Origin of the sequence: Acidovorax sp. Root568 (genome assembly GCF_001427445.1) — a bacterium.
Lineage (GTDB): Bacteria > Pseudomonadota > Gammaproteobacteria > Burkholderiales > Burkholderiaceae_C > Acidovorax > Acidovorax delafieldii.
This window is the reverse complement of record NZ_LMGP01000018.1, coordinates 340114-397531: the sequence shown is the minus strand read 5'-3', so window position 1 is coordinate 397531 and position 57418 is coordinate 340114. Positions and strand designations below refer to the sequence as shown.

49 protein-coding genes (1 of these 49 cut by a window edge) are annotated in these 57418 nt (G+C 65.1%); 22 read left to right on the top strand and 27 right to left on the bottom strand.

Features of this window, described 5'->3' with window-relative positions; genetic code table 11:
• The 3 genes from lolA to ASD75_RS19660 all read right to left on the bottom strand — a co-directional run.
• On the bottom strand, window positions 1-222 hold the 5' portion of the coding sequence (lolA, locus tag ASD75_RS19670) for an outer membrane lipoprotein chaperone LolA (protein WP_056747481.1). It extends 411 nt beyond the left edge of the window; 222 of the gene's 633 nt are visible here — the first part of the coding sequence; the start codon lies at window positions 220-222; its stop codon lies beyond the left edge, outside the window.
• Window positions 223-266: 44 nt separating this feature from the next.
• The gene (locus ASD75_RS19665; RefSeq protein WP_056747480.1) at window positions 267-2603 is read right to left on the bottom strand and encodes a DNA translocase FtsK; all 2337 of its coding nucleotides are present in this window, start codon (window positions 2601-2603) and stop codon (window positions 267-269) included.
• 73 nt (window positions 2604-2676) lie between these two features.
• The gene (locus ASD75_RS19660; RefSeq protein WP_056061043.1) at window positions 2677-3354 is read right to left on the bottom strand and encodes a Crp/Fnr family transcriptional regulator; all 678 of its coding nucleotides are present in this window, start codon (window positions 3352-3354) and stop codon (window positions 2677-2679) included.
• 186 nt (window positions 3355-3540) lie between these two features.
• Between ASD75_RS19660 and trxB the strand changes: the two genes are divergently transcribed.
• The 3 genes from trxB to rpmG all read left to right on the top strand — a co-directional run bounded on the left by trxB (window position 3541) and on the right by rpmG (window position 5091).
• Window positions 3541-4494, top strand: coding sequence for a thioredoxin-disulfide reductase (trxB, locus tag ASD75_RS19655; protein WP_056061042.1), 954 nt, complete (start codon window positions 3541-3543; stop codon window positions 4492-4494).
• Between the two features lie 181 nt (window positions 4495-4675).
• On the top strand, window positions 4676-4909 hold the full coding sequence (gene rpmB, locus ASD75_RS19650) for a 50S ribosomal protein L28 (RefSeq protein WP_010463481.1): 234 nt from the start codon (window positions 4676-4678) through the stop codon (window positions 4907-4909).
• Window positions 4910-4920: 11 nt separating this feature from the next.
• Window positions 4921-5091: a 50S ribosomal protein L33 gene (rpmG, locus tag ASD75_RS19645; protein ID WP_008904999.1), complete on the top strand. Its 171-nt coding sequence runs from the start codon at window positions 4921-4923 to the stop codon at window positions 5089-5091.
• A 255-nt stretch (window positions 5092-5346) separates the two neighbouring features.
• Here rpmG and ASD75_RS19640 read toward each other — a convergent pair whose 3' ends face one another.
• The 3 genes from ASD75_RS19640 to ASD75_RS19630 form a co-directional block, all read right to left on the bottom strand.
• Window positions 5347-6561 carry a fatty acid desaturase gene (locus ASD75_RS19640; protein ID WP_056061039.1) on the bottom strand — a complete coding sequence of 405 codons (1215 nt, stop codon included), beginning with the start codon at window positions 6559-6561 and terminating at the stop codon, window positions 5347-5349.
• A gap of 140 nt (window positions 6562-6701) precedes the next feature.
• Window positions 6702-7976 carry an RsmB/NOP family class I SAM-dependent RNA methyltransferase gene (locus ASD75_RS19635; protein WP_056747479.1) on the bottom strand — a complete coding sequence of 425 codons (1275 nt, stop codon included), beginning with the start codon at window positions 7974-7976 and terminating at the stop codon, window positions 6702-6704.
• 104 nt (window positions 7977-8080) lie between these two features.
• Window positions 8081-9934 (bottom strand): M48 family metalloprotease, encoded by a 1854-nt coding sequence (locus tag ASD75_RS19630; protein ID WP_056747478.1) that lies wholly within the window; start codon window positions 9932-9934, stop codon window positions 8081-8083.
• A 66-nt stretch (window positions 9935-10000) separates the two neighbouring features.
• Between ASD75_RS19630 and ASD75_RS19625 the strand changes: the two genes are divergently transcribed.
• Window positions 10001-10255, top strand: a complete 255-nt coding sequence (locus tag ASD75_RS19625) for a DUF1653 domain-containing protein (protein ID WP_056747477.1) — start codon at window positions 10001-10003, stop codon at window positions 10253-10255.
• A 3-nt stretch (window positions 10256-10258) separates the two neighbouring features.
• Here the strand turns inward: ASD75_RS19625 and ASD75_RS19620 are convergent, their stop codons facing one another.
• Window positions 10259-11329, bottom strand: a complete 1071-nt coding sequence (locus tag ASD75_RS19620; protein ID WP_056747743.1) for an ATP-binding protein — start codon at window positions 11327-11329, stop codon at window positions 10259-10261.
• A 41-nt stretch (window positions 11330-11370) separates the two neighbouring features.
• The gene (locus ASD75_RS19615; RefSeq protein ID WP_056061026.1) at window positions 11371-12099 is read right to left on the bottom strand and encodes a response regulator; all 729 of its coding nucleotides are present in this window, start codon (window positions 12097-12099) and stop codon (window positions 11371-11373) included.
• Window positions 12100-12339: 240 nt separating this feature from the next.
• Here ASD75_RS19615 and xopAW point away from each other — a divergent pair, with 240 nt between their 5' ends.
• Window positions 12340-13338, top strand: a complete 999-nt coding sequence (gene xopAW, locus ASD75_RS19610; RefSeq protein ID WP_056747476.1) for a XopAW family type III secretion system calcium-binding effector — start codon at window positions 12340-12342, stop codon at window positions 13336-13338.
• A 267-nt stretch (window positions 13339-13605) separates the two neighbouring features.
• Here xopAW and purN read toward each other — a convergent pair whose 3' ends face one another.
• A complete protein-coding gene (purN, locus tag ASD75_RS19605) occupies window positions 13606-14187 on the bottom strand; it encodes a phosphoribosylglycinamide formyltransferase (RefSeq protein ID WP_056747475.1) in 582 nt (193 codons plus the stop codon).
• Between the two features lie 283 nt (window positions 14188-14470).
• On the opposite strand from purN, the gene ASD75_RS19600 reads away from it, so the two are divergent.
• The 4 genes from ASD75_RS19600 (at window position 14471) to ASD75_RS19585 (ending at window position 19019) form a co-directional block, all read left to right on the top strand.
• Window positions 14471-15181 carry a YceH family protein gene (locus ASD75_RS19600; protein ID WP_056747474.1) on the top strand — a complete coding sequence of 237 codons (711 nt, stop codon included), beginning with the start codon at window positions 14471-14473 and terminating at the stop codon, window positions 15179-15181.
• 45 nt (window positions 15182-15226) lie between these two features.
• Window positions 15227-16408 (top strand): acyl-CoA dehydrogenase family protein, encoded by a 1182-nt coding sequence (locus tag ASD75_RS19595; RefSeq protein ID WP_008905006.1) that lies wholly within the window; start codon window positions 15227-15229, stop codon window positions 16406-16408.
• Between the two features lie 12 nt (window positions 16409-16420).
• On the top strand, window positions 16421-17536 hold the full coding sequence (locus tag ASD75_RS19590) for an acyl-CoA dehydrogenase family protein (RefSeq protein ID WP_056747473.1): 1116 nt from the start codon (window positions 16421-16423) through the stop codon (window positions 17534-17536).
• An 88-nt stretch (window positions 17537-17624) separates the two neighbouring features.
• Entirely contained in the window at window positions 17625-19019 is a 1395-nt protein-coding gene (locus tag ASD75_RS19585) for an alpha/beta fold hydrolase (RefSeq protein ID WP_056747472.1), read from the top strand.
• A gap of 130 nt (window positions 19020-19149) precedes the next feature.
• Here ASD75_RS19585 and ASD75_RS19580 read toward each other — a convergent pair whose 3' ends face one another.
• The 3 genes from ASD75_RS19580 to ASD75_RS19570 form a co-directional block, all read right to left on the bottom strand.
• Window positions 19150-19689, bottom strand: a complete 540-nt coding sequence (locus ASD75_RS19580; protein WP_056747471.1) for a DUF3617 family protein — start codon at window positions 19687-19689, stop codon at window positions 19150-19152.
• Window positions 19690-19787: 98 nt separating this feature from the next.
• The gene (locus ASD75_RS19575; RefSeq protein WP_056747470.1) at window positions 19788-22205 is read right to left on the bottom strand and encodes an IPTL-CTERM sorting domain-containing protein; all 2418 of its coding nucleotides are present in this window, start codon (window positions 22203-22205) and stop codon (window positions 19788-19790) included.
• 792 nt (window positions 22206-22997) lie between these two features.
• Window positions 22998-23555: an HNH endonuclease gene (locus ASD75_RS19570; RefSeq protein WP_055401504.1), complete on the bottom strand. Its 558-nt coding sequence runs from the start codon at window positions 23553-23555 to the stop codon at window positions 22998-23000.
• A gap of 167 nt (window positions 23556-23722) precedes the next feature.
• Between ASD75_RS19570 and ASD75_RS19565 the strand changes: the two genes are divergently transcribed.
• The 4 genes from ASD75_RS19565 (at window position 23723) to ASD75_RS19550 (ending at window position 30165) form a co-directional block, all read left to right on the top strand.
• Window positions 23723-24775 carry a bifunctional riboflavin kinase/FAD synthetase gene (locus ASD75_RS19565; RefSeq protein ID WP_056747469.1) on the top strand — a complete coding sequence of 351 codons (1053 nt, stop codon included), beginning with the start codon at window positions 23723-23725 and terminating at the stop codon, window positions 24773-24775.
• Window positions 24776-24888: 113 nt separating this feature from the next.
• A complete protein-coding gene (gene ileS, locus ASD75_RS19560) occupies window positions 24889-27774 on the top strand; it encodes an isoleucine--tRNA ligase (protein ID WP_056747468.1) in 2886 nt (961 codons plus the stop codon).
• On the top strand, window positions 27774-28277 hold the full coding sequence (gene lspA / locus ASD75_RS19555; protein WP_056060982.1) for a signal peptidase II: 504 nt from the start codon (window positions 27774-27776) through the stop codon (window positions 28275-28277). Before ileS ends, lspA begins: the two co-directional genes overlap by 1 nt.
• Before the next feature lie 232 nt (window positions 28278-28509).
• Window positions 28510-30165, top strand: a complete 1656-nt coding sequence (locus ASD75_RS19550; protein WP_056747467.1) for a Na/Pi cotransporter family protein — start codon at window positions 28510-28512, stop codon at window positions 30163-30165.
• Between the two features lie 68 nt (window positions 30166-30233).
• On the opposite strand, the gene ASD75_RS19545 is transcribed toward ASD75_RS19550, so the two are convergent.
• Window positions 30234-31214, bottom strand: coding sequence for a bile acid:sodium symporter family protein (locus tag ASD75_RS19545; protein WP_056747466.1), 981 nt, complete (start codon window positions 31212-31214; stop codon window positions 30234-30236).
• A gap of 132 nt (window positions 31215-31346) precedes the next feature.
• Between ASD75_RS19545 and ASD75_RS19540 the strand changes: the two genes are divergently transcribed.
• Entirely contained in the window at window positions 31347-32270 is a 924-nt protein-coding gene (locus tag ASD75_RS19540; protein WP_056747465.1) for a LysR family transcriptional regulator, read from the top strand.
• Window positions 32271-32353: 83 nt separating this feature from the next.
• Here ASD75_RS19540 and ASD75_RS19535 read toward each other — a convergent pair whose 3' ends face one another.
• Window positions 32354-33286, bottom strand: coding sequence for a LysR family transcriptional regulator (locus tag ASD75_RS19535; RefSeq protein ID WP_056747464.1), 933 nt, complete (start codon window positions 33284-33286; stop codon window positions 32354-32356).
• 98 nt (window positions 33287-33384) lie between these two features.
• Here ASD75_RS19535 and ASD75_RS19530 point away from each other — a divergent pair, with 98 nt between their 5' ends.
• A complete protein-coding gene (locus tag ASD75_RS19530; RefSeq protein ID WP_056747463.1) occupies window positions 33385-34485 on the top strand; it encodes an SDR family oxidoreductase in 1101 nt (366 codons plus the stop codon).
• On the opposite strand, the gene ASD75_RS19525 is transcribed toward ASD75_RS19530, so the two are convergent.
• Window positions 34439-35272, bottom strand: coding sequence for a DUF4743 domain-containing protein (locus tag ASD75_RS19525; protein WP_056747462.1), 834 nt, complete (start codon window positions 35270-35272; stop codon window positions 34439-34441). The genes ASD75_RS19530 and ASD75_RS19525 overlap by 47 nt on opposite strands.
• On the bottom strand, window positions 35269-36252 hold the full coding sequence (locus tag ASD75_RS19520; RefSeq protein ID WP_056747461.1) for a quinone oxidoreductase: 984 nt from the start codon (window positions 36250-36252) through the stop codon (window positions 35269-35271). The genes ASD75_RS19525 and ASD75_RS19520 overlap by 4 nt, the downstream gene beginning before the upstream one ends.
• Before the next feature lie 161 nt (window positions 36253-36413).
• Here ASD75_RS19520 and ASD75_RS19515 point away from each other — a divergent pair, with 161 nt between their 5' ends.
• The gene (locus ASD75_RS19515) at window positions 36414-37313 is read left to right on the top strand and encodes a DMT family transporter (protein WP_056747460.1); all 900 of its coding nucleotides are present in this window, start codon (window positions 36414-36416) and stop codon (window positions 37311-37313) included.
• Between the two features lie 97 nt (window positions 37314-37410).
• On the opposite strand, the gene ASD75_RS19510 is transcribed toward ASD75_RS19515, so the two are convergent.
• From ASD75_RS19510 to ASD75_RS19500, 3 genes are all read right to left on the bottom strand, one after another.
• A complete protein-coding gene (locus ASD75_RS19510) occupies window positions 37411-40080 on the bottom strand; it encodes an EAL domain-containing protein (protein WP_056747459.1) in 2670 nt (889 codons plus the stop codon).
• On the bottom strand, window positions 40077-41192 hold the full coding sequence (locus ASD75_RS19505) for a TRAP transporter substrate-binding protein (protein WP_235511661.1): 1116 nt from the start codon (window positions 41190-41192) through the stop codon (window positions 40077-40079). The genes ASD75_RS19510 and ASD75_RS19505 overlap by 4 nt, the downstream gene beginning before the upstream one ends.
• Before the next feature lie 153 nt (window positions 41193-41345).
• Window positions 41346-42176 (bottom strand): SDR family oxidoreductase, encoded by an 831-nt coding sequence (locus ASD75_RS19500; protein ID WP_056747458.1) that lies wholly within the window; start codon window positions 42174-42176, stop codon window positions 41346-41348.
• A 63-nt stretch (window positions 42177-42239) separates the two neighbouring features.
• Here ASD75_RS19500 and ASD75_RS19495 point away from each other — a divergent pair, with 63 nt between their 5' ends.
• Window positions 42240-42866 carry an SH3 domain-containing protein gene (locus ASD75_RS19495; protein ID WP_056747457.1) on the top strand — a complete coding sequence of 209 codons (627 nt, stop codon included), beginning with the start codon at window positions 42240-42242 and terminating at the stop codon, window positions 42864-42866.
• Between the two features lie 12 nt (window positions 42867-42878).
• Window positions 42879-43919, top strand: a complete 1041-nt coding sequence (locus ASD75_RS19490) for a M48 family metalloprotease (RefSeq protein ID WP_056747456.1) — start codon at window positions 42879-42881, stop codon at window positions 43917-43919.
• Window positions 43920-43975: 56 nt separating this feature from the next.
• Here the strand turns inward: ASD75_RS19490 and ASD75_RS19485 are convergent, their stop codons facing one another.
• The 8 genes from ASD75_RS19485 to ASD75_RS19450 all read right to left on the bottom strand — a co-directional run bounded on the left by ASD75_RS19485 (window position 43976) and on the right by ASD75_RS19450 (window position 52870).
• On the bottom strand, window positions 43976-44875 hold the full coding sequence (locus tag ASD75_RS19485) for a DMT family transporter (RefSeq protein ID WP_056747455.1): 900 nt from the start codon (window positions 44873-44875) through the stop codon (window positions 43976-43978).
• A gap of 190 nt (window positions 44876-45065) precedes the next feature.
• Window positions 45066-46364 (bottom strand): DUF3422 family protein, encoded by a 1299-nt coding sequence (locus tag ASD75_RS19480; protein ID WP_056060948.1) that lies wholly within the window; start codon window positions 46362-46364, stop codon window positions 45066-45068.
• A 118-nt stretch (window positions 46365-46482) separates the two neighbouring features.
• Entirely contained in the window at window positions 46483-47994 is a 1512-nt protein-coding gene (locus ASD75_RS19475; protein WP_056747454.1) for a tripartite tricarboxylate transporter permease, read from the bottom strand.
• A 15-nt stretch (window positions 47995-48009) separates the two neighbouring features.
• Complete coding sequence (locus ASD75_RS19470; RefSeq protein WP_056747453.1) at window positions 48010-48498, bottom strand: tripartite tricarboxylate transporter TctB family protein; 489 nt, start codon at window positions 48496-48498, stop codon at window positions 48010-48012.
• Window positions 48499-48694: 196 nt separating this feature from the next.
• Window positions 48695-50488, bottom strand: coding sequence for a GspE/PulE family protein (locus tag ASD75_RS19465; RefSeq protein ID WP_056747452.1), 1794 nt, complete (start codon window positions 50486-50488; stop codon window positions 48695-48697).
• A gap of 13 nt (window positions 50489-50501) precedes the next feature.
• Window positions 50502-51266 (bottom strand): hypothetical protein, encoded by a 765-nt coding sequence (locus tag ASD75_RS19460; RefSeq protein ID WP_056747451.1) that lies wholly within the window; start codon window positions 51264-51266, stop codon window positions 50502-50504.
• Window positions 51267-51896, bottom strand: coding sequence for a DNA-deoxyinosine glycosylase (locus tag ASD75_RS19455; protein ID WP_056747450.1), 630 nt, complete (start codon window positions 51894-51896; stop codon window positions 51267-51269).
• Between the two features lie 134 nt (window positions 51897-52030).
• Window positions 52031-52870: a TatD family hydrolase gene (locus ASD75_RS19450; protein ID WP_056747738.1), complete on the bottom strand. Its 840-nt coding sequence runs from the start codon at window positions 52868-52870 to the stop codon at window positions 52031-52033.
• 147 nt (window positions 52871-53017) lie between these two features.
• On the opposite strand from ASD75_RS19450, the gene ASD75_RS19445 reads away from it, so the two are divergent.
• The 4 genes from ASD75_RS19445 to ASD75_RS19430 all read left to right on the top strand — a co-directional run bounded on the left by ASD75_RS19445 (window position 53018) and on the right by ASD75_RS19430 (window position 57198).
• On the top strand, window positions 53018-53965 hold the full coding sequence (locus ASD75_RS19445; protein WP_056747449.1) for a S1C family serine protease: 948 nt from the start codon (window positions 53018-53020) through the stop codon (window positions 53963-53965).
• 44 nt (window positions 53966-54009) lie between these two features.
• The gene (locus ASD75_RS19440; protein ID WP_056747448.1) at window positions 54010-55026 is read left to right on the top strand and encodes a MoxR family ATPase; all 1017 of its coding nucleotides are present in this window, start codon (window positions 54010-54012) and stop codon (window positions 55024-55026) included.
• A gap of 11 nt (window positions 55027-55037) precedes the next feature.
• A complete protein-coding gene (locus ASD75_RS19435) occupies window positions 55038-56084 on the top strand; it encodes a DUF58 domain-containing protein (protein WP_056747447.1) in 1047 nt (348 codons plus the stop codon).
• Window positions 56085-56151: 67 nt separating this feature from the next.
• Entirely contained in the window at window positions 56152-57198 is a 1047-nt protein-coding gene (locus tag ASD75_RS19430) for a VWA domain-containing protein (protein WP_056060921.1), read from the top strand.
• The last annotated feature ends 220 nt before the right edge of the window (window positions 57199-57418 follow it).

The following is a 57418-nucleotide window of genomic DNA, read 5'->3' as shown; positions in this document are numbered from 1 at the left end:
GTAGACGAACTTGAAGCGCCCGGGGCGCTGGAACTCAAAGCTGCCGCTCGATGTCTTGGTGCGCGCGGTCTGGCCGTCCTTGGGGGGCGAGGTCACAGTCTGGGTGAAGTCGGCCTTGCCCGTCTGCGTGCCCTTCATGAAGGATTCCAGGCTTTTCAGCCCGTCAGCGCTAGCCATGCTTGCCGCAGCAGCTATCAAAATTGCAGTAGCGATCTTTTTCAACAGAAACTCCTGTGGGGTAGGGTCCGGCCTTGTGGTCCGGCCGATCATTCGCTGCGGTTGGGTACCAGCACTTCACGCTGGCCGCTGGTGGTCAGGCCACTGACGAGTCCAGCCTTCTCCATGTCTTCCAGCAGCCGCGCCGAGCGGTTGTAGCCAATGCGCAGCTTGCGCTGCACGTAAGAGATGCTGGCCTTGCGGTCTTTGAGCACCACTTCGACGGCCTGGTCGTACATGGGGTCCTTCTCGCCCCCTTCGCCGCCACCGCCCTCCCCTGACAGATCACCCTCGCCATCCACAGTTCCACCTTCGAGCACGCCTTCTATGTAGTCCGGCTCCCCTTGTTCCTTGAGGTAACTGACGACACGGTGTACTTCTTCGTCCGACACGAAGGCGCCATGCACCCGGATCGGCAGGCCAGTGCCGCTGGCCATGTAGAGCATGTCGCCCATGCCCAGCAACGCCTCGGCACCCATCTGGTCGAGGATGGTGCGGCTGTCGATCTTGGAGCCCACCGAGAACGCGATGCGGGTGGGGATGTTGGCCTTGATCAGGCCGGTGATCACATCCACGCTGGGGCGCTGGGTGGCCAGGATCAAGTGGATGCCGGCCGCGCGCGCCTTTTGCGCCAGGCGGGCGATCAGTTCTTCGATCTTCTTGCCCACGACCATCATCAGGTCGGCCAGCTCGTCGATGATGACCACGATGTGCGGCAGGCGCTGCAGTGGCTCTGGCTCCTCGGGTGTGAGGCTGAAGGGGTTGTAGATGAACTCTTCCTTGGCCTTGGCCTCGTCGATCTTGGTGTTGTAGCCCGCCAGGTTGCGAACGCCCAGCTTGGACATGAGCTTGTAGCGGCGTTCCATCTCGGCCACGCACCAGTTCAGGCCATGGGCCGCCTGCTTCATGTCGGTGACCACGGGCGCCAGCAGGTGCGGAATGCCTTCGTAGACCGACATTTCCAGCATCTTGGGGTCGATCATCAACAGACGCACATCGCGCGCCTCGGCCTTGTACAGCAGCGAGAGGATCATCGCGTTGATCCCCACCGACTTGCCCGAGCCCGTGGTACCCGCCACCAGCACGTGCGGCATCTTGGCCAGGTCGGCCACCACCGGGTTGCCCACGATGTCCTTGCCCAGGCCCATGGTGAGCATGCTCTTGGCCTCGTGGTAAACCTGCGATCCCAGGATTTCGGACAGGCGGATAGACTGCCGCTTGGCGTTGGGCAGTTCCAGCGCCATGTAGTTCTTGCCGGGAATGGTCTCCACCACGCGGATCGACACGAGGCTGAGCGAGCGCGCCAGGTCCTTGGCCAGCCCCACGATCTGCGAACCCTTCACGCCCGTGGCGGGTTCGATCTCGTAGCGTGTGATCACCGGGCCGGGCATGGCCGCGACCACGCGCACTTCCACGCCAAAGTCCTTGAGTTTTTTCTCGATGAGCCGGCTGGTCATCTCCAGCGTCTCGGGGGCCACGGTTTCCTGGCGCTGCAGAGGGCCGTCCAGCAGGTCCACCAGCGGCAGCTTGCTGTCCGGCATCTCGGTGAACAGGGGCTTCTGGCGCTCTTTCACCACACGGGTGCTCTGTGGCACATCCACCAGAATCGGCTCGATGATTTGCACGGGCTCGGGGTGGTGCACCTCGCTTTCGGTGCGCTCCTCCAACACCACCACTTCGCGCTCGCGGGCCGCCTTGCGGCCCACGGCGACGTCCTTGGCCACCTCGCGTTTTGCCAGGCGCGCCTGTACCAGCGCATCAAGGCGCCCTCCGAGTAACTCCGCCACATGGCCCCACGAGAAGCGGAACACCAGAGCCGCCCCCGCCACCGCCAGCACGATCGCCAACAAGCCGGAGCCCGTAAATCCCAGCCACTTCACGCCAGCTGGCCCCACCAGGTACCCCAGCACGCCACCCGCATGCCCAGGCAGGAACGATTCAAACCGGTACAAACGCGACCATTCCAGCGCCGTGCTGGAACACATCAGCACCACCAGTCCACCCCAGAACGTGGCCCGGCGCACCAGAGGGCTGGCGGCGCCTGCCACCACTTCGCCTCCGCGCATCCAGCGCGCCAGCGACGACAGCCAAGCTCGCACGCCAGCCGCCACGCACCACCACACTGAAAACCCCAGCGCAAAGTAGCTGCCATCGGCCAGCCAGGCGCCAAAGCGCCCCGCCCAATTGGCAACGGAGCGCGCGTCGCGGGCACCCGAGGTGGACCAGGCCGCATCCTGCGCTGAATAGCTGACCAGCGCCAGCAGCCAGAAAACCAGGGCCAGCAAGCCCACCACCAGGGCAATTTCGTGGCCAAAACGGGCGGCGCCCGTGCGGGGCGGCGACTTGGCCGCCGCCGATGCATTCAGGGTATTGAGGGAATAGGTCATAAACGTGCGGGGTGAGCTTACCCCATGCGTTGCGCTGGGCGCACCACCCGGCGCAGGGTCCGCCCCCCGGATTTCAGCCCAGCGCGTTCAGCCGGTCCTTGAGCAGGGTAGCCCCGCTGGGCAGCGCCTCGATGAAGCCGCGCTCCTCCAGGTCTTTCATCACGCGGCTGACCATTTCGCGGGAAGCTCCGACCATCTTGGCCAGGTCCTGGCGGGAGATTTTGTCCTTGATCAGCAGCTGCCCCTGCGCATCGGGCACCGCAAAGTCCAGCAAGGCATGGGCCACACGGCCGTACACATCCAGTAACGCGAGTGACTCAATCTTGCGATCAGCATGGCGCAGGCGCTTGACCAGCCCGCGCATCACCACCAGCGACATGGACGCGTTCTCGGTGAGGCAACGTGCAAACTCCGCACGCCCCAGCATCAGCACGTCGGTCTGCACCTCGGCACGCACCGTGGCCGAGTGGGGTTCGTTGTCGATGATGCTCATCTCGCCCAGGTAGTCGCCCTGGGCGAGGGTGGCCAGAATCACCTCACGCCCCCGGCTGTCCGAGGTCATGACCCGGGCGCGCCCTGTGAGCAGGATGAACAGGGCATTGGACTTTTGCCCCTGCTCCACCAGCGCCTCGCCCCGCTTGAAGCGGCGCTTGATCACTGCGCCGCTGATCACCTCGGCCTGCGCCACCGTCAGCAGCGAAAACAAAGGTACCCGGCGCAGCAGGTCGAGGTTGGACAACATCGTGGACATGCAAACATCTCCTTTCAGGGGTGCGACCCAACCGGAGCCGCAACGGGTTATCAATGGGTTCTTACAATCACCGTGATTGAAAACGGGGCCACTCTCGCGAGCGGACGCCGGTTGATACTCGGCGGCTCAACCCCCAGCTTTCCCAACAGCGCCCCATGTAGCGGGCGCAAAACACAGGCTTTTACCATGTCCACCACCCAACACGCGAAAGTTCTGATCCTCGGCTCGGGCCCTGCGGGCTACACCGCAGCGGTTTATGCCGCCCGTGCCAACCTGAACCCGGTGCTGATCACCGGCATGGCCCAGGGTGGCCAGCTGATGACCACCACCGAGGTGGACAACTGGCCTGCCGACGTGCACGGCGTGCAGGGACCGGAGCTGATGCAGCGTTTTCTGGAGCACGCAGAGCGCTTCAAGACCCAGATCATCTTCGACCACATCAACAAGGTCGATTTCAGCAAGCGGCCCTTCACACTCACCGGCGACAGCGGTACCTACACCTGCGACGCATTGATTCTGGCCACTGGCGCATCGGCCAAATACCTGGGCCTGCCTTCGGAAGAAGCCTTCATGGGCAAGGGCGTGTCCGGCTGCGCGACCTGTGACGGCTTCTTCTACCGCGAGCAGGATGTCTGCGTGGTCGGTGGCGGCAATACGGCGGTGGAGGAAGCGCTGTACCTGTCGAACATCGCCCGCAAGGTCACCCTGGTGCACCGCCGCGACAAGTTCAAGGCCGAACCTATTCTGGTGGACAAGCTCAACGAGAAAGTGGCAGCGGGCAAGATTGAGCTTAAGCTGTTCCACACTCTGGACGAGGTGCTGGGCGACAACACGGGCGTGACAGGTATCCGCATCAAGAGCACGAAGGACGGCAGCACGGAAGACATCAAGCTGCAAGGTTGTTTCATCGCCATCGGCCACGCGCCCAACACCGAGATCTTCCAGGGCCAGTTGGAGATGGAAAACGGATACATCATCACCCAGGGTGGGCTCAAGGGTTTTGCCACACAGACCAGCGTGCCCGGCGTGTTTGCCGCAGGCGACGTGCAGGACCATGTGTACCGTCAGGCCATCACCAGCGCGGGCACCGGCTGCATGGCCGCGCTGGACGCCCAGCGCTTCCTCGAACAAGAGTCTTGATGAAAAAATGAGCTGCAGGTTATAATCTGCGGCTTTGCTGAGTTCGGCCCGTTTTTGCGGTCCTCCGAAACAGGCAAATCGGGTTACCGCCACCCTTTCTGGCGAGGTGAGGCCGCAAGCCAACCTGGGCACACAGCCCAGGGCTCAGCGAACGGCCGTTAATCAGTATCGGAGTGTCCTCATGGCACGCGTCTGCGACGTAACGGGCAAGAAGCCCATGACGGGGAACAATGTTTCCCACGCCAACAACAAAACCAAGCGCCGGTTCCTGCCGAACCTGCAATACCGCCGTTTCTGGGTCGAGACCGAAAACCGTTGGGTGCGCCTGCGTGTTTCGAGCGCTGCCCTGCGTTTGATCGACAAGAACGGTATCGACTCGGTGCTCGCAGACCTGCGTGCCCGTGGCCAGGCTTAAGGAGTAGCACCATGGCAAGCAAAGGCGGACGCGACAAGATCAAGCTGGAATCCACTGCGGGTACCGGTCACTTCTACACCACGACCAAGAACAAGAAGACCATGCCCGAGAAGATGCTGATCATGAAATTTGATCCCAAGGCTCGCAAGCATGTGGAATACAAGGAAATGAAGCTGAAGTAATTCAGTCTCTTTCTTGTCATTCGAAAAGCCGCCCGGCATTCAGCCCGGCGGCTTTTTTCATGGCTGCAATCCATGCATGCAGCCCGATGACTACAGCACCGCCTTCCGCCATCGACGACTTGTTCCCCACCAACTGCGAGCGCCAGCAGGTCCACAGCCAACAAAAAACCGCTGAAGGCACAAAGCCCTGCAGCGGTATATGGGGAGGTGCGCCGGGGTCAGTGGTACGACCGACAGCGCCACCAAGGCATTACATCAGGCCCGTGCAGCGCGCAGACTGATGGAGAACTCGCGCAGAGTGGCAATACCGCTCTCCTCGGCACGACGGCACCAGGCCTGCAAGTCGGCAGTGAGTTGCTCACGGGATTGCGATGTATTGAGCCACAGCTGACGCAGTTCTTCGCGCATGGTCACCATCTTGTCCAGGGCCGGATGCGCAGCGCGGGCCTGAGCCAGCTGGGGCAAGGCCCCCGCCGGCACCTTCTCGGCATCGCGATGCAGCCAGCGCTTGGCGGCCTTGAGCACCGATACATCGGCCTGACGGGCCTGCAGCGCGGCAATCTCATCCTTGCACGCCTTGCGCACACCGCGCGCATAGCCCGCCATCACTTCATAGCGGTTGGCGATCAAGGCCTCCAGCGTCTTTTCATCAGCCACCGGCTTGACATCGCCCAGTTGCAACTTGGGTGGCACCTTCTTCACAGTGGCCCAGCCGATTTTCTTCATGAGGCTGATGTACACCCAGCCAATGTCAAATTCATACGGCTTGACCGAGAACTTGGCCGACGTGGGGTAGGTGTGGTGGTTGTTGTGCAGCTCTTCGCCGCCAATGATGATGCCCCAGGGCGACAGGTTGGTGCTGGCGTCCTGCGCCTCAAAGTTGCGGTAGCCCCAGTAGTGGCCCACACCATTGACCACCCCTGCTGCCCAGAACGGAATCCAGAGCATCTGCACCGCCCACACCGCAGCGCCCAGGGCGCCAAACAGGGCCAGGTTCAGAATGAGCATGAGGCCCACGCCTTGCCAGCCGTAGCGGGTGTACACATTGCGCTCCATCCAGTCATCGGGGGTGCCGTGGCCGAACTTCTTGATGGTTTCCATGTTCTTGGACTCGGCGCGGTACAGCTCGGCGCCGCGCCACATCACCGTGTCCAGCCCGCGGGTCTGGGGGCTGTGGGGGTCATCCACGGTTTCACACTTGGCGTGGTGCTTGCGGTGGATGGCCACCCATTCCTTGGTCACCATGCCGGTACCAATCCACAGCCAGAAGCGGAAGAAATGCGAGGGGATGGCATGCAGATCCAGCGCGCGGTGTGCCTGCGCGCGGTGCAGGAAGATCGTGACCGCCGCAATGGTGATGTGGGTCGTGGCAAGGGTGTACAACACGATCTGCCACCAGGACAGGTTCCACAACCCATTTCCCAGCCAGTCAATGGCGGCGTTCAGTACAGCCCAGTCGGGTAACAGCATATTCACAAAAACCTTACTACAGAGAACCCGCTCACCAACGAAACAGGTCATTAATTTTAGAGGGCCCGTTTCTGAACGGATCAGGGGAATCCACAGTATTTACGCTGGTTTAGGGTGTTTAGAGCCCTGCCTCCAGCGTTTCAGTCCTTTTTGGCCCAGATGGCGGCAAAAAACCCGTCGGTCTGATGCAGATGGGGCCATAAGCGCAAATAACCACTGCCCGATGCCCCCCCGCTGCACAAACCCTTGGCCCCCTCGACCTTGAGCTGCTCCAGCAGTTCACCTGCATCCAGCAGCTGGAAGTCGGGGTGTGTAGCGCTGAAGGCCTCGGCAATGGCCTCGTTTTCTTGCGGCAGGATGCTGCAGGTGGCGTACACCAGACGGCCGCCCGGCTTAAGCAGGCGGGCTGCGCTGTCCAGGATGGCCGTCTGCTTGGCCACCAGCTCATCGATGGCCTTGGGCGACTGGCGCCATTTGAGGTCGGGGTTGCGCCGCAGGGTGCCCAGGCCCGAGCAAGGCGCGTCCACGAGGACGCGGTCGATCTTACCTGCCAGGCGCTTGACGCGGTCGTCGCGCTCGTGGGCGATGGCGGCGGGGTGCACGTTCGACAGGCCGCTGCGGGCCAGGCGCGGTTTGAGCGCATCCAAGCGGTGAGCTGACACGTCAAAAGCGTACAGCCGCCCAGTGCTGCGCATGCTCGCGCCAATGGCCAGCGTCTTGCCCCCCGCGCCAGCGCAGAAGTCCACCACCATCTCGCCACGCTTGGCGTCGAGCAGCAGGGCCAGCAGCTGTGAGCCCTCGTCCTGTACCTCGATGACGCCCCGCGTGAAGGCATCGAGCTTGGTCAGCGCGGGCTTGTCGTCAATGCGCAGGCCCCAGGGTGAATACGGTGTGGGATGCGCCTTGATGCCAGCTTTGGCCAGCTCCTTTTGCACATCGGCGCGCTTGTCCTTGAGGGCATTGACGCGCAAATCCAGGGGGGCGCTCTGGGCCAGACTTTCCACCAGCGGCCAGAAGCCATCGCCCAGCTGGTCCTTCAGGGGCTTGACCATCCATTCGGGCAGGTTGTGGCGATGGCGCTCCATCAGGTCATCGACCGTGACCGCATCACACTGGTCCAGCCAGTTTTTCTCCTGGTCGGTCAACGCACTCTTGAGGAAATCGCGCGGGCCATAGAAACCCAGGATGGCCAGGCGGCGCTCCTTGGGACCCGAGCCTGACGGGGCCATGTGGTCAAACAGGAGCTTCTTGCGCAGAACGGTGTAAACCGTTTCAGCCAGCGTGGCGCGCTCGCGCGGCCCCAGGCCCCGGTTGTCGCGGAAGAAACGCGACACCACCGCGTCGGCGGGGTGTTCAAACGTGAGGGTGAGCCTGACCAGTTCGGCGCAGGAGTCGAGAAGAACTTTGGGATGCATCCTGCGATTGTCCCATTCCCGGCCAACCTGGCGACATCGCCCCCACCCGTCCAACGCGGGAGCCAAACCTCAACGGCCAAGTCGCTCCATGCGCGGCCTGGGCGTCAACGGGTATAGATCGGCTCGAACGCCGAGCGCTCGATCTGCTGCAGCGTCGGTGACTCGCCCGCCCACAGCACCAGCGCGGGGCCGGGCAGGCTCAGGTTACGCTCCAGCGCGCGGCACAGGTGGTAACGGCTTTCATCGTCCATGCCCGGCAGCTCGACAAACACCAGGTAGGCCCTGCGCTGGGGGTACTCGCGCAGGTTCTTGCGCACCAGCCAGCAGCGGGCCAGAGGAGCGCAGCGGGCCAGTTCGGATTGCAGTTCGGCCAGCTCGAAGGAGCTGAGGTCGTGCCGCACGATCTGGCTGAAGAACGAGGTGCCCGACAGCTCTTCCCAGGCCCTCTCTTCGGATTCTTGCGCGCGTTCCAGCCGCTTGCGCCACTGCTTGAAGGCGGCTGCATCGTGGTCCAGCCCCAGGCGTGGGGTCTCCAGCTCGGCCAATGCCGTGCGCGCGGCCCAGTAGCGGTCGCTGCTACCTGTTTCCCACAGCCGGTGCAGCAGCTGGAGCTTGCCCTCCCGATCATCGTCCGCCAGGCAAGGCACCAGTCCACGCAGCGCAGAAGGGTATTCGGGGCTGCGCTGCAGTGCCAGCTCGTACAGGGCGCGCACATCGGCATGCGGGTCCAGGTGGCGCTTGAGGCGGGCCAGTTCCACCAGGTCGGCCGCACTGCTCTGTGCCGTCGATGCACCCAGGGCCTCGGCGCGTGCGCGCACGCGCCCCAGCCAGGCGTGGTGCTGCTTCCATTCGCTGGCATTGTCGCGGCACCATTGCTTGTCGAAATGTGCCACCCAGCGCTTGGCATCCGGTCCCAACAGGGCCAAAGCGTTGCCGCGCGACCAGTCAGGCAGCGTGGGCGTGGCATCCAGTGCCTCGATGCGGTCGCGCAGGCCGGGGTGGGTGTCGTCCAGATTGCTCAAGCGCTTGAGCGCCTGGCGCAAGGCGTCGTTGGCAAAGGCTGCATCGGGGGCCTTGGCCAGGGCACGGCGCATGCTGCGGTAAGGCCCCACCGGCAACGGACTGCCCGCCGCGGCACACCAGTGGCTGCCCCAGAACTCTGCCTGCAGCCACGCGCCCCGGATCTCGATCTCGGCGAGGGCCGCAGCGGTCACGTCGCGGCCCAGCAGCTTGCCAGCGATCCGGTCGGCTTCGTATTCATCCTGGCGGGCCAGCGCAAAGGTCTTGGCAGAGAAACGCGGAAAGTACCAGCGCATGAACAGCTGGGTGGCGGCAGCGACCGGGCCTTCATCGTCGGCCAGGCTGTGGTTCAGGCGCATCCACGACAGGCGCGTGCGGTAGATCCAGGCCGCAAAGCGGCCATGGTCGCCCCGCAGGTGGCCGTACTCGTGCGCCAGCACCGCCAGGAATCGCGGCCGGTCGAGCGCCATCAACAGGGGCAGGCCAATGCTCAGGTGATTGACGGCGCCGCCCAGCAGCCCAAAACGCGGCAGTTGCTGGATGCTGGCATTGAACTCGTCGGTCAGCGTGACCTTGTGGATGGGGGGGCCCTTGATCTTGCGGCGGATGCGCGCCAGCGCTTCAAACAGGTCGGGTGCATCCAGCGCTGTGATCTCCACGCCCTGGGGCTCATCAAACCGCACCCACAGCGCACGCAGGCTCACCCACAGCAGACCTCCGGCACCCAGCAGGGCCCACAGCATCGCGAAACGAAAGCGCCCCAGCAGCAACTGGGGCACCACCCACAGCAAAATACCCACGGCCAGTGCCATACACCCCAGCACCCATGCATAACCCAGGGCGGCAAACGCAGCCACACTGCGGCGGTACGCGCGACTGTTCTCGGCGCTGGCATGCTCGCTCATGCGCACCATGTGCACAAAATCTGCCTGATCCACGGGCGTCCCTCACTCTGGTTGATTTTTTTCAGCCGCCATCCTAACCATTCACGCCACCGCAACACCATGACCGACGACGACCTGCCCGAGCTCATCCGCACGCCACCCGGCCTGTACCGCCACTACAAGGGCATGCTCTATGAAGTGATCGACACCGTGCGCCACAGCGAGACGCTGGAGCCCATGACGCTGTACCGCGCGCTTTATGGCCAGCGCGGCCTGTGGGTGCGGCCGGCCGCCATGTTTGAGGAGCAAGTGCTCATCGATGGCGTGCTGCGCCCCCGGTTTGAAAAATGGGAGGGCGAAGCTCCCGCCGCCTGAGCCCTACTGATATCCGGCGACAGCGCGCGGAAACACCGCGGCCACCACCAGCCCACCGCCCGGTGCATTGCGCAGCGCCAGTCGGCCACCGTGGCGCCGCACGATGTCGCTGGCGATGGTGAGCCCCAGCCCCACCCCGCCGCTCTGGCGATTGCGCGAGGCCTCCACACGGTAGAAGGGCTCCAAGACCCGGTCCAGCTCCTCGGGCGGCAGGCCCGGGCCGCGGTCACGCACCTCGATGGTCAGGGCGTCTGCCGCATCGCGCAGCGTGACCTCGGCACTGCCGCCGTAGCGCACGGCATTGCCCACCAGGTTGTCCAGGCAACGCCGCAGTGCCACGGCCTGCACGCGCAAGGGGGCAGCCTGCCCCGCCACGGTGACTGCGTGGCCCATCGCCACCTGGTCGTCCGCCATGCTGTCCACCAGGGCCTGCACATCCAGATGCACCCAAGCCTCCTCACCCGCCACGCCGCGCAGGTAATCCAGCGTGGAGGCAATCATGGCGTCCATTTCGGCAATGTCGCGCCGAAACAGCTGCTGCGCCTGGGCGTCGCACAGGCTTTCGGTGCGCAGCCGCAGCCGCGTCAGGGGCGTGCGCAAGTCGTGCGACACGGCCGCCACAAAGCGGTCGCGCTCGGCCAGTTGCTGGCGGATGCGCGCCTGCATCTGGTTGAACACACGGCTGGCGTCGCGGCATTCCAGCGTGCCGTCCTCGGGCAACGGGGTGCGGTGGATGTCGCGCCCCAGCTCCTGCGCGGCCGTGGCCAGCCGGCGCATGGGGCGCGACAGCCAGCGCGCAGCCCACCAAGCTGCAGCCACCAATGCGGCCAGGCGCACACTGATGTCCAGCAACAGGCCCAGCTGCAGCGACGGTGGTGCGTTCCACAAGCCCGGTGCGGGCCCCGGCGGCGGCAATGGGCGCCCATCGGCCGCCGATGCGTGCGGCGGCGGGCCAGGCGGGTGGCCTGGATGGGCAGGGCGCAGCTCGAACATCAGCGTCAGCGCCAGCACATGGCTCACGATGACGGCGGCGATGAGCAGCAGAGCGAGCCGGCCAAACAGGGTGTCAGGCATGCAGCGCTGGACTGCAGCGCGCAGCTGCGATTGCGTGGGCGTCAGTGGGGCCACCCTACCTGCCCTTGCAGCGACTGCACGTTGAACAGATACCCGGCACCGCGCACGGTGCGGATCATGGAAGGCGACCGCGGGTCGTCCGCAAGCTTGCTGCGCAGGCGTGACACCAGCAGGTCGATGCTGCGCTCGAATGCATCCATGGCCCGGCCGCGGGCCTGCTCCATGAGCTGGTCGCGGCTGAAAACGCGGCGCGGCATGCGCAAAAAGGTGCACAGCAAACGGAACTCGGCATTCGACAAGGGCACCACCATGCCCCCGGGCGACACCAGATGCCGCTCCAGGCTGTGCAGCGTCCAGCCATCAAACCGCACCACTTCATCAGGCCCTTGCCGCACAGGTGCCTCGGCGCCGCGCGTGCGGCGCAGCACGGTCTGGATGCGGGCTACCAGCTCACGCGGCTCGAAGGGTTTGCCCATGTAATCGTCCGCGCCCATCTCCAGCCCCAGCACGCAGTCATACGGGTTGGCGCGCGCGGTGAGCATGATGATGGGCACCCGTGAGCGCTCACGCAGCTCCCTTGCCAGCGTGATCCCGTCGGTGCCGGGCAGCATCACATCCAGCACCACCAGGCCGATGGGCTGGGCGGCCATCTGGGCGCGCATCGTCTGCGCGTCACAGGCCGCGTGGGCGGCATAGCCAAAGCGGGTCAGGTAGTCGGTGAGGAGTGTGGTGATCTCGACATCGTCGTCCACCACCAGGATGTGTTGCATGGGCAGGCACAGGCACAAAAGAACGCACCAAGTTTAGGGAGGCTTCGCACCCTGCGCGGGGCAATCTGGCGGGCCTTTGCCCCTCTGTTCATGCCTTGCATCTGCTCTTTGTATCGGCCTTGGTACAAAGCGGACAAACCCTGGAGACACGCGCACCCAAGAATGGGATCGGGCCATGGCTGAGGGCTTCCGCAGTGGAGGGCCCGGCACCGGTCCACCTTTGGAACGAAAGGAACAACGATGACGACCATCAGTAGCGTCAGCAGTGCCTGGTCCAGTGCGAGCGTGCAGCGGGCATCGCGCCCGGGGCCTTCGCCGGAGCGGCTGCTGTCCAAGATCGATACCGACGGTAGCGGCGGCGTGAGCGACACCGAATTGCAGGGCCTGCTGGACGACGTGGCGAAGAAAACCGGCGTCAGCAGCCAGACCAGCGCGGCCGACCTGGTGAAGCAATACGACGCCAACGGCGACGGCAGCCTGAACGCCGACGAGCTGGGCAAGACTCTGCAAAGCGTGCTGCCACCGCCTCCTTCCACCATGGCGTTTGCCCAGTCGCGCGGTGGCGAAGGCAGCAGTTCGGCCACCAGCGCCACCGGCCAGGCGGGTGACGACCTGTTTGGCAAAGTGGACAGCGACGGCGATGGCGCCGTGAGCAAGACCGAGCTGCAGGCCCTGCTGGAGGCCATGTCCGGCGGCACCGCCAGCCAGACCGGCGTGAGCAGCGACGACGTGTTCAGCCAGCTGGATACCGACGGTGATGGCAGCCTGACGCAGGCCGAGTTCGATGCGGGCCGCCCCTCAGGCCCCGGCGCGGGTGCCGATGGCATGCAGGCCATGGGCGGCATGCCACCGCCTCCGGGTGGTCCGAGGGGCGCAGGTGGCGCTGGCGCCGCATCCGACAGCAGCTCGGCGACCAGCTACGACCCCCTGGACACCAACGAGAATGGCAAGGTCTCCGCCGCCGAGCGCCTGGCGGGCGGAACCAGCACAGCCGAGCAGGACGCCATCACCGCGCTGTTCAACGCCATCGACACCGACGGCGATGCCAGCATCAGCGCCAGCGAGTCGAAGGCGTTCATCGACCAGCTGACCAGCCAGGTGCAGTCCACCACCAGCACCGAGTCCACCGGCCGCAACGACCTGGCGCGGCTGGCCGACTTTGCGCGGCAGCAGTACGAACGCGCCGCCAGCGACTGGCGCACGGCATCGAACACCAGCAGTCTGAGCGCCGTGGCCTGACAAGGTGTGAACGACCCGGCGGCGCTCTCCGGGCGCCCTGATTTCTGGCCGCACAGTGCGATTCGCCCGTCAGTTGACGAGCTGTGCGAGCCAGAAACCGGCCCCGGGGCTGGTGGATGGGCCCTGGGACACGAAATCTGATCCAAATCGGCCAGATGCGCTAGTGCATCATGCCTTGATAGCTATAAATTTAGTAGCACCAACCCTGTCAAGGTGGGAGCGGTGGGCACCCCACGCGCCCGGCCTGCCTCGCCCCGACCTCACACCCTACAGGGAGCGCACCAGCGCCCGCACGGCGCGGGGGTAGATCACATGCTCCTGGGTCAGCACCCGGGCGGCCAGCGTCTCGGCGGTGTCGCCCGGCAGCACCGGTACCACGGCCTGGTCCAGGATGGGGCCCACATCCAGCTCGGCCGTCACCTGGTGCACCGTCACGCCCGCAAACTTGCAGCCCGCGTCGATGGCGCGCTGGTGCGTGTGCAGGCCGGTAAAGGCCGGCAACAGCGAAGGGTGGATATTGATGAGCCGCCCGGCGTAGTGCGCCACAAACCCTGGCGTCAGGATGCGCATGAACCCCGCCAGCACCACCAGGGCAGGCTGGTGGCGGTCGATGGTGGCCGCCAGCTCGGCATCAAAAGCCTCGCGGCTGGCAAAGGCCTTGTGGTCCAGCGCCTCGGCAGCGATGCCCTGCTCGCGCGCAAACACCAGCCCGGCGGCATCGGGCTTGTTGCTGATGACGGCCGCGACGCGGGCGCCGTAGCGCTGCTCCCAGTGCTCCTGTTGTGCGGTGCGGACGATGGTGGCCATGTTCGAGCCGCCGCCAGAGATCAAAATGACGATGTTCTTCATAAATTGCCACGGATTATCTAGGAGGCTGTCGAGCATGGGGTTGGCTCTGCGCCACCGCCTGGGGGTGCCAGGCAAGGCGCGGGTGAGGCCGTGTGGCCCAGCCACACAACGAACCCGCAACGCAGCATGGCGGCCCCAGGCGGCGGCCCGAAGGGTTGTGCGACAGAGCACGCAGGCGGCGTTGCCCATGCTCGCTGCACAGCCAGTGCAGCTTGCGCTGGGCGCCTAGCCTGCATACTCTGTCGCACAACGCAGCGCCAACCCCAAGCCCGACAGCCTCCTCATGCCCTTCGATCCCGCCACCCGCCCCCTCACCCCCCACGAAGCCCGCGTGCTCGCCACGCTGATGGAGAAGGCCCGCACCGTGCCCGACAGCTACCCCATGTCGCTCAACGGCCTGGTCACCGGCTGCAACCAGAAAACCAGCCGCGACCCGGTGATGAACCTGAGTGACGCCGATGCGCAGGAAGCCCTGGATTCGCTCAAGCTGCTGACGCTGGCGTTTGAGAGCAGCGGCAACCGCACCACACGCTGGGAACACAACTTTCAGCGCGGCGTGGGCGTGCCCGAGCAGTCGGCCGTGCTGCTGGGCCTGCTGATGCTGCGCGGCCCGCAGACGGCGGGTGAACTGCGCATCAACGCCGAGCGCTGGTACCGCTTTGCCGACATTTCGTCGGTCGAAGCTTTTCTGGACGAGCTGCAGGAGCGCAGCGCCGAAAAGGGCGGCCCGCTGGTCGTGCAGTTGCCCCGCGCGCCGGGTGCCCGCGAGCAGCGTTGGGCGCATCTGATGTGTGGACCTGTAGACACCAGCGCCGGTGTGTCAGCCCCCAGCAGTGGCGGCGGTGGCAGCACCGGCACGTCTGCCGCACTGCAAGCGCGGGTGGACGCACTGGAGACCGAGGTGGCCAACCTGCGCACCACGGTGCAGCGGCTGTGTACAGAACTGGGCATTTCCCCAGACTCCGCGCCGATGTCGCCACCCGGACAGGACTAAAACGAACGACCGTGCTACAAATGCGGATCACTTGGAGACAAACCGATGGATCTCGCATTCACCCCCGAAGAACAGGCGTTCCGCGAAGAAATTCGCGCCTGGGTTCAAGCTAATCTACCGAAAGAAATTTCGCACAAGGTCCACAACGCCCTGCGCCTGACCCGCGACGATCTGCAGGGCTGGGCCAAGATCCTGGGCAAGAAAGGCTGGCTGGGCTTCGGCTGGCCCAAGGAGTTTGGCGGCCCCGGCTGGACGGCCGTGCAAAAGCACCTGTTTGAAGAAGAATGCGCCCTGGCCGGTGCGCCCCGTATCGTGCCGTTTGGCCCGGTGATGGTGGCCCCGGTGATCATGGCGTTTGGCAACGCCGAGCAGCAAAAGCGCTTTTTGCCTGGCATCGCCAGCGGCGAAGTCTGGTGGAGCCAGGGCTACAGCGAACCAGGATCGGGTTCGGACCTGGCCAGCGTCAAGACCCGCGCCGAGCGCGTGGGTGACAAGTACATCGTCAACGGCCAAAAGACCTGGACCACCCTGGGCCAGCATGGCGACTGGATGTTCAACCTGGTGCGCACCAGCACCGAGGGCAAGCCCCAGACCGGCATCTCCTTCCTGCTGCTCGACATGAAGTCCAAGGGCGTCACCGTGCGCCCCATCAAGCTGCTGGACGGCGAATGCGAGGTGAACGAAGTGTTCTTCGACAACGTCGAAGTGCCTGCCGAAAACCTGATCGGCGAAGAGAACAAGGGCTGGACCTACGCCAAGCACCTGCTGAGCCACGAGCGCACCAACATCGCCGACGTGAACCGCAGCAAGCGCGAGCTGGAGCGCTTGAAGCGCATCGCCAAGACCGAAGGCGTGTGGGATGACCTGCGCTTCCGCGACCAGATCGCACTGCTCGAAGTGGACATCGTCGCGCTGGAAATGCTGGTGCTGCGCGTGCTGTCGGCCGAGAAGTCGGGCAAGAACTCGCTCGACATCGCGGGTCTGCTCAAGATCAAGGGCAGCGAGATCCAGCAGCGCTACGCCGAGCTGATGATGCTGGCCGCAGGCCCCTTTGCCATGCCCTTCATCGAAGAGGCCATGGAAGCTGGCTGGCAGGGCAACTTCCCCGGCGGCGTCACTGCCAACGCGCCGCTGGCGTCCACCTACTTCAACCTGCGCAAAACCACCATCTACGGTGGCAGCAATGAAGTTCAACGCAACATCGTCGCGCAGACGGTTCTGGGCTAAGGAGACAAGAACATGGATTTCGATTTTTCTGACGACCAGGAACAACTGCGCGACGCCGTGCGCAAGTGGGTGGACAAGGGCTACACGTTCGAGCGCCGCCGCGCCGCCGTGGCCGCCGGTGGTTTTGACCGCGCCGCCTGGAACGAACTGGCCGAGCTGGGCCTGACGGCCCTCACCGTGCCCGAAGCCCACGACGGCATGGGCCAGGGCGCGATCGACGCCATGGTGGTGGCCGAGGAACTGGGCCGTGGCATCGTTCTGGAGCCCATCGCTCAAGCCTTCATGGCCAGCAGCGTGCTGTCGCACTACGCACCGGCCAACGTGCAATCGGCCTGGCTGCCCCGCGTGGCCAGTGGTGAAGCCCTGGTGGTACTGGCCCAGCAGGAGCGCAAGGCGCGATACCGCCTGGATGTTTGCGAGGCAAAAGCGGCCCCAGCGCAAGATGGATATGCGCTGACAGCTATCAAAAGCGTAGTAGCTGCCGGCGACAAGGCCGATGCGTTCATCGTGCCTGCCCAACTGGACGGCAAGACCGCCCTCTTCCTGGTCGAGCGCACCGCCACTGGCGTGACCACCCAAGGCTACGTCACACAAGACGGCAGCCGCGCCGCCGAGGTGAAGTTCACCAACGCCCCCGCCATGCTCATCACCACCGATGGCCTGGCCGCGCTGGAACTGGCCGTGGACACCGGCATCGCCGCCACCTGCGCCGAAGCCGTGGGCGTGATGGACAAGACCGTGGCCATCACCGTCGAATACATGAACCAGCGCAAGCAGTTTGGCGTGTTCATTGCCAGCTTCCAGGCGCTGCGCCACCGCGTGGCCGACATGAAGATGCAGCTGGAACTGGCCCGCTCGATGAGCTATTACGCCAGCCTCAAGCTGGGCGCCCCTGCCGCAGAGCGCCGCGCCGCCATGGCGCGCGCCAAGGTGCAACTGGGTCAATCGATGCGTTTTGTGGGCCAGCAGGCCGTGCAACTGCATGGTGGCATCGGCGTGACGGACGAGTACATCGTGAGCCACTATTTCAAGAAGCTCACCCAGCTGGAAGTGGCCTTTGGCGACACGCTGCACCATCTGGGCGAAGTGTCCGCCCGCATGCAAGACACTGCAGGCGTGTTTGCCTGATGTGAACTGACGCAGGCGCGTAACACCCGCAAACGATGCTCGTGGATTCCCCAGTCCACGGGCATTTTTTCTTTTTGGAGACTCCCCCATGAATCACGCATTCCTGTTGCCACGCCGATCCCTCTTGCTGGCAGCCGCTGCGGCTGCCGGCCTGGCGCTGGCAGGCTGCGCCACCCAGAACCCCAGCCTGGCAGAAGCACCGCCCATCGTCTTTGTGCATGGCAACGGCGACACCGCCGCGCTGTGGCAGACCACCGTCTGGCGGTTCGAGTCCAACGGCTGGCCCCGCGAGCGACTGCACGCCATCGACGTGCCTTACCCCCTGTCGCGCGATGAGGACGCCAAGCCCCAGCCGGGCCGCACCTCGGCAGCAGAACACATGGCCTACCTCAAGGCCGAAGTGGACAAGGTGCTCAAAGCCACAGGCGCCCGCCAGGTCGTGCTGGTCGGCAACTCGCGCGGCGGCAATGCCATCCGCAACTACATCTACAACGGGGACGGCGACAAGACGGTGAGCCACGCGATCCTCGGCGGCACACCCAACCACGGCGTGTGGGCGATACCGGGGTTCCGTGAAGGCAACGAGTTCTCGGGCACAGGCCCCTTCCTCAGAGCGCTGAATGCCCCCAAGAACGCTGCGGGCGACGAAGTGAGCGGCCCGGTGAAATGGCTGACCATCCGCTCGGACAACAACGACAAGTTCGCCCAGCCCGACGGCCTGTGGATCGGCCAGAAAGGCACGCCCACCAACGTGACCGCCGCAGGGCCCGAGCTCAAGGGCGCTGCCAACGTGGTGATTCCGCGCATCGACCACCGCGAGACTTCGTACTCCCCCATTGCGTTTGAAGCCACCTACCGCTTCATCACCGGCAAGGCCCCCGCACGCACCGAGATCGCCGCGGAGAAATCCGTAGTGATCAACGGCAAAGTCACGGGCCTGGGGGTGGACTCTGCCGACCCCAAGACCGGCAACTTCAGCAACAACCTGCCCCTGGCGGGTGCCCAGCTGGAGGTGTACGCCACCGACTCCGCCACTGGTGCACGCACGGGCAACCCGCTGCTGCGAAAGACAGTGGGTGCAGACGGCCAATGGGGTCCGCTGACGGTTTCACCCGGCGCACCCATCGAGTTCGTAATCACCGCGCCTGGATATGCCACCACCCACATCTACCGCAGCGGCTTTCCGCGTAGTAGTGACCTCATCCATCTGCGCGCAGAACGCATGGCCGATGCCGACAAGGGCGCCGAGAGCGTTGTGACCTTGACCCGCCCGCGCGGCTACCTGGACCCGGCGCGCGACAAGATGCTGCTGGATGGTGCAGTGCCTGCGGGCGTGCCCGCTGGCGCCGGCGTGGCATCTGCCAAGGTCAAGCCCGCGGGGGGCGTGCGCAGTATTGCCGCCGAATTCAATGGCGAGCGCGTCGTGGGGCAAACATGGCCTGCCGCGCAAGGCCACGTCGTCATGCTGGAAGTCAGCCAATAAAAGCAAAAAGCAGCCCGCAGGGGCTGCCTCCAAAAGACTGAATGGGCAACACACCCATTGCCCACCGCCTGTCTGCCGACAGGCCCTTCATTCAAGCAACCAAGTGTGTGGCAACGGCAGCCAGGCACATTCAGTGTTTGTGTCCCTTGTGGTCGTGATGGTCCCGACGCTCCTCTGCGCGCCTGCGATCATCGACCACGTTCACCGTGACACCGTTGGGCAAGAGCATGTCGCCGGGCCGCATCCCTGCGCGACACTCACCCAGCCACCGCCCTTCAAACACCTTGGGCGGTGGTGTTTGGGAGGCCATGCTGGGGTATCGAGTTTCCAGACGCCCTTCATAGCGTGACTTCAGGTCACCCTTCAACTCCACGACGGTATCCACGCGCTGTTCGTGCACATGGCAGGCGGTGCGAATGCGATGTCCTTTTTCCTTGAGCCGCGCAACACTAGGCTTGCCGCAGTTTTCTTGCCCGGGCGCAATCGACATCAAGGTCAGCGCATCGGTTGCGCGGTCCGTGCACTGCAATACTTTAAGCACTGCAGTATCTGCAGCACCCTCGGGGCGGATAGATACCTCCCAGAGTCCTGCCTTGCGTGTGGGCAGAGTCTGTGCCCACGCGGCCTGATTCACAACAACAGCCAGGGCCAAGATGGCGAAAGTTTTCATACTTGCATCCGAGTGCGCTGCGGACAGACCAAAAACCAAATGCCCACCTGCGATCGAGGTGGGCATCGGGCATGCCGCAGCAATGAAGAATAGACGGATCAGTGCGTGAGTCTGCGACCTGCAGGCAGTCGCTGCAACCCCAGAGCAGCAAGCGCCAGGGCCATCACGATGAGCGCCCACTCCGACAAGGTGGGAATGCTGGAGGCGGACACAAACGAAGCAACCACTGTGCAACTGCCTGCAATCGCATTCGTGGTGAAGGTATTCCCCACCAGACTTCCCGGGCAAGAGGTTCCACTTGTCGAAATACGCGCCACGTAGCCCGCATTGGGCGTCAGGGTGAACGTGTGTTGCGAACCCAGTGCCACCGTCTGTGCACCAGCAGCCAATATGCCACCGTTACCACCATTGACGGATGAAGTCACGGTGGCCGTTGCGTTGGTGAATGCCACGTTGAAAGTGCAATCAGCATTCACGGGGGATATGGTGTACTGGTTGCCAGAAAGCACACCAGGGCAGTTCCCGGTGATCAGCGGAGCATAGGTCGGATCGGGGTTGATGGTGTATGTCACCGTGGAGCCAGATACCACCGTTGTAGGTGTACCCGGAGTGATGGTGCCGTTAGCGCCCACCACTGGTGTGACCGTACGGACCAGCGCAAAAGTAGCAATGACGTTGGCACTAGCGCCCGACACGTTGACAGTGCAAGTCCCCGTTCCCGAGCATCCCGCCCCCGACCAACCGGTGAAAACGGAGCCCGGTGCAGCGACTGCAGACAGAATCGTCGTGGTTCCATTTGCCACGCTCATGGATGCAGATGTGCACGCAGCTGCACAGCTGAGCCCTGTTGGAACGCTGGTCACGGTGCCAGTACCCGTGCCACTTTTCGAAAGGCCTACAGCGTACAGGGTGCCTACGGCATTGGTATCCGCTGCGGCGTTGTTGGCTGCATTGCTGTCCGTGACACCCGCGGGAGCCGCGACATTCACCGTGGTGGATGTCGTGGTTCCTGCGGCACCTGCAGTACCTGTGACCGTGTATGTGACGGAGGCGCCGACCGGCAATGAGGGGGCGTCCGTGATGGAGTTCGCCCCGCTAGCGGCACCACAAGCTGCGCCAGAGTTGGCCACACAGGTCCATGCGACCGCGCCCAATCCGGACACAGTTTGCGAGACGGGCGCAGCCACCACAGCGGTAGGTCCGTTGTTGGTCACTACCACGGTGTAGGTGACTGTGCTGCCCGCTGCCACAGCTGAGACACCTCCATCAGAAATGGTGATACCCAGATCGGTCAAAGAACTTGCCAACGGCACCACCTGGGTCTGAAACAGAGGCCCTAGGAACGCACTGGTGCCGTCAGATGCGATCTTGTAGTTGCCGTTGTTGACAACGTTGGTCGGGCTGGAGGTACTCGCACCCGACGGAATCGTGACTGTCACCGTGAACGAACCACTGGCCCCGTTGTTGAGGGTACCGAAATTGCAAACCACCGGCGCATCTGCCGTCCCCACGGTCGGCAGCGAGCAAGTACCGCCATTCGGCTGGATGGACACAAAGGTGGTATCCAGGTTGTTGCCCGATTTGGGCATCACTGCTGTCACCGTCGTGTTGTTGGATATCACCCCACTGTTATTGGTGTAGGTGTAGGTGTAAGTAATCTGGTCACCCGGCTTGGCCGTGGTGGGCCCCACTGCGGTAACAGCCAGACCTTGAATGAACGCGCCGACGGAGTCGAGGTACAAATGACCTTCGTGCCCGCTGGGCTGGCACCCGGCGACAATCACTTCTATCTTGACGGAGTCCCCTACGTCCAGGAAACCATTGCCAGGCGCGATATCAAAACCCTGCCAATCGGTGAACTTGTAGTCGCCCACGCCACTTTGCCAGGGAATGCCGGGCTGATTCGAGAAATTGAAAGTAGTGAACAGCGTAGTTCCCTTGGTGACATTGGTCACCTGAATGAAGAAGTACGGCTGCAAGTTGTCAGCGTGGGCGGGTGCACGCAAAACGGGCGCGGCGGCAAAACGCAAGTGGATTTTGCCGTCAGAAGGATCCACATCCGCCAGCGTCATCGTGGCTGTCTGCTCGATCGAACTGGCCTTGTCCTGGTTAGAGCCGGGATCAGCTCCGAACTGGTTGTGAACGCGCGCGACAGCATTGCCCCAGCGAGGAAATTTCAACAACCCATTGGTGTTGGCGTCGTTCAGACTTTCCGAGGAGCCGCGCAGAACCGCAGACAGATCAAACGTGGATACGGGCGCCGACAAGTTCAGATGCGACTTTTGCGTCGGTGGAAATGTGGTGATCCCCCCCGTCTGCAAGTTGTAGGACTGCTTGGTCCATCCCGCAAAATCAGTGGAGTCTTCAAACCCCCCGTTGACCACGCCAGCCATAGCAGCCTGGGTCATCATCACACCGCCAAGCAACGCAACTGCGGCGCTCCGCAATACGTTAGAAAAATCGCGCAGCAGCCCGCGACCGCGTGCAACCTGCACCGGCATCCAGTCGTCCTTCATGGAATTCGCTCTTTCGTTTCTTGTTTTCGATCAGGCCACCCAGTTGCAGGCGCCCCTCCCAATTGCCCCCGACGGCTAACGCTGAGCTAGCCCATTCACGGAGCCACGGCCTCTAAAAAGGGGCCGCCACGGGAGCATAGCGAGATTCAATTAACTATTGATACATTTCTGACAATAGTTAACATTCAATCCCGCAGATAACAACACCCTGACCGGTGCACACACACAGAGCAGGCGGACAAGCGCTGGTGGACAAGGTGAAACCCCTTCACGCACGATGCTCGATACTTCCAGGCCGGAAGCCATCCGAACGCCTTAGCAGGGCAGACACGAAACCTGGCAAGCGCCTGCCATCCGCCGCGCTCCTTTTGAGATGGAAGCCATAGCGCCCCCTACAACCTCAAGCCCCGACCGAGGCGTCGCGAACGCGTCGGATGTACAGGTATCAGCGTGCTGCATTGACGCGCGGCCGGGTCCGCATATCAATGTCTCGGAATCCGCATGCAGCCTTTTCAGGAGGGGGCACTGTCATAAAACGCAGACAACACGATGCAGGCATTGGTTCGACTGGGTGAGCTCCTGCCGGTTGCGCCCGACCAGGCCCCAGGTTTGCTCGATTGACTCGAAAAATGGGCTGGTACCGATTGGGGGTGGCAAGTGAAATCACCCAGAGCACAGGTTATGACGACCCTTCTACGGTCCCGTAGAAATGGCAAGCAAATCTCTCTGAAACGAAACACTTACACGAACGGCTAACCACGTCAGCGGCTGCAAGGACGCGCGAAAGGAGCCCTAAGCCAGCAGGCGCGATGACTTCGGCACGTGCGCCATCAAGAACTCCATCTGATCGGCCAGGATGCGCCGGTTGCGCAAGATGAAGTCTTCCCACAGACTGGGTACATAGGGCGCATACAGCAGCGGCATGTGCGCCTGCTCTGGCGTGCGGGGGCCCTTGCGGTGGTTGCAGGGGCGGCAGGCCGTGACCACGTTCATCCAGTGGTCCTGGCCATTGCGGGCGAAGGGCACGATGTGTTCGCGCGTCAAGTCCTCTTCGTGAAAGTGCCCGCCGCAGTAGGCACACACATTGCGGTCGCGGGCAAAGAGCTTGCTGTTGGTCAGGCTGGGCTTGAGCTCGAACGGATTGATGCTGGGCACGCCCTTGGTGCCGATGATGCTGTTGATAGCGATCACCGATTGCTCACCCGAGATGGCGTTGTGCCCGCCCCGGAACCGGGCAATCTGGGCACCAGACTCCCAGCGCACTTCCCCGGCGGCGTAATGAATGACCGCCTGCTCCAGCGAAATCCACGATTGGGGCAGCCCTTGGGCTGACAGCTTCAAGACCTTCAAAACACGCCTCCTGGAACACAAAGTACACAAGGATCGGAACGCAGATGTCTCGCGGGCAGCCCTGCGCGGGGCCAGCCGTGGGTCACAATATACTCCGTTTTCATGACAAATTGGCGTCCTGCGCTTATTGCGCTTGCACAGACCGCTATCAAAAAGATAACAAACCGATGAAGATCTTTCGCGGATTCCACCACCCTGGCATCGCTGACGCCTGCGCGCTGACCATCGGTAATTTCGATGGCGTACACCGAGGTCACCAAGCCATGTTGGCCCTGTTGAACAGCGAGGCCGCACACCGGGGGGTGGAGAGCTGTGTGCTCACTTTCGAGCCCCACCCACGCGACTACTTTGCCGGTGCACACCACAAGCCGGAACTCGCACCAGCCCGGATCGGCACCCTGCGAGACAAGCTCACCGAGCTGGCACGCTGCGGTGTGCAGCAGACTGTGGTGCTACCGTTTGACGCGCGACTGGCCGCACGGTCGCCCGAGGCCTTCATCGACGAGGTGTTGGTGCGCGGCCTGGGTGCCCGCTACGTGCTGGTGGGCGACGATTTCCGCTTTGGCAGCCAGCGAGCGGGCGACTACGCCATGCTGGACGCGGCCGGGCAAGCCAAGGGCTTCGACGTAGCGCGCATGAACAGCTACGAGGTGCACGGCCTGCGCGTGTCCAGTTCCGCCGTGCGCCAGGCCTTGGCGGCGGGCGACATGGAGGCGGCCGCACGCCTGCTGGGGAGGCCCTACACCATCAGCGGCCATGTGGTGCATGGCCGCAAGCTGGGGCGCGAACTGGGCGCCAGGGCGGAAGGCGCGGGCGACGGTTTTCGCACCCTCAACCTGCGGTTTGCGCACTGGAAACCCGCCGCCAGCGGCATCTTTGCCGTACTGGTGCATGGTCTCGCTGGCGAGCCCTTGCCGGGTGTGGCCAACCTGGGCGTGCGCCCCTCCCTGGACCCCAATGACGTGAACGGCGGCCGCGTGCTGCTGGAAACCCATTGCCTGCACTGGCCTGCCGAACTGGGTGCCGAAGGGGCGTACGGTAAAATCGTGCGTGTGGAACTACTGCACAAACTGCACGACGAACTGAAGTACGACAGTCTGGACGCCCTGACGACGGGTATCGCGAAAGACTGTGCGGATGCGCGCGCCTACTTTGCATCGGCCCACGCCGCTCCCAACCACACCGAGACCCGGCGCCAGACCACGCGCGACCGAATTTAGGGGGCTGCCTGCGCAGCGCCTGCCCTGCAGGCACTACACCTCCCGCGTTTCGCCCCCTGTTTCCCCGCATTGCTCCGGGCCTGCCCCGGAATGCCCCGTTTTAAGGCTCCTTCATGTCCGACAACGCCAGTACCCCCGCATCCACCGCCACGGATTACCGCAGCACGCTGAACCTGCCAGACACCCCCTTCCCCATGCGCGGCGATCTGCCCAAGCGCGAACCGGGCTGGGTGAAGGAATGGGAAGACCAAGGCATCTACAAGCGCCTGCGCGACGCCCGCCGGGGCGCGCCCAAGTTCATCCTGCACGACGGCCCGCCCTATGCCAACGGCCAGATCCACATGGGCCACGCGGTCAACAAGATCCTGAAGGACATGATCACCAAGGCGCGCCAGCTCGAAGGCTTTGACGCGCTGTACGTGCCGGGCTGGGACTGCCACGGCCTGCCGATCGAGAATGCCATCGAGAAGAAACACGGCCGCAACCTGAGCCGCGACGACATGCAGGCCAAGAGCCGTGCGTTTGCCACCGAGCAAATCGGGCAGCAGATGGTGGACTTCAAGCGCCTGGGTGTGCTGGGCGAATGGGACAACCCCTACAAGACCATGAACCCCGCCAACGAGGCGGGCGAAATCCGCGCGTTCAAACGTGTGATGGAGCGTGGTTTTGTGTACCGCGGCTTGAAGCCCGTGTACTGGTGTTTTGACTGCGGCTCTTCGCTGGCCGAGTTCGAGATCGAATACCAGGACAAGAAGAGCACCACGCTCGACGTGGCGTTCAAGGCGCACGAGCCTGCCAAGCTGGCGGCCGCGTTTGGCCTGCCCGCGTTGACCAAAGACGCCTTCGTCGTCATCTGGACCACCACCGCCTGGACCATCCCCGCCAACCAGGCGCTCAACCTGAACCCCGAGATCAGCTACGCCCTGGTGGACACCGGCGAGCGCATCCTGCTGGTGGCCGAGCCGCTGGTGGCCTCGTGTCTGGAGCGCTATGGCCTCACAGGCAGCGTGCTGGCCACCACCCTGGGCAAGAACCTCAGCGGGCTGGAATTTGAGCACCCGCTGTACGACGTGAAGAGCGAAGACGGCACCCAAGGCTACCAGCGCCTGTCCCCCGTGTACCTGGCCGACTACGCCACGGCCGACGATGGCACCGGTATCGTGCACTCCTCGCCCGCCTACGGGCTGGAGGATTTCAACTCCTGCGTGTCCCACGGCCTGGCACTGGACGACATCCTGAATCCCGTGCAGGGCAACGGCACCTATGCGGCCGACTTCCCGCTGTTTGGCGGCCAGCACATCTGGAAGGCCGTGCCCGTCATCATCGAAGCCCTGCGCAACGCCGGCCGCCTGATGGCCACCAAGGACATCACGCACAGCTACCCGCACTGCTGGCGCCACAAGACGCCGGTGATCTACCGCGCGGCCGCGCAATGGTTCATCCGCATGGACGAGGGCGAAGGCGTGTTCACCCAGCCCGGCATGAAGCCTGCCAAGACGCTGCGACAGATCGCGCTGGACGCCATCGAACACACGAGCTTCTACCCCGAGAACGGCAAGACGCGCCTGCACGACATGATCGCCGGGCGTCCAGACTGGTGCATCTCGCGCCAGCGCAGCTGGGGCGTGCCCATCCCGTTCTTTTTGCACAAGGATTCGGGCGAGCTGCACCCGCGCACCATGGAGATCATGGACCAGGCGGCCGCCATTGTGGAGAAGGGCGGCATCGAGGCCTGGAGCCGCGTGACGCCCGAGGAGATCCTGGGCGCCGAGGACGCGGCCTGCTACACGAAGAGCACCGACATCCTGGAGGTGTGGTTCGACTCGGGCTCCACGTTCAGCCATGTGCTGCGCGGCACGCACCCCAACGTGCACCACGACACCGGCCCCGAGGCCGACCTGTACCTGGAAGGCCATGACCAGCACCGCGGCTGGTTCCATAGCTCGCTGCTGCTGGCATCCGCGCTGGAAGGCCGCGCGCCGTATCGCGGCCTGTTGACCCACGGCTTCACCGTGGACAGCCAGGGCCGCAAGATGAGCAAGTCGCTGGGCAATGGCATCGACCCGCAGGAGATCAACAAGAAGCTGGGCGCCGAAATCATCCGCCTGTGGGTGGCCGCCAGCGACTACTCGGGCGACATCGCAGGCGACGAGAAGATCCTGGCGCGCGTGGTGGACGCCTACCGCCGCATCCGCAACACACTGCGCTTCCTGCTGGCCAACGTGAGCGACTTCGACCCGGCCAAGGATGCCGTGCCGTTTGACCAGATGCTCGAGATCGACCGCTATGCGCTCACCCGCGCGTCCGAGTTCCAGGCCGAAGTGCTGGCCCACTACAAGGTGTACGAGTTCCACCCCGTGGTCGCCAAGCTGCAGCTGTACTGCTCGGAAGACCTGGGCGGCTTTTACCTCGACGTACTCAAGGACCGCCTGTACACCACGGCGCCCAAGAGCCTGGCCCGCCGCAGTGCGCAGACCGCGCTCTACAACATCACGCACGCCATGCTGCGCTGGATGGCGCCGTTCCTGTCGTTCACGGCCGAAGAGGCGTGGAAGGTGTTTGGCAACTCCGACTCCATCTTCCTGGAGACCTACGGCAACGTGGCGGGCGTGGGTGCCGGTGCCGACGAAGGCCTGTTGGCCAAGTGGGCGCGCATCCGCGAGATCCGCGATGCGGTCAACAAGGAGATCGAAGCGCTGCGCGCTGCAGGCCAGGTGGGCTCGTCGCTGCAGGCCACCGTCACCCTCACGGCTGCGCCGGAGGACCACGCACTGCTGGCCAGCCTGGGCGATGACCTGAAATTCGTATTCATCACATCCGCTATCGATTTGGCAGCTGGTAGCGCTTTGCAGATCAGCGTCAAGCCCAGCTCTGACGCAAAGTGCGAGCGCTGCTGGCACTACCGCAGTGATGTGGGCAGCGATGCCGCCCATCCCACCATCTGCGGCCGCTGCACCAGCAACCTCCACGGCGACGGCGAAAGCCGGGCGCACGCGTGATGGCGCGCACAGCACAGGCCGGACGCACCGGCGCGGGCATGTGGCCGTGGCTGGCGTGGGCGGTGTTTCTTCTGGGCGCCGACCAGATCACCAAGACGCTGATCCTCAACCACTACCAGCTGGGCGACTCCACGTTCATCACCAGCTTCTTCAACATCGTGCGCGCGCACAACACTGGCGCAGCGTTCTCGTTCCTGTCGGACGCGGGCGGCTGGCAGCGCTGGCTGTTCACCGGCATCGGCGCGGCGGCCACGATCTTCATCGTGTGGCAGCTGCGCGCGCACCCGGGCCAGAAGCTGTTCAGCTTTGCGCTGTCCAGCATCCTCGGCGGAGCAGTGGGTAACGTGGTGGACCGGCTCATGCACGGCTATGTGGTGGACTTCTTGCAGTTCCACTACGCGGGCTGGTACTTCCCGTCGTTCAATCTGGCGGACTCGGCCATCACGGTGGGTGCGGCCTGCCTGATCCTGGACGAGCTGCTGCGGGTGCGGCGCGAGCGTTGAGGCCACGCTGGCTTTGCTCTCCCTTGAACGGCCCGCTGCATGCGGGCCGCGCTGTTTGTGCGCAGCAACGCACCCAGCGCCGACATGGGCATCTGCTCCAGCGCTATGGAATCAGGAGTATGCTTATGTGTCAGTTTTATGACAGCCCGGTGTGCGCGGTTCTTGCATTGGCCCCTGGGTCTGGTCATCGCAGGGTTTGCGCCCATCACAAGAAGAAGAAACAACGGTTTTCATGAAGCATCTCCTCAATCTCCTGGCAGCCGTGGCGCTGCTGATCTGGGGCACCCACCTGGTGCGCACCGGCATCCTGCGTGTGTTCGGCGCGAACCTGCGCCAGCTGATTGCGCACAGCGTCAGCAGCCGCTTCACCGCTGTGCTCTCCGGCATTGGCGTGACGGCCGTGGTGCAGTCCAGCACCGCCACCGCGCTCATCGTGTCGTCCTTCGTGGGCCAGGGCCTGGTGGGCCTGCCTGCGGCGCTGGCCGTGATGCTGGGCGCCGACGTGGGCACCAGCGTGATGGCCGTGGTGTTCTCCATGGATCTGTCGTGGCTGTCGCCCCTGTTCATCTTTGTGGGAGTGGTGCTGTTCATCTCGCGCAAGGACACCGCCGTGGGCCGCGTGGGCCGGGTGCTGATCGGCCTGGGGCTGATGCTGCTGGCGTTGCGCCTCATCACCGAATCGACCACGGTGCTCACCCAGTCGCCCACCGTGCGCACGCTGCTGGGCGCGCTCACCAGCGATCTGCTGCTGGAGATTTTTACCGGCGCCATTCTGGCCATCGTGGCGTACTCCAGCCTCGCCACCGTGCTGCTCACAGCGGCGCTGGCTGGCTCGGGCGGTATTCCGGCAGACGTGGCGCTGGGTCTGGTGCTGGGCGCCAACCTGGGCAGCGGTGTGCTGGCGGTGTTGACCACCATGAAGTCCAACGTGCAGACACGCCAGGTGCCACTGGGCAATCTGTTCTTCAAGATCATTGGCGTGCTCATCATGACGCCGCTTACCGGCCTGTGGCTGCAACATGTGCGGCCCTATGTGCCCGAAACCGCCGCCCTGGTGGTGCTGTTCCACCTGGCCTTCAATATCGTGGTGGGCATCGTCTGCATTGGCCTGACAGGTACGGTGGCGCGGGCCGTGCAGCGCCTGCTGCCGGTTGAAAAGGCGCAGGCGGCCGCAGGCACCCGTCCCCAGCATCTGGACCCATCCGCCCTGGCCACGCCATCGCTCGCCATCTCATGCGCGGCGCGCGAAGCCCTGCACCAAGCCGACGTGGTCGAATCAATGCTGCTGGGCCTGCACAAGGTGATCCGCACGGACGACCTGCAGTTGGCGGAAGACCTGCGCAAGCTCGACGACGAGGTGGACGGCCTGTATTCGGCCATCAAGTACTACATGACCAAGATCTCGCGCGAGGCCCTGGACGAACGCGAGGGCCGCCGCTGGGCCGACATCATCAGCTTCACCATCAACATGGAGCAGATCGGCGACATCATCGAACGGGTGCTGATCGACATCGAGGACAAGAAGATCAAGAAGGGCCGCCAGTTCTCCGAGGCGGGCATGGAAGAGATCAACGAGCTGCACGCCCGCCTGATCGACAACCTGCGGCTGGCCATGAGCGTGTTCTTGAACGGCAGCGTGCGTGACGCACAAAAGCTGCTCGAAGAAAAAGCGCGCTTTCGCGACCTGGAACACGCCTATTCGGCCACCCACCTGGCACGCCTGTCAGACAACACGGTGCAGAGCATCGAGACCAGTTCACTGCACATCGACCTGATCAGCGAGCTCAAGCGCATCAACTCGCTGCTGTGCTCGGTGGCCTACCCCATTCTGGAATCGGCCGGCGCCCTGGCGCCCAGCCGCCTGCGCGCGCTCAACGAACAAAGTTGAAGCCTTTTGGGCTGCAGGCGTATATTCCCTATGCGCTTTCAGCTACATAAAAGATAGCAAACTAGCGTCTACACACTGCGCCGCGCATAGCGCTGCGCCAGCACCGCACACACCATCAGCTGCATCTGGTGGAACACCATGATGGGCAGCACGATGGCGCCCACCGCGTGCGACGCAAACAGCACTTTGGCCATGGGCACACCGCTGGCCAGGCTCTTCTTGGAGCCGCAGAACACCAGGGTGATTTCGTCCTCCTTGGAGAACCCCATGCGCCGCGCAACCCAGGTGGTGGTCACCAGCGCCAGCGTCAGCAGCACGGCGCACACCACCACCAGGCCCAGCAGCGCAGACGCTGGCAGCTGCCGCCACAGCCCCTCGACCACCGCAGCGCTGAAGGCGGTGAACACCACCAGCAGGATGGAGCCCTGGTCCACCAGCTTGAGCGCTGCCGCCCGGCGCTGCACAAAACCGCCAATCCACGGACGCAGCAGGTGGCCCGCCACAAAGGGCACCAGCAGCTGCAAGGTGATGCGGCCGATGTTGGCCAGCGTGTCATGCTGCGCAGCGCCAGCCTGCTGCTGCGCCTCGGGCAGCAGCAGCCCCACCAGCAGCGGTGTGATCACAATGCCCAGCAGGGTCGAGGCCGACGCGCTGCAGATGGCCGCCGGCATGTTGCCGCGCGCCATGGCCGTGAACGCAATGGCCGACTGCACCGTGGCTGGAAGCACGCACAGGTACAGGATGCCGGTGTAAAGCCCGGGCGTGACCAGCGGCAGCAGCACCGGCCGCAGCGCCCAGCCCAGCAGCGGGAACAGCACAAACGTGGTGCCCACGACCACCAGGTGCAGCCGCCAGTGCGAGAGCCCCGCCACGATGGCGTCCCGCGAGAGCTTGGCCCCGTGCAAGAAGAACAGCAGCGCCACCGCAGCCACGGTGATCCCCTCCAGCGCCTGGGCCGCCACGCCCGATGCGGGCAACACGCTGGCGAGGGTGACGGTGCCCAGCAAGGCCAGGGTGAAGTTGTCAGGGAGAAAACGGGAACGGGCCATGGGTGACAGCGCAGCGGCAGCGCAAAAAATGCAAAAAGGACATGGGGCACACAAACCCCAAAGACACGCATTGGACCGCAGCCTGATTCCAAAGAGAAATGGATTTCTCTGATGGATTTATGATTCGAGCGCATGAATATCACTCTGCGCCAGCTGCACGTGTTTCAGTCGGTGGCCGCCACCCGCAACTTCAGCCGCACCGGCGATGCGGTGGGACTGACCCAACCGGCCGTGAGCCGCTGCATCACCGAGCTGGAAGCCCAGCTGGGCCTGAAGCTGCTCAACCGCACCACGCGCGAAGTGACTCTGACGGATGCGGGCCAGCGCCTGTCGGCACGCCTGCCGCGTGTGCTGGAGGAGCTGGAGAACACGCTGCTGGACGTGCGGGAACTGGCCACCAAGCGGCGCGGCCGCGTGCGTGTGGCCAGCAGCCCCACGCTGTCGGCCAACCTCATGCCCGACTGCATCGCCGACTGCCAGCGCACCCTGCCTGGGCTGGAGCTGGTGCTGCTGGACCGCATCCAGAGCGCAGTGCTGGCCAGCGTGCTGTCGGGCGAGGTGGACTTTGGCGTGGTCATCGACCCCAGCGAGCGCGAGGCGCTGCACTGCGAGACCATCCTTACCGAACCCTTTTGCCTGGCCTGCCCGCCCGACCACCGGCTGGCGGGCAAGCGCCAGGTGCGCTGGACCGACCTGCAGGGCGAAGCGCTGGTGCTGCTGGACCACGAATCCGGCAGCCGCCGCCTGATCGACCGCGCCCTGGCCGAGCACGGCGTGACCTGCACGGTGGCTCAGGAGGTGGGCCACCCCACCACCATCTTCCGCATGCTGGACGCAGGCCTGGGCATCTCGGTGATCCCCACCCTGGCGCTCCCGCCAGAAGGCCTGACACGGCTGGCGGTGCGCCCCCTGGTGCCGCGCGTAGACCGCGAGATCATGCTGGTACACCGGAGGCACCGCGCGCTCTCGCCCGTGGCGCAGGCGGCCTGGGACCTGGTGAAAACGGTGGCAGTGCAGCGCAATGGCACGCAGGCTATTAGCAACAAAGGCCGTTGAAAAAACGGCTCCCAAGGTACTTCCATGGGCATCTTCAGCTGCCCAATAGATCGCCGCCTTCCACACCCATCCGATTCAGCGGACTAGTCGGCAGATTCGTCGCTGCCTAGTCCTTCGACAAGGTACCGCTCCAGCCCAACCACCAGCGCATCAAACGTGCGCCTGCAGCGCGGACTGGTGCGCAGGTCCTCGTGCATCACCACCCAGGTCTCCAGCCCGTATTGAAGCTGCTGCGGCAGCACCCGCACGAGTGCGGGGGCACTGCGCCGGGCCAGTGCTTCCTGGCAAATGCCGATGCCGGCGCCTGCGCGGGCAAAGGCCAGCTGCGCCACATCGCTGTCGCTGCGCACGGCAAACCGATCTCGCCGCCACACAGGCAGGGTCTTTTGGGCCGCACGCAGAAAAGGGGTTTCTGCATCAAAGCCTATCAGGCGGTGCTGCGCCAGCTCGGCCAGGGTGGCGGGCATGCCCTGGGCGGCGATGTAGCGCGGATGGGCATACAGGCCCAGCGGGATGGTGCCCACGCGGCGGGCGATGAGCGCGTCCTGCCGGGGTTCGGTCATGCGGATGGCGATGTCGGCCTCTCGCTGCAGCAGGTCGTGCACGCGGTTGCTCAGCACCAGCTCCACCGTCAATGCGGGGTGCTCGGCCTGCAACTGTGCAAGGAGGGGCGGCAACACCTCGACCCCCATCACCTCGCTGGCGCTCACGCGCACCGTGCCGCGCACGCCGTCGCCCTGGCTGTCAGCCGCGCGCACCAGCGCCGCCGCAGAGTGGCCCATGGCTTCGGCGTAGCTGCGCAGGGCCAACGCGGCCTCGGTGGGCAGCAGGCCCTGCTGAGAGCGCGTGAAGAGCACCAGCCCCAGGGCCTGCTCCAGCGCGGCAATGTGGCGGCCCACGGTGGGCTGCGTCACTCCCAGGGCCCGCGCGGCGCCCGACAAGGAGCCCTCTCGCAGCACGCCGAGGTACGAACGGTACAGCTCCCAGCCAATGTCATGGCGATCCGGTTGGTCCATACATAAATGTATAGCCAAGCACTCATTTTCAGCAATTCCATTGGATCGCCCTGGCGCGGACACTGCCTCCATCCACAGGTTTTTGAAGGAGTATCGCGATGAGCAACAACCCCAACAACCCCATCGGCAGCCGCCCCAAGGTACTGGTTCTGGGCGCCACCGGCGGCATTGGCGGCGAGGTGGCGCGCCAGCTGCGTGACCGGGGGTGGGAGGTGGTGGCACTGCACCGCAACGCAGCGCAGGCCAGAGAACAGCGCGGCGGGTTCACCTGGATGCGGGGCGACGCGATGACCCGGGCCGACGTGATGGCCGCCGCCACCGGCTGCCAGGTGATCGTGCACGCGGTCAACCCGCCCGGTTACCGGCGCTGGAGCGAGCTGGTGCTGCCGATGATCGACAACACGATTACAGCGGCCCGGGCGCACGGGGCCACGGTGGTGCTGCCAGGCACCGTCTACAACTACGGGCCGGATGCCTTCCCGGTGCTGCACGAAGACGCCCCCCAACACCCCTGCACGCGCAAGGGCGCCCTGCGGGTGGAGCTGGAGCGCCGCCTGCAGCAAGCCACCGTGCCACACCCGCTGGAGGCAGCATGCCGCGTGATCATCGTGCGCGCGGGCGACTTCTTTGGCCCGCAGGCGGGCAACAGCTGGTTTGCGCAGGGCCTGGTCCAGCCGGGACGACCGGTGACCACGGTGAAGCAGCCAGGCGCACCGGGCATCGGGCACCAGTGGTCGTACTTGCCGGACGTGGCGCGCGCCATGGTGTTGCTGCTGGAGCGGCGCGCCGAGCTGCCCGCATTTGCCCGCTTTCACCTGGCTGGGCATTGGGATGCCGACGGCACGCAGATGGCGGCTGCCATTGGCCGTGTGGTGGTGGCGCGGGGCAGCCAGGCGCCGCGCGTGCAGGCTTTTCCGTGGTGGCTGGTCACGCTGGCCTCGCCGTTCGTGACCACCTTGCGTGAAATGCGCGAGATGCGCTACCTGTGGCAGCAGCCCGTGCGCATGACCAACGACCGGCTGCGGACGGTGCTGGGTGAGGAGCCACACACCCCGCTGGACGAGGCAGTGCAGACCACCTTGCAGGGCCTGGGCTGCCTGCCAGCCTGCTCCGGTAGCAGCGGGAGCGGGCACGCCCAGGCCGCACCGGCAACTACACCCCCAGAAACCCCGCAATCACCAGCCCGGCTTCCAGCGTGAACGCCCCTTGGGCGATGCGCTCCCGGACCACCTCCAGAGGCAGCAGGTCAAAACGCTCGACCTCGCCGTCCTGGTTGTCGGGCTCCATGCCCTGAGGCACCTGGGCGCGAAACCAGTCGATGCGCTCGACCATGAAGCCCACGCCACCGCCCTCGCGGCTGGGGCGGCTGAACAGCACCTGGCCCCCGTGCGCCACGTTGGCCAATGCCTCCACCCGCAAACCGGCCTCTTCCCAGGTTTCGCGGGCCAGGGCCTGCGGCAGAGAGTCGGCAGCAGAGACCATGCCACCCATCAGCGTGTCCCACAGCCCGGGGTTGTTGGGTTTGGTCAGGGAGCGCTTTTGCACCCACATGCGCCCGTCAGGCGCCAGGCCCACCAGGTGCACGGCGCGGGTGGCCACGCCCAGCACACGCACCGCCCCGCGCTCCACGGTGCCGATGACCTCGCCCGCCGGGTTGGTGACCGCCAACTGCTCATCACGCCAGGGGCCACACAGGCCCGCATCGCGCAGCGCGGCGGCCAGGGTGTTGAGGGCATCCGTGGTGTCGGTGGGCGATGCCTGCAAATGCCAAGCAAGGCCCTGAGAATGCCCTGCTTCTGATAGCTGGTAGCGCTTATTCATCAAGCGCTTCAGGCTGATTTGACTGAAAAACCCGGGCGCTACCGAGCCCACCACCTGCCCCGCCACCACCAGGGGCTGGCGCGGCTGGGCCGGTGGCTGCTGCGCCGCCTGGCGTGCCCCTGCCAGCCACTGGTCGAAGGTGGGCGCCTGAACAGCCGCGTTCACAGCGTGAGGACGGTGCAGCCGGTGGTCTTGCGTGCTTCCAAGTCGCGGTGGGCCTGCTGCACATCGGCCAGCGGGTAGCGCTGGTCGATGTGGATCTTGACCTGCCCGCTGGCGACCACGGTAAACAGGTCGTCCGCCATGGCTTGCGTGGCCTCGCGCGTGGCGATGTGGGTGAACAGCGTCTGGCGCGTGACGTACAGCGAGCCTTTGGCGCCCAGGCTGCCGGGCGCAAACGGCGCCACCGGGCCCGACGCGTTGCCGAAGCTGGCCATCAAACCGAAGGGGCGCAGGCATTCGAGCGACTTGTCCCAGGTGTCCTTGCCCACCGAGTCATACACCACCTTCACGCCCTTGCCGCCGGTGATCTCCTTCACGCGCGCCGCAAAGTCCTCGGTGCTGTAGTTGATGGCGTGCGCCGCGCCGTTGGCCAGCGCCAGCTGGCACTTGGCATCGGACCCCGCCGTGCCGATGAGTTGCAGGCCGAGCGCCTTGGCCCATTGGCAGGCGATGAGGCCCACACCGCCCGCTGCGGCATGGAACAGCACATGGTCGCCAGGCTGCAGGCCTTCCACAGGCCGAGTTTTCTTGAGCAGGTATTGCGCCGTCAGGCCCTTGAGCATCATGGCCGCGCCAGTCTCAAAGCTGATCGCGTCGGGCAGCTTGCACACGCATTTGGCGGGCATCACGCGCACTTCGCAGTAGGCGCCGGGAGGATTGCTGGCATAGGCGGCGCGGTCGCCCACCTTCAGGTGCGTGACGCCCTCGCCCACCGCCTCGATCACGCCCGCGCCTTCCATGCCGATGGTGGCGGGCATGCTCAAGGGGTACAGGCCGGTGCGGTGGTACACGTCGATGAAGTTCAGGCCGATGGCGTGGTGGCGGATGCGGACCTCACCGGGGCCAGGCTCGCCCACAGGGACGTCAACGATGTGGAGTTCTTCGGGACCACCGTGCTGGCGGATCTGGACGGCAAGGCTCATGGCTAACGTCTCCTCAAACAAAAAAGGGGGGATGTCTCAACGGCGGTCATCCTGCCACGAATCGCACGCGGTTGCCGACGGCCCTTGCAGCACCGGTGCGTGCTGGGGCCTTGTGCCCCGGGCGCAGCAGGGCCCGGGCTGCACCGTTACAGTGCAGCCCCATGACTCAAAAAATCACACCCGGCACGGCCGTGCTGCTGGTGATTCCGCCCCTGCTGTGGGCCGGCAACGCTGTGGTGGGGCGGCTGGTGCATGACCTGATTCCCCCCATCACCCTGAACTTCATCCGCTGGGTGCTGGCCTTTGCCATCCTGCTGCCCCTGGCCCATGGCGTGCTGCGCGCCGACAGCCCGCTGTGGCCGCACTGGCGCCGCTATGCGCTGCTGGGCCTGCTGGGCATCGGGGCCTACAACGCGCTGCAGTACATGGCGCTGCAGACCTCCACCCCCATCAACGTGACGCTGGTCGGCTCCAGCATGCCGGTGTGGATGCTGGCCGTGGGCGCGCTGTTCTTCGGGGCCACCGTCACGCGGCGGCAGGTACTGGGGGCATTGCTGTCGGTGTGTGGTGTGCTGCTGGTGCTGAGCCGGGGCGAGTGGTCGCAGCTGCTGGCCTTCCGCCTGGTGCCGGGCGACTTGTTCATGTTGCTGGCCACCATCTCGTGGGCGTTCTACAGCTGGTTGCTGTCGCGCACCAGCGAGCCCACCAGCATCCGGGGCGACTGGGCTGCGTTTTTGATGGCACAAATGGTGTTTGGACTGGCCTGGTCGGGCAGCTTTGCGGGGGCCGAATGGGCCAGCGGGCGCACGCACATCGCATGGGGATGGCCGCTGATAGCCGCCCTGGCCTTCATCGCCGTGGGGCCTGCGGTGCTGGCCTACCGCTGCTGGGGGGTGGGCGTGCAACGCGCCGGGCCCGCAGCCGCCGGGTTTTTCATCAACCTCACGCCGCTGTTTGCCGGGGTGCTCTCGGCGGCCTTTCTGGGCGACACGCCCAAGGCGTTCCATGCCGTGGCGTTCGCGCTGATCGTGGGTGGCATTGTGGTGTCGTCACGGCGTTGACGGATTCCAGTTTTGGCAAAAACCGGCGGTAGCGCAGGTATTTATTGCCCCAATTGCTACACAAAGAGTAGCAAAAGGCGCGGCTTTTCTGGGCCCATCAACCCGGGGCAGTGAGCGTGGTGGCCGACTCCATCAACGCCTCCAGGTCCATCACCGGGGTGGGCCGCCCCAGCAGATAGCCCTGGAAGTACACACAGCCGTGCCGGGCCAGGAAGTCCTTCTGTGCCTCGGTTTCCACTCCTTCGGCAATCACATCCAGCTCCAGGTTGCGTGCCATGCCCAGAATGGTCTGGACGATCACATCGTCGGTGTGCCGCACCCCCAGGTTGCGCACAAAGGACTGGTCGATCTTGAGCTGGTCCAGCGGCAGCCGCGTGAGATACGCCAGCGATGAATAGCCGGTTCCAAAGTCATCCACCGAAAAGCGCACGCCCTTGGTCTTGAGCATGCCGATCTTGGCGATGGTGTCGTCCACGTTGTCCAGCACCAGCGATTCGGTGAGTTCGAGCTTGAGCAGGTGTGGCTTGGCGCCCGTCTCGCGCAGCACCTCCACCACCCGGGCCACAAAGTCGCGCTGTCGGAACTGCCGCGCGCTCACGTTGACCGACACCTGCAGGTGCCGGTACCGCTCGTCCCCCTGCCAGGCCGCCAGCTGCTCGCAGGCCGTGCGCAGCACCCAGTGGCCCATGGGCACGATGAGTTCGCTTTCTTCGGCCACGCCTATGAACTCGCCGGGCGCAACCAGCCCGCGCTCGGGGTGCTGCCACCGGATCAGGGCCTCGGCGCCCACCATGCGGCCATCCAGGTGGAACTGCGGCTGGTAGTGCAGCACAAACTGCCGCGCCGTGAGCGCCATCTGCAGGTCGGTCTCCAGCTGCGCGCGCATGCTGATGACGATCTGCATCTGGGGGTCAAAAAAGCACAGCGCGTTGCGCCCTTGCGATTTGACCTGGTACATGGCGATGTCAGCCTCTTTCAGCAGGTCCACCGACGACTGCAGGCTGCCGCCCATCAGCGTGGCGCCAATGCTGGGCGTGCTGTGGTGCGCGTTGCCCCCCAGCGTGTAGGGCACATTCAGTTTGCGCAGAATCTTCTCGCCCACCCGGCGCGCCTGGGCGGCGGCTTCATCACGGTGCACCGACAGGTCGCTGAGCATGACCACGAATTCGTCGCCCCCCAGGCGCGCCACCGTGTCCTCGCGCCGCACGCAGGTCTTCAGGCGCTGGGCCACCTGGCGCAACAGCATGTCGCCCACCTCGTGGCCCCGCGTGTCGTTCAGGGTCTTGAAGTGGTCCAGGTCCAGGAACAACAAGGCGCCGTACTGCCCGCTGCGCACGCTGGCGGCAATGGCTTGCTGCATGCGGTCCATCAACAGACGGCGGTTGGGCAGGTTGGTCAGCGGATCGTAAAAGGCCAGGCTCTCGATCTCCGTGCTGGCCTTGCGCAGCGCAGTCACGTCGTGGTAGCTGATGACGAGGCCGCCATCGGGCGTGGCGCGTTCGGTGATCTGGATGGTGCTGCCGTTGGCGTACGACTGTTCACGCGGCTCGGGCTGGTGCTTTTGCCGCTCCAGGCGCTGGCTCACCCACCGCTTGCGCTCATCGTCGGACAGGCGGGGCACATGGTGCTCCACCGTGGCCTCCAGCACCGTTCGGAACGGAATGAGGGGCGTGATCACGCCCTGCAGCCACGGGAGAATCGTCTCCAGCTGGCGGTTCCACTGCACCACCCGATGCTGGCTGTCCAATAGCAAGAAGCCGCTCACCATGGACTCCAGCGCCTGGTCCAGCGTGGCCTTGGACTGCGCGATGGCCAGGCGGGCCTGGGACATCCGGTCCACATAGCGCAGCGCCAACACTCCCGCCGCAAAGATCATGGCGATGAACAGCGCGGTGGTCAGCGCAATGGCATCGCGCTGGTCGCGCCAGCCGGCGAGCGCCGCATCCAGCGGAATGCTGGCCGCGATGCGCAAGTCCTGGTACAGGATGGGCCGGAACACCACCAGCGATGGCTCGCCGGTCAATCGCGCAGGGGCCTGCCAAGCCATTCCCCGGTCGACCAAATCTCCGATGGGCGGCGTGAGGGTGGGCGCGGTCACGTCTTCGCGGTTGGGCACGCTCAGCAGCAGTTGCCCGGTGGCGCGCTCCAGCGTGACCTGCAGGCCGCTGATGTCCACGCCCTGTACCAGCACCGAGCTGAGGGCCGACACCGGCAGCTCGGCCACAGCCACCACCCGCGAGCTGTCGGCCATGCGCAGGTGGCGAGCGAAGTACAACACTTTCTCGGAACTGGCAAAGCTCACCACCGGCGCGCTGACCATCAGGGTGGATACAGGTTGCTCCAGCACGCTCTCCAGAAAACCGGCCGGCAGCTGCACCAACAGGCTGGCGCCTGCGGGGTCGGACGACGCCAACGCCTTGCCCGTGCTGTCGAGCACCGCCACGTAGCGCACCATGAGGTTCTGCCGCGCCGACCCCCGCAGCCGCTGGCTGGCCGTATCGGCATCCAGCCACTTGGGCATGGCATTGGACAGTCCCAGCAGCTCGTCCATGCTGGCCAGCAGCACGTCCACGGCCAGCAGCGAGCGGTTGAGTGCCGCCTCTGCGCCCGCCACGAAGCGCGTGGCCTGGGCCTCGCTATCGGCCAGCGCGGCCTGGCGGGCATTCCACGCCAGGGTACCGGCCACCGCCACCACGGCCGCCACAAACACTGCAGCGCCCGCCCAGACATAGGCCTTGATGCGCGAAGGTGCGGCGGACTCTGTCATTTCGCAGGCGCTGCCTGCAGCCCACGCACTGGCCCGATGGTCTGGTTCCAGACCTGCGCGCAGCGAGCGCCGCAACGCTGCACCCAGCGCGGCAACACGGTGGATTCAAGGATCTCCTGGCGGCTGCGCTCATCCTGGGGCGACACGGGCACCACCACCATGCTGCCCTTGGTGCCAGCGCTGCAGGTGGGGGCACCCCGGTTGCAAGCCAGCCCGTCGGCAGTTTCACGCTCGGACTCGGCCCAGATGGCGGCTTCCAGGCGGGGCAGTTCGCGCTTGAGCAGCGTGCGCAGGTCGGGCGGCAGCGCCGCCCAGGCGGCCTGGTTGGCACCAAACACCGCAAGCCCCCAGGTCACCGGCAGGGTGTGCACGTGGGTGGTGAGCGCCGGCAGGCCAAGCATGTTGCCCGACATGGTGCCGGTAATGGCGCATTCGGTATTGCCCGCGGTCAAGCTCGGCACGATCTGCGAAAAACTGGTCAGCACGGGCACCCCGGCCAAGGCGCCCACAAAGTCGGCCTGGCTGGCCGACGACACACGCACGCGGCGGCCGGTCAGCTCGGCCAGCGTACGCAGTGGCTTCTTGCAGAACACCACCTGCGCCGGGTACACGTAGATGGCGAGTGCCTCGACACCATGCTGCTCACGCAACGCCTTTTCGAGGTAGGGGCGAAACGCCGCCAGCGTGGTCTTGAGCGTGGCAAGGTCGGGGTTCAGTCCGGCCAGGTCAGGCGCTGTGTATTCGGGGTATTGCGCGGTGAACGAACTCATCAGGGTGGTGCCAAAAGGAACCACGCCCAGCTGCAACAAACGCAGCATCTCGGCCCCGGGCACGCCGGCCCGGTCAAAGGGCACGATCTCTGCCTGGAAGCGCCCGGCGCTCAGGCGAGAAAGCTCCTTGGTCCAGAAGGGCTCTTCCTGCCGGACGTACTGGCTGATACCGGCCAGACCGCCCACGATGCGCAACCGGTACGGAGCTGCCGCTGCAGTGCCCGCACCCGCCGCGCTGGCCGCATCGGCGGCCTGCACAGCTGCCCCAACGCACAGCGCCAGACACAGCAGGGTGCAGTGGCGTTTCAGGCGCAGCAGAAAGGGAATGTGGACAGATTGCATGGCGGCGGACAGTGGCAGGCGCTGGTCCGCAGTATTCCACCAATTATTCAGCGCTCCGGTAAAGCTGTCGGCAAAACACCACGCCAGCTTCCGTTCTGCGCAAGCACTGCGCCACACAGCCCACCAGCCGTGCCTCGTCGGGCCCGGCCTGCGTCAGAACGTACCTGGGTAGGCACCACCGTCGGCCAGCACGTTCTGTCCCGTCATGTAGCCCGCGTGCACGCTGCACAGGAAGGCGCAGATGGCACCAAACTCTTCGGCAGTGCCATACCGCCCTGCCGGAATCTGCGACTGCTGCGCGGAGCGCACATCCTGGACGCTCTTGCCCGCCTTGCTGGCGGCTGCCGTGACGGTGGCTGCGAGCCGGTCGGTGTCGAACTTGCCAGGCAGCAGGTTGTTGATGGTCACCCCGCTCGCTGCAATCTTGCTGCGCGACACACCCGCCACAAACCCCGTGAGACCACTGCGCGCGCCGTTGGACAGGCCCAGGATGTCGATGGGCGCCTTCACGGCGCTGGAAGTGATGTTGACGATGCGGCCAAACCCGCGTGCAGCCATGCCATCCACGGTGGCCTGGATCAGTTCGATGGGGGTGAGCATGTTGGCGTCCACGGCCTTGATCCAGGCGTCGCGGTTCCAGTCGCGGAAGTCGCCGGTGGGCGGGCCGCCTGCGTTGGTGACCACGATGTCGAAGTCACGGCCCGGTCCTCCGGCCACCGCGAACACCGCCGCACGCCCTTCGGGCGTGGTGATGTCGGCCGCCACAGCCAGCACCTGCGGCGATGCACCCTTTTGTCCGCTGGCGCCTGTCTTGTTTGCACTTTCAGCTATCAAACGAGTAGCAGCCTGTTCGAGCGCCTCGGCACTGCGGGCGTTGATGACCACATTGACACCCTCGCGCACCAAAGCCTGCGCGCAGCCATAGCCCAGCCCCTTGCTCGCGCCACACACCAGCGCCCATTTGCCTGCAATACCCAAATCCATAACAATCTCCGGTTTCACGCTGCATGCCGCAGCCACAACAAATCATAAGTGGAGAGTTACAAAATGATCCGGCTGCACTGCAGAGCCCTGACTCCCTGGCTGGCATCGGGCGTGATGGCTCTCGCGCCTTTTCTGACAGGCACAGCACATGCCCAGGAGGCAGCCGTCGTCAAACGCGCCACCCAGCTGCGCGACAGCCCCACAGAAAACGGCGCCAGTGTGGCGCCCCTGGAAGCCAACGCGGTGGTCACGCGCACCAGTGAGCGCAAGGGCCCCTGGACCAAGGTCAGTACGCCACAAGGCGCCACGGGCTGGGTGCACATGTTTGACCTGGGCCCGCAGTCTGGCGCTGCTCCTACCAGTGGAAATGCAGCCACCAGCGGCATGCGCGGCCTGGGCGGCCTGTTTGGCAGCAACAGCGGCAGCACGACGACCGCCACCTCCACCGTGGGCATCCGGGGTCTGGGAGCCGAAGACATCGCCAAGGCGCAACCCAACCCGGCTGCCGTGACCCAGGCCGAGGGGCTGCGGGTCAACGCCGACCAAGCCCGCCAGTTCGCCAGCAATGCGTCGCTGCAGCCACGCAACGTGGCGCCCCTGGCGGAGCCGCCCCGGCCCTCCTCCAGCAGCGGATCGGGGGCGACAGGCTCGTCCAACAATCCGTCCGACCCCAATTTCAGCCCCAACTGAGCGAGAGCTGCCATGCGTCTGCCCCCATCCCTCTCCCGCACCCGGCTGCTCGCTGCGGCGTGCACCGCCCTGGCCCTGACCGTGCTCCCCAGCCAGGGACAGAGCCAGGGGGTCATGAATCTGCTCAACGCCCTGGGTGGTGGCAGCTCCACCAGCAACACCGGCGGAGGCCTGCTGGGCGCCATCACCGGTGGAGGCAGCCCCGCAGGCCAGGGGGATGACCTCATCAGCATGCTCACCCGTTCGGTCGAGAGCATCGACGAGCCCCGCGAGATCGAAATCGGCCGCCAACTCTCGGCCGTGCTGCTGGGCAGCAAACCCCTGCACCCGGACATGGCACTGCAGCGGTATGTGAATCAGCTGGGGCGCTGGATCAGCCTGCAATCGCCCCGCCCCAACCTGCCGTGGACCTTTGTGGTGCTGGACGACTCGGGGTACAACGCCTTTGCGGCCCCGGGGGGGTATGTGTTCGTGACCAAGGGCCTGATCGACCGCTGCGCCGACGAGGCCGAGCTGGCTGGCATCCTCGCCCACGAAATCACCCACGTCACCGCCAAACACCACCTGCTGGCCATTCGCAAGACGGCACAGTCGGGCATGCTGACCCAGTTGGTGGCTTCGCAGATCAAGACCAACGCCGTGGGCAACGTGGTGGCCTCGCAATTTTTGGCACTGGGGCGCAACCTATACGCACGCGGCCTGGACCAGACCGATGAGTACGATGCCGACCGCACTGGCGTGGCCCTGGCCACCCGCGCGGGGTTTGATCCCTATGGACTGGTGTCGGTGCTCCAGCACCTGCGCACCGCCACGCCTGACAACCCGGCCTTCACGCTGGCACTGGCCACGCACCCGCCGGCACAGGCGCGCCTGGAGCAACTGGAGCTGGCCATGGGCAAGAACCTCGATGGATTCACCGGCACGGCCCCCGTGACGGTGGCCCAGCGTATGAATCCCAAAACTGCGCCCGCAGCAGCAGCGGTGCCGTCGCCTGCAGCACCGGCCGAGGCACCAGCCCGCAGCAAGGCAGCTCCCAAAAAGAAGACGTCATAAAAGCAAGCAGGGCGGCCCTTGTCACGGCGCCCCAAAGGGCTGCGGGATGTGGGCTGTCAGACCCTGCGCGCCATGCGGGTAAAAATGAAGATACCCGCGACCACGAGCACCGTCCCGGCAGCGACCCACACCGTGAACGGTTCGCCCAGAATCCACACGCCCATGAGGATGGTGGACAACGGGCCCACCATGCCCGTCTGCGCGGCCATGCCTGCGCCGATGCGCTCAATGGCCATCATCACCATCAGCACGGGCGCGGCCGTGCACAAGGTGGCGTTGAGCACCGACAGCCAGATCACCTCAGGCGCAACGACTGCCGCACTCAGCGGCCGCAGCACCACAAACTGCAACAGGCAGCACAGGCAAGCCACGGTGGTGGCAAGCCCCACCAGCCGCAGCGCGCCCAGGCGCTGCACCATCTCGCCGCTGTAAACCAGGTAGATGGCATAGCTGACTGCGCTCAGGAACACCAGCAAGGTGCCCCAGGCAGCATTGGCACCCTGCAGGTTGGCCTCGTGGCCAAACACCAGAACCACGCCGCTGTAGCTCACCAGCATGCCTGCCGCCTGGGCCCAGCGGATACCGCGCCCGTATAACACCCAGCCCAGCAACACGACCAGCGTGGGGTTGAGGTACAGGATGAGGCGCTCCAGGCTGGCACTGATGTAGGCAAGCCCTGCAAAGTCGAGAAAACTTGCCAGATAGTAGCCGGTGACACCCAGGCCCAGCACGCCCAGCCAGTCCTTGCGGGTGAGCGGCGGTTTGCCCCGGCTGGCCCACCAGGCCATCACGGCAAAGATGGGCAGCGCAAACAGCATGCGGTACATGATGAGCGTGACCGCATCCACCCCATGGCGGTAGGCCAGCTTGACGATGATGGCCTTGCCGCTGAAGGCGATGGAGCCCAGGAATGCCAGCACAAGGCCGGAGGCAATGCTCTTCTTTTCAGTGGTCACGGGTACGAAGGGACGCAAAGCGCCTGCTGAAGTATCTGCCGGACAGTGGTCGCCGGAGCGTTGCGCCCAGTGTGACACGGCAAGGCTGGTGCAGGCCATCGAACCTCTGCGCGGGCGCCCCCTTCATCAACGATGGCTGACAAGCCAAAGTGCACCCCGTGCCGCTCGACAGATCGGTGGGCCAACCGCCTTAGCGGTGTTTGTGGAACACCCGCTGGTGCAGCCGCCGCAGTGACCACCACACCCCTGCCGCCACCACCGGAATCGCGAGGGCTGCCGTAGTCTCCGGCGACAACGGCCAGCCCAGTTTTTGCGCGCCCTTGGCCAGATAGCTGACGAGCCCGACGATGTAATAGGTAATGGCCGCTACAGACAACCCCTCCACGGTGGACTGCATCTGCAACTGCAGATCCTGCCGGTGGTTCATGGTGGTCAGCAGCGCCTGGCTGCTTTGCTGCTGTTCGATCTCTACCCGGGTGCGCAGCAGGTTGCTCATGCGCGATACGCGCTGCGACAGCGCATCCTGCCGACGGGTTGCCCACTCACAGGTACTGCGAGCAGGGGTCAGGCGCCGGTCCATGAACTCCCGGATGGTCTGCATGCCCGCCAGGCGGGACTCGGCAATGTCCTGGATACGGCGGTCCAGCAATTCAAAGTAGGCACTGCTGGCCGAGAAGCGCGAGTGCGTGGCTGCGTACTGACTTTCCACCTGCCCGGCCAGGCGCGTCAGCCGGTCGAGCAAGGCGGGCTCGTCATCACGGTTGGCCGTGCGGATGGCTTCAGCCAGCGCCGCCAGTTCGCGCTCAGCAAAGGCCAGCACACTGGCAGCCTCGCGAGCGGCAGGCAGACCGAGCAAGGCCGCCATGCGGTAGGTCTCGATTTCCAGCAGGCGCTGCACCAAACGCCCCAGGCGCCGTGGTGTCATACCCCCTGCGAGCAGCACCATGCGCGAAAAGCCGTCGGCGTGGATCGCAAAGTCGGTGTACACCTCACCATGCCCGTCGGCCACGGTAGAAGCTACCAATGTGTCTTCGTGCAGAACGTGCTTGACCAGAGAGCCCGATCCAAAGGTGTGTGTGGGCAGCACCCACAGGTTCAGGCTGCACAGGCACTGGCCGGGCAAAGCTGCAAGCCAGTCGTGCGGAACGGAATCCACGGCACTGACCGGCTCCCGCTCTCCAAAAGCCTCCACCGGAGCCGGGACCATGAAGGTCCAGGTGACGAATTCGGTGTGCATCTCCCAGCGCATCCGAAAAGCGCCCAAGTCCATCCGCAAGTGGGTGGTCTGGGCGTCGGGCAGCGCCATGTGGTGGTCCCGCAGGAGCGCGGCCACATGGGCCCGGCTGGCCTCGCGCCCTGCCGCATCGGCCAGCATCACGATGTGCGCGATGGCCAGCGGGGCATTCATCGCCTCGGGCGGGCGGGCGTGGATTTCGTTGTGCAGCATCGCCCGGTGCGGGTGCTGCGTGGGATGAAACGGTGTAGACATGCGGACCTCTGCCCGCAATTGTGTACTGGCGACAGCCGTACCACGTGGACGCCACTGCCCAAAAAACAACGGCACCCGAAGGTGCCGTTGATCAGGGTGAGAAAAGAATCGGACCCGATCAGTCTTCCACAAACGCTTCTTCGCGCTTGTTCTTGACTGAAGGCAGCAGCACGATGATGAGCAGCAGTGCCGCAGCCGCCAACAGGCCAGCCGACAGCGGACGCGTCACAAACACGCTCCAGTCACCACGCGACAGCAGCAGCGCACGGCGCAGGTTCTCTTCCATCATGGGGCCCAGAATGAAACCGAGCAGCAGCGGTGCCGGTTCGGTCCCCAGCTTGTAGAAGATGTAGCCAATCAGACCGAACGCACCCACCATCCAGATGTCGAAGGTGTTGTTGTTGGTGGAGTACACACCCACCGCGCAGAACAGCACGATGGACGGATACAGCCAGCGGTAAGGCACGGTCAGCAGCTTGATCCAGATGCCGATCAGCGGCAGGTTCAAGATGATCAGCATCGCATTGCCGATCCACATCGAAGCGATCAGGCCCCAGAACAGTTCGGGGTTGCTGGTCATCACCTGGGGACCAGGCTGGATGTTGTGGATGGTCATGGCACCCACCATCAGCGCCATCACGGCGTTGGGAGGAATGCCGAGCGTCAGCAGCGGGATGAACGAGGTTTGTGCACCGGCGTTGTTGGCAGCTTCCGGAGAAGCCACGCCACGGATATTGCCCTGGCCGAAAGGCACTTCGCCGGGTTGCAGCTTGGTCTTCTTTTCCAGCGTGTAGGCAGCAAAAGCAGCCAGCAGCGCACCGCCACCAGGCAGGATACCCAGTGCAGAGCCCAGCGCGGTACCACGCAGCACGGCGGGAATCATGCGCTTGAAATCGTCCTTGGTCGGGAACAGACCCTCGACCTTGGCAGTGAACACTTCGCGTTCGTCATCAGGACGCGAAAGGTTGGCAATGATTTCGCCGTAACCGAACACGCCCATGGCGATGGTCACAAAACCGATGCCGTCGGTCAGCTCAGGGATATCGAAGCTGAAGCGGGCCACGCCCGAGTTCACGTCGGTACCCACCAGACCCATCAGCAGGCCCAGCACGATCATGGCCACCGCCTTGAGCAACGAGCCTGAGGCCAGCACCACAGCACCGATGAGACCCAGCACCATCAGCGAGAAGTACTCGGCAGGACCGAACTTGAACGCGACTTCGGTCAGCGGAGGCGCAAAGGCTGCCAGGATCAGCGTACCCACGCAGCCCGCGAAGAACGAACCCAGACCTGCAGCCGCCAGCGCCGGCCCCGCTCGACCCTTGCGCGCCATCTGGTAACCGTCAATCACGGTCACCACCGACGAAGACTCGCCTGGCAGGTTCACCAGAATGGCGGTGGTGGAACCACCATACTGGGCACCGTAGTAAATACCAGCCAACATGATCAGCGCCGCCACCGGGGGCAGCGCATAGGTGGCGGGCAGCAGCATGGCGATGGTCGCCACCGGGCCAATGCCTGGCAGCACGCCAATGAGCGTGCCGAGCAAACAGCCCACGAAGCAGTAAATCAGGTTCTGGAACGTGAAAGCAACGCCAAAACCCAGCGCGAGGTTATTGAATAATTCCATGGTCGGTGCTCCTGCTTAACCTGCGATGAAACTCGGCCACACAGGAAACTGCAGCTTGAGCGCCCACACAAAAGCCACGTAGCTGCCGATGGCAAGCACGGTGGCCAGAACAAACACACCCTTGGCATTGAACTCATTGCCAGCCAGGCTGGAGATGAAGGTCAGTGCATAGATGCCCACGATGAGGCCCATGGCCGGGATGCCCATGCTGGGCAGGCCACCCAGCAGAATGCCGAAGGCAAAGTTGGCAGCCAGAATGAAGAACAGCGGCTTCCAGGCCCATTTGCCGATCTTGTCGCCGTCGGCGGTTTCCACGGTCAGCGCCTTGAAGGTGATCACGCTGCCGATGAGGGCCAGCAAAATCCCCAGCAACAACGGGAAGTAGCCAGGGCCCATGCGCGCGCCCGTGCCCACGTTGTAAGTGGTGGCACCCCACGCAAATGCGATCCCTACGCCCATGAACATGAGCCCGGACGCAAAGTCTTTATTACTCTTGATTTTCACGAATTGTCTCCTTGACGGAATTCTCGACTGCGCGATTGTGCTGGCAAGGAGGGGGCGGCGCGATGTGGATTCCACCTACATCCGGTAACGCCTGGCAGGCCTGCACCGCAGTGCGAGTCGCCCAGGAGACTGTCTCGAAACCCACTATGGAAGATGGCTGGCCAACCGCAGAGGAATGACCGCCCCTCCCCTTCGCTCACTCCAGAGGCGGCGTGGCGGCAATCACCTCTTCCATCGTGGTCAGCCCCTCGGCCACGCGCAGCGCACCCGCCAGGCGCAGGGGACGCATGCCGTCTTGCACGGCCTGCCGACGCAGCACATCAATGGAAGGCGCCTGGGTGATCTTGTCCTTGAGCGCCTCGCTGACGGTGAGCAATTCATAAAGCCCCATGCGGCCCCTGAAACCGCCCATGCGGCAATCCACGCAGCCGACCGGCTTGTACGGGTGGTAGCTACCACTGATCTTCCAGGGCTTGACCACCTCGGTCAGGGCTTCGCGGCTCGCGGCCTCATCCTTTTGTTTGCATTGCTTGCACAGCGTGCGCACCAGCCGTTGGGCCAGCACGCCCAGCAAGGTGGCATTGAGGAGGTACGACGGAACACCCAGCTCCATCATGCGGGTGATGGCGCTGGGGGCATCGTTGGTGTGCAGGGTAGAGAACACCAGGTGGCCCGTCAGCGCCGCCTGAATGGCCATCTCGGCGGTCTCCAGGTCGCGGATCTCACCCACCATGATGATGTCAGGGTCCTGCCGCATCAGGGCGCGCAGGCCTTCGGCAAAGTTGAAGTCGAGCTGCGGCTGCACCTGGGTCTGGTTGAAGCTGGGCTCGATCATTTCGATCGGGTCTTCCACCGTGCTCACGTTGACCTCTTCGGTGGCCACGCGCTTCAGGGTCGAGTACAGCGTGGTGGTCTTGCCCGAGCCCGTGGGGCCGGTCACCAGGATGATGCCGTGGGGCCGCTTGACCAACGCCTCCCAGCGCTGCGCGTCGTGCTGCGCAAAGCCCAGGGCATCAAGGTCCTTGACCGCGTTGTCCGGGTCAAAAATGCGCATGACCATCTTTTCGCCAAACGCAGTGGGCAAGGTGGACAGGCGCATTTCCACCTCTTCGCCCCGCTGGTTGCGGGTCTTGATGCGGCCGTCCTGTGGGCGGCGTTTTTCCACCACATCGATGCGACCCAGCAACTTGATGCGCGCCACCATCGCGTTGTGCACGCCCATAGGCATCTGGTAGACCGGGTGCAGCACACCGTCGATACGAAAACGGATCACGCCCTGGTCGCGGCGCGGCTCCAGGTGAATGTCGCTCGCACGCTGGTCAAACGCGTACTGCCAGAGCCAGTCCACCACCTTGACCACGCCCTGGTCGTTGGCATCGAGCTGCTTGTTGCTTTTGCCCAGCTCCACCAGCTGCTCAAAGCTGCTGCCACCCGAGTTGCCGCCAGCCTTCTGCGCGGCGCGCACCGACTTGGCCAGCGCAAAAAATTCGGCCGTGAAGCGGTGGATGTCTTGGGGGTTCGCCACCACCCGACGCACCGAGCGGCGCGACTGGCGCTCCACCTCGGCCACCCAGTCATCGATGAAAGGCTCGGCCGTGGCCACCACCACTTCTTTGCTGGTCACCTGCACGGGCAGCACCTTGTGGCGTTCCGCATAAGTGGCGCTCATGGTGTCTGCTACGCGCCCCACATCCACCTTGAGGGGGTCGATGCGCAGGTAGGCGAGGCCCGCACGTTGCGCCAGATACTCGGACAGCGCCTCGATGTCGAGCGGCTTGCTGTCGCTGGCGCGCTCCATGGCCACACTGGCAAGGCGTACTAGGGCATGCTGGGAGCTCTCAGCCTGCGAACAGCGGGCGATGGTGCGTTGCGCTTCCTCGCGCGAGATCACCTTGTCATCGCTGAGCCACTGCACCATGCGGCGCCAGTCCACCGGGCCAATGTGTGAAGCCGACTTCAGCCGGTCAGGGGTCACGACAGGAGCATTCATTGCAAGATTCCTCTCAGGGGTTCACAGGCTTGAACACCCGCAGCCATTTGGTGGTGGGCAGGTCCCACCGCGCCTGAATCGCCTCGGCCCGCTCGGCCAGTTCCGCGCGCTTGGGCCGCGTGGGGGTGCGCTGGGCCAGCACCACCGTGTTGCCTTCACGCGTGGGCTTGAACGCCCACAGCGCATCGCTGCCAAACGCCTGGGACATGCTCTGCAGGCTGCGGTCAAAGCTCGACGCGCGGCCGAACAGGTTCACGGTCATGCAGCCCGTCTCCGCGAGCAGTGCGCGGCAGTCGGCATAAAAATCGGGGCTATCGAGCACGGGGGCCGCAGCCTCGTGGTCATACAGGTCCACAGCCAGCGCATCCACCGTGCCCAGCCACATGGGGTTCTGGATCTCCTTGGACGCATCGGCCAGCACCACGCGCAGCTTGGGGCCGTCGGGCGGCAGCTTGAACCACTGGCGGCACACGGCCAGCACCTGCGGGTTCAGCTCGATGGCAGTGGTGCAGATGCGCAGCTTTTTGTGGCAGAACTTGGTGATGGCACCAGCCCCCAGGCCCAACTGCATGGCATGGCCCTTGGACACCTGCGCCAGGTCGGCAAACAGCAGCCAAGCCATCATGCGCTGCACGTATTCCAGCTCCAGGGCAAAGGGCTCGTCGATGCGCATGGAGCCCTGAATCCAGGGTGTGCCCAGGTGCAGGTGGCGCACTTCGCCGTCGTCAGACACGCTGACTTCGGGCAGTTCTTGCAAGGTTTCTTTTTTACGGGCCATTCACAGCAATCCGTGCCGGGCCATCACATCGGCCCAGGCGGTCAATTTACGTTCAAAACTCCAGGAGGCGTTGGCCGGGCTGGTCGATGGCAGCCGCACGGCCTCGATGGCACGTGCGCCTGACGTGCCCACATCATGCGGCAAGAGCGTCGGCGGCCCGGCAGCTCCCAGCGCGGCAAGCGCCGCCGGCGCGTGCCGAAAACTCTCCGCACCGTTGTGCGCCAGCGCGGCCAGCCGGGGGCACACGCTGCGCAGCGCCGCAAAGTCGTTGAGCCGGGCGTTACGGATACTGGTGTCCAAGCTGCCCTCGCGCTCGCAGCTCTGGTACACGTCCCACAGGCCCAGGCCGCGATCCAGCAGCCAGGCGCAGCGGTCCGCATAGCCATCCGGCCCCGCCGGGGGCAAGGGATGCTGGGGCCACAAGGCCTGCAGGATCTTCCAGAAGTGGTTCTGGGGGTGCGCGTAGTACTGGCGGGCTTGCAATGACGCAGCCCCCGGAAAACTGCCCAGCACCAGCACCACGGTGCGCACACCTGCCACCGGCGGAAGGCCCAGCCAGCGCGCGGACAAGCCGGAGGCGTCAGGCGTGGAGGCCAGCGACGGGTCGGCTGCAACAGGGGCTGGAAGCATGGGGCAATTTTGGCCCCAAAGGGCCGTCAGCCACGTCTGGCAGCACAAAAAAGATAGCTGTCGGCCCTTTGCCACAGGGCGGCAAACTCCCCAATTTCTCCCATTTGATCGTCCTTGCCGGTCTCTCTATCCCCCTACGATGGCCGCCCATCTGCCAGCAGCCTTTCCAGCCGGGGCAACGCGGCCAAGGCATTGGCCCAGGTGCTGCCGGCTAGCGCCTGCACAGGCTGGCCGCGCAGGTGGGCCACCACCGCCGCAATGCCAGGCAGCTCTGCCGGGCTGTTGCGGCCCTGGGCTTGTCCTGCGGCGCGCTCTGCGGCCGTGGTGTACAGCCAGTGGGGCGGAATGTCAGGCGCGTCGGTCTCCAGCACCAGGGCATCGCCGGGCAGCTCGGTGGCCAGACGGCGCAGCTGCAGGGCACGGTCATAGGTCACCGCACCGCCAAATCCCAGCTTGAAGCCCAGGCCGATGAACGCCTGCGCCTGCTGCAGGCTGCCGTTGAAGGCATGCGCAATACCGCCGCGCACCGGCAAATCCCGCAGGCCCTTGAGCAACTTGTCGGCAGAGCGGCGCACATGCAGGATCACCGGCAGGTCAAACCGCCGGGCCAGCTGCAGCTGTGCGCGGTAGAACAGCTCCTGGCGCGCCGGGTCGAGGCCCGGCACAAAGTAATCGAGGCCGATCTCGCCTATCGCCACCAGGCGCGGGTCGGCGTGGTGCTGCTCCAGGTATCCGGCCAGATGCTGCAGGTCCTCCTCCTCGGCGCGCCCTGTGTAGAGGGGATGAATGCCCAGCGCATAGCTGTCCCCATGCTGGTGCGCCAGCGCCCGCACGGTGTCCCAGTTGCTGCGCTCCACGGCCGGAATCACGCAATGGCAAACGCCTTGCGTCGCCGCCAGTGTGCGGACTGCACTGCGGTCGGCATCGAACTCGGGGGCGTCGAGGTGGCAGTGGGTATCGATCCAGGCGGTCATGCGCCGATGATGCCCGATGCAGCCTGCAAAGGCTGCGTTCGCAGGGGACGGTGGGCCCGTGTAGCCCTGCATGTGCATTTGCCCGCAAACCGTGCTACTGTCATTTGCGTGCGCCAGGCCCTGGCGTGTACGAGCAAAGGTGACAGGATGCCCCGGCCCGCCCTCTACAGCAGCTCCCGCCCCGCCCGCAGCCGCACGCCTGCGGCGGTGGATGCCACCGAAGCCCTGGCCTCTGCAGCGCCGCCCGCAGATGATTCGCCAGCGACGAACGCCGCCACCGCAGCCGCCACGCCCCCGAATTCCCGGGCATTCAAACGCCAGCTGGTTGCCCTGTGGACCATCGTGGTGCTGTTGGCCGCCTTGCTGGTAGCCAGCGCCTGGCACAACACCCGCAGCCCCGCCCGCAAGATCACCCAGGACGACATCGACGCCGCGGTGCTGCGCACACTGGAGACCACCACCCCGCCCTCTGCCGCCGCGCGGGCTGTGGAGAGCATCGGCCCCTCGGTGGTGCGCGTGGTGGGCTACGGGCGCAGCAAGAACGGCAAGGAAGAGGTCGAGCGCGGTATCGGCACGGGCGTGGTCATCGTGGACAAAGGCGTCATCCTGACCAACCTGCATGTGGTGGCGGGCTCAGACCGCATCGGCATCACCTTCCACGACGGACTGGAAACCACGGCCAGCATCACCGGCGTACAACCCGAAAACGACCTGGCCGTGCTGCAGGCCCACAAGGTGCCCGACGACCTGGAGGCCGCCACCCTGCGGTCCACCCAGAACCTGCGTCCGGGCGACCATGTGGTGGCCGTCGGCTTTCCTTTTGGCATCGGCCCGTCGGCCTCGGCGGGCGTGGTGTCGGGCCTGCAGCGCGAGTTCACGTCGCCCGAGGGCAAGCGCCAGCTCAGCAACCTGATCCAGTTCGACGCAGCGGCCAACCCTGGCAACTCTGGCGGCCCGCTGGTGACGATGGACGGCGAGGTGGTGGGCATCGTCACCGCCATCCTCAACCCCACGCAGGCGCGCACCTTCATCGGCATCGGTTTTGCGGTGCCCATCGAGAACGCGGCGTCCGCCGTGGGCATGCCGCCGTTCTGACCGTACACCGCCCCACCACTTCACTCGTCATCGCAAGGAGCCCCATGTCATCCAGCACGTCGCCCAATGCATCGAACGCCGCCACCGCCACGCTGATGGAACAGGTGCTCTACGAGGTCAAACGCGTGGTGGTCGGGCAAGACCGCTTTCTGGAGCGCGTCATGGTCGCCATGCTGGCCCAGGGCCACCTGCTGGTCGAGGGCGTGCCGGGCCTGGCCAAGACGCTGACGGTAAAAACACTCGCCAGCACCATCCAGGGCAGCTTCAAGCGCATTCAGTTCACGCCCGACCTGGTGCCCGCCGACCTGGTGGGCACGCGCATGTACAACCAGAAAACCGGCGAGTTCAGCACCACGCTGGGTCCGGTCTTTACCCACCTGCTGCTGGCCGACGAAATCAACCGCGCGCCCGCCAAGGTGCAGAGCGCGCTGCTGGAGGTGATGCAGGAGCGCCAGGTGACCATTGCGGGCGAAACCCACAAGGTGCCCGAGCCCTTCCTGGTGATGGCCACCCAGAACCCCATCGAGACCGAAGGCACCTACGCGCTGCCCGAGGCGCAGGTGGACCGCTTCATGATGAAAGTGCTGCTGGGCTACCCCACCGAGGAAGAAGAATTCGTGATCGCCCAGCGCGCGCTTGATGTGCCCGTGCAGGTGCTACCCGTGGCCACCACGGCGCAGCTGGCGGCATTGCAGGCCGAATGCCGCACGGTGTATGTAGATCCGTCGATGCTGCAGTACGCCGTGAAGCTGGTGGCGGCCACGCGCGAGCCTGCGCGCCATGGCCTGAAAGACCTGGCCGGCTACATCAGCTGCGGCGCCAGCCCGCGCGCCACCATTGCCCTGGCCGAGGGCGCGCAGGCCCTGGCCATGCTGCGCGGGCGCAACTATGTGCTGCCCGAAGACATGGTGGACCTGGCCGCCGATGTGCTGCGCCACCGTGTGGCGCTGTCGTACGAGGCGCTGTCTGAAGGGCTGGATGCCGACGCGCTCATCCAGCGCATCATGGCCAAGATCCCGGCACCGGCGCGCCCCTTGCACCACGAACAAAAGGCCGCTTGAATCCACCCGCCATGACCAGCAAGCTGCCCGCCACATCCGTCCCATCCGCCACGGTCCACACCCTGCCCACGCTGCCCGGGCAGGCCGACCGGCTGCTGCGCGAGCTGGAGTGGAAGGTGATCCGCCGCCTGGACGGCCTGCTGCAGGGCGACTACCGCACGCTGATGCGCGGCGCTGGTCTGGACCTGACCGACCTGCGCGAATACCAGCCGCATGACGACGTGCGCCACATCGACTGGAACGTGACCGCGCGGCTGAACACGCCCCATGTGCGCGTGTTCACCGAAGACCGCGAAATGTCGGCTTGGTTTCTGCTGGACCTGAGTCCGTCGATCAGCTTTGGCCCCACCGGCCATGCCAAGCGCGACATCCTGACCGGCTTTGTCGCCGTGCTTTCGCGCCTGCTCACCCGCCACGGCAACCGTGTGGGCGCCGTGCTCTACGGCGGTGCCAGCCCGCAGGCCGAACGCGCAGTGGACGCCGTGCTGCCCCCGCGCAGCAGCCGCGCCCATGTGCTGCACCTGGTGCACAAACTGCTGCCGTCCAAAACCCCGGTGCCGCCGCACAAGACCGGTGGCGGCGCCACCGAACTGCACCGGCTGCTGCAGACCGGCCTGGCCACGCTCAAGCGCCGGTCCACCGTGTTTGTGGTGTCCGACTTCATCAGTGCGCCCGGCTGGGAAAGGCCCCTGGCACAACTGACCCAGCGGCATGACGTGGTGGCCGTGCGCCTGCTCGACCCGCTGGAGCTGGAGCTGCCCGACGTGGGCCTGGTCACGCTGCGCGATGCCGAAAGCGGCGAGCAACTGCAGGTGGACACGCACGACGCGGGCTTTCGCCGCCGCTTTGCCCAGCTGGCCGCCGACCGCGAGGCCGCGCTGCGTGAAGGCCTGACGCGCGCAGGTGCCGACACGCTGGAGCTGTGCACCGACGACGACCTGGTCGACGCCCTGCTGCGCTTCATGGACCTGCGCCAGCGCCGGGTGCGGGCGCACAGCCACCCCCTCGTCCCCGCATCGGCATCCGCAGGCCCTGCCGCAACGGCTGCCGCCGCCTGACCGATCAATAGATTGATTCATTAGTCACCCGCCGCACACGCTGTACTCGCCACCAAGGACACACACCATGGTTTTTCTCTGGCCCACCCTGCTCTGGCTGCTGCTGGCTGTGCCCCTCTTGGTACTGCTGTACTGGTGGCTGCTGCACCGGCGCAAGAAAACAGCGCTGACCTACTCCAGCCTGTCCCTGGTGCGCGAGGCCATGGGCCCGGGCCAGCACCTGCGCCGCCACATCCCGCCCGCGCTGTTTCTGCTGGCCCTGGTGGCGCTGCTGCTGGCCGCTGCGCGCCCGCTGGCCGTCATCACCCTGCCCTCGCAGGACCAGACCATCATGCTGGCCATGGACGTGTCGGGCAGCATGCGCGCCGCCGACGTGGAGCCCGACCGCATCACCGCCGCCCAGAACGCCGCCAAGGCCTTCATTGCCGACCTGCCGCGCCATGTGCGCGTGGGCATCGTGGCCTTTGCGGGCAGCGCCCAGCTGGCCCAGCTGCCCACCCAGAGCCGTGAAGACCTGGTGAAAGCCATCGACAGCTTCCAGCTGCAGCGCGGCACGGCCACGGGCAACGGCATCATGCTGTCCCTGGCCACCATCTTTCCCGATGCGGGCATCGACATCGCCGCCCTGGGCGGCCGCCAGGCCATGCGCCCGAAGCCCATCGAAGAGCTGGGCAAGCAGCAGGACCCCGCCAAGACCTTCACGCCCGTGGCCCCAGGCTCGTACAACTCGGCCGCCATCATCATGCTGACGGACGGTCAGCGCACGACGGGCGTGGACCCGCTGGAAGCCGCCAAGTGGGCGGCCGACCGGGGGGTGCGGGTGTACACGGTGGGGGTGGGCACGGTGCAGGGCGAGACCATTGGCTTTGAGGGCTGGTCGATGCGGGTACGGCTGGACGAAGAAACCCTGAAGGCCGTGGCTGCGCGGACCAATGCCGAATACTTTCATGCGGCGACGGCGGCAGACTTGAAGAAGGTGTACGAGACGCTGAGCTCGCGGCTGACGGTGGAGAAGAAGGAGACGGAGATTTCTTCTTTGCTGGCGTTGTTGGGGGCGGTGCTGGCGTTGGTGGCGGCCGGGTTGTCGGTGTGGTGGTATGGGCGGGTGATGTGATCTTTTTTGGGTGATTTTGGCTGGATGTGCTAGTGGGATATGCGCTGGCAGCTATGCTTTTTGAAGCACTCTCCCTCCGTGCAAAGGGCTGTTTGCCCGATTAACGGCATGCCTTGATGAAGGGCGGAGGCCGGGAGTCGCCCGGCAGGCGAGTAACTTTCTCTTGTCTCGCCAAGAGAAAGTCACCAAAGAGAAAGCGACCCCACTGTCTGCGTCCCCT

Excerpts from the sequence above, each read along its gene's own strand:
- ASD75_RS19665 (WP_056747480.1), bottom strand. The coding sequence starts at position 2,603 with ATGACCTATTCCCTCAATACCCTGAATGCATCGGCGGCGGCCAAGTCG.
- ASD75_RS19660 (WP_056061043.1), bottom strand. The coding sequence starts at position 3,354 with ATGTCCACGATGTTGTCCAACCTCGACCTGCTGCGCCGGGTACCTTTG.
- trxB (WP_056061042.1), top strand. The coding sequence starts at position 3,541 with ATGTCCACCACCCAACACGCGAAAGTTCTGATCCTCGGCTCGGGCCCT.
- rpmB (WP_010463481.1), top strand. The coding sequence starts at position 4,676 with ATGGCACGCGTCTGCGACGTAACGGGCAAGAAGCCCATGACGGGGAAC.
- rpmG (WP_008904999.1), top strand. The coding sequence starts at position 4,921 with ATGGCAAGCAAAGGCGGACGCGACAAGATCAAGCTGGAATCCACTGCG.
- ASD75_RS19640 (WP_056061039.1), bottom strand. The coding sequence starts at position 6,561 with ATGCTGTTACCCGACTGGGCTGTACTGAACGCCGCCATTGACTGGCTG.
- ASD75_RS19635 (WP_056747479.1), bottom strand. The coding sequence starts at position 7,976 with ATGCATCCCAAAGTTCTTCTCGACTCCTGCGCCGAACTGGTCAGGCTC.
- ASD75_RS19625 (WP_056747477.1), top strand. The coding sequence starts at position 10,001 with ATGACCGACGACGACCTGCCCGAGCTCATCCGCACGCCACCCGGCCTG.
- ASD75_RS19620 (WP_056747743.1), bottom strand. The coding sequence starts at position 11,329 with ATGCCTGACACCCTGTTTGGCCGGCTCGCTCTGCTGCTCATCGCCGCC.
- ASD75_RS19615 (WP_056061026.1), bottom strand. The coding sequence starts at position 12,099 with ATGCAACACATCCTGGTGGTGGACGACGATGTCGAGATCACCACACTC.
- xopAW (WP_056747476.1), top strand. The coding sequence starts at position 12,340 with ATGACGACCATCAGTAGCGTCAGCAGTGCCTGGTCCAGTGCGAGCGTG.
- purN (WP_056747475.1), bottom strand. The coding sequence starts at position 14,187 with ATGAAGAACATCGTCATTTTGATCTCTGGCGGCGGCTCGAACATGGCC.
- ASD75_RS19600 (WP_056747474.1), top strand. The coding sequence starts at position 14,471 with ATGCCCTTCGATCCCGCCACCCGCCCCCTCACCCCCCACGAAGCCCGC.
- ASD75_RS19595 (WP_008905006.1), top strand. The coding sequence starts at position 15,227 with ATGGATCTCGCATTCACCCCCGAAGAACAGGCGTTCCGCGAAGAAATT.
- ASD75_RS19590 (WP_056747473.1), top strand. The coding sequence starts at position 16,421 with ATGGATTTCGATTTTTCTGACGACCAGGAACAACTGCGCGACGCCGTG.
- ASD75_RS19585 (WP_056747472.1), top strand. The coding sequence starts at position 17,625 with ATGAATCACGCATTCCTGTTGCCACGCCGATCCCTCTTGCTGGCAGCC.
- ASD75_RS19580 (WP_056747471.1), bottom strand. The coding sequence starts at position 19,689 with ATGAAAACTTTCGCCATCTTGGCCCTGGCTGTTGTTGTGAATCAGGCC.
- ASD75_RS19575 (WP_056747470.1), bottom strand. The coding sequence starts at position 22,205 with ATGAAGGACGACTGGATGCCGGTGCAGGTTGCACGCGGTCGCGGGCTG.
- ASD75_RS19565 (WP_056747469.1), top strand. The coding sequence starts at position 23,723 with ATGAAGATCTTTCGCGGATTCCACCACCCTGGCATCGCTGACGCCTGC.
- ileS (WP_056747468.1), top strand. The coding sequence starts at position 24,889 with ATGTCCGACAACGCCAGTACCCCCGCATCCACCGCCACGGATTACCGC.
- lspA (WP_056060982.1), top strand. The coding sequence starts at position 27,774 with ATGGCGCGCACAGCACAGGCCGGACGCACCGGCGCGGGCATGTGGCCG.
- ASD75_RS19550 (WP_056747467.1), top strand. The coding sequence starts at position 28,510 with ATGAAGCATCTCCTCAATCTCCTGGCAGCCGTGGCGCTGCTGATCTGG.
- ASD75_RS19545 (WP_056747466.1), bottom strand. The coding sequence starts at position 31,214 with ATGGCCCGTTCCCGTTTTCTCCCTGACAACTTCACCCTGGCCTTGCTG.
- ASD75_RS19540 (WP_056747465.1), top strand. The coding sequence starts at position 31,347 with ATGAATATCACTCTGCGCCAGCTGCACGTGTTTCAGTCGGTGGCCGCC.
- ASD75_RS19535 (WP_056747464.1), bottom strand. The coding sequence starts at position 33,286 with ATGGACCAACCGGATCGCCATGACATTGGCTGGGAGCTGTACCGTTCG.
- ASD75_RS19530 (WP_056747463.1), top strand. The coding sequence starts at position 33,385 with ATGAGCAACAACCCCAACAACCCCATCGGCAGCCGCCCCAAGGTACTG.
- ASD75_RS19520 (WP_056747461.1), bottom strand. The coding sequence starts at position 36,252 with ATGAGCCTTGCCGTCCAGATCCGCCAGCACGGTGGTCCCGAAGAACTC.
- ASD75_RS19515 (WP_056747460.1), top strand. The coding sequence starts at position 36,414 with ATGACTCAAAAAATCACACCCGGCACGGCCGTGCTGCTGGTGATTCCG.
- ASD75_RS19510 (WP_056747459.1), bottom strand. The coding sequence starts at position 40,080 with ATGACAGAGTCCGCCGCACCTTCGCGCATCAAGGCCTATGTCTGGGCG.
- ASD75_RS19505 (WP_235511661.1), bottom strand. The coding sequence starts at position 41,192 with ATGCAATCTGTCCACATTCCCTTTCTGCTGCGCCTGAAACGCCACTGC.
- ASD75_RS19500 (WP_056747458.1), bottom strand. The coding sequence starts at position 42,176 with ATGGATTTGGGTATTGCAGGCAAATGGGCGCTGGTGTGTGGCGCGAGC.
- ASD75_RS19495 (WP_056747457.1), top strand. The coding sequence starts at position 42,240 with ATGATCCGGCTGCACTGCAGAGCCCTGACTCCCTGGCTGGCATCGGGC.
- ASD75_RS19490 (WP_056747456.1), top strand. The coding sequence starts at position 42,879 with ATGCGTCTGCCCCCATCCCTCTCCCGCACCCGGCTGCTCGCTGCGGCG.
- ASD75_RS19480 (WP_056060948.1), bottom strand. The coding sequence starts at position 46,364 with ATGTCTACACCGTTTCATCCCACGCAGCACCCGCACCGGGCGATGCTG.
- ASD75_RS19475 (WP_056747454.1), bottom strand. The coding sequence starts at position 47,994 with ATGGAATTATTCAATAACCTCGCGCTGGGTTTTGGCGTTGCTTTCACG.
- ASD75_RS19465 (WP_056747452.1), bottom strand. The coding sequence starts at position 50,488 with ATGAATGCTCCTGTCGTGACCCCTGACCGGCTGAAGTCGGCTTCACAC.
- ASD75_RS19460 (WP_056747451.1), bottom strand. The coding sequence starts at position 51,266 with ATGGCCCGTAAAAAAGAAACCTTGCAAGAACTGCCCGAAGTCAGCGTG.
- ASD75_RS19455 (WP_056747450.1), bottom strand. The coding sequence starts at position 51,896 with ATGCTTCCAGCCCCTGTTGCAGCCGACCCGTCGCTGGCCTCCACGCCT.
- ASD75_RS19450 (WP_056747738.1), bottom strand. The coding sequence starts at position 52,870 with ATGACCGCCTGGATCGATACCCACTGCCACCTCGACGCCCCCGAGTTC.
- ASD75_RS19445 (WP_056747449.1), top strand. The coding sequence starts at position 53,018 with ATGCCCCGGCCCGCCCTCTACAGCAGCTCCCGCCCCGCCCGCAGCCGC.
- ASD75_RS19440 (WP_056747448.1), top strand. The coding sequence starts at position 54,010 with ATGTCATCCAGCACGTCGCCCAATGCATCGAACGCCGCCACCGCCACG.
- ASD75_RS19435 (WP_056747447.1), top strand. The coding sequence starts at position 55,038 with ATGACCAGCAAGCTGCCCGCCACATCCGTCCCATCCGCCACGGTCCAC.
- ASD75_RS19430 (WP_056060921.1), top strand. The coding sequence starts at position 56,152 with ATGGTTTTTCTCTGGCCCACCCTGCTCTGGCTGCTGCTGGCTGTGCCC.